This window comes from Candidatus Viridilinea mediisalina (genome assembly GCF_002532535.1).
GTDB lineage: Bacteria > Chloroflexota > Chloroflexia > Chloroflexales > Chloroflexaceae > Viridilinea > Viridilinea mediisalina.
On record NZ_NQWI01000033.1, the window covers coordinates 1 to 45,178 of the forward strand.

Here is a 45,178-nt window from a genome sequence, read left to right on the forward strand (position 1 = left end):
CCAATCTCCAATCTCCAATCTCCAATCTCCAATCTCCAATCTCCAATCTCCAATCTCCAATCTCCAATCTCCAATGGCATTAGCGCCGACTCACTGAGGATGTAACAAATACATATGTCTCAATCCAATCAGTATAGCCCGCCAAATGCATGCGTTCAAGCAAGGCGGGCGAGAGCGAAGTCAGGCCGTAAGACACCTCAATTTGATAGGGCACTTCGAGCGCTGGTATGCCTTGGCTACGCAGGGTAAATTCAGCTTGAGCCAAGAACGAACCATTAATCTGGCCAAGAATGACCGATTGCTGATGTACCGGATCGAACCACCAAAGCTCACTGTTCACCGTCGAGAAGACGACTGGTGCCTCAAAGGGTTGCCGATCCAACTGTTGTTGACGCCAACGCTCCTCATTGCTGAGGGGGCTGCGCGTGGGCAGCATCAACGGCGGCAAGCTCCCAGATGCAACCGTAGGGCGCAACGTCGGCACTGAAGTTACGCTCGGCTCTGGGAGTGTGGGCGGCTCTGGGGTTAGGGTTGGGACCGTGGGCGCTGCGGTGGCCGGATCGGGTGCTAAATTGGCCGTGACTGTTGGGGTAAGCTCAAGGCCAACCTCTGTCGCCTGGGGCAAGGCAGACAAGGTTGGCGCAACCGCCGCAGGTGGGGCTGCGGCAGGCGGGCCTTCAGTCTGTAGCGCTTCCATGCAGCCAGTAAGCAGCATAACGACAGTGCATAGCAGAATAAAAACCCGAAATCCCCCCTTGATTTGCTGGTATCTAACAGACTGTCCAGCGGGGGGTGGTTCGAGTGGTAGCTTCAACACCGTAGTCTATTCGCTATCGTTGCAGTTCCAAGGTCACAATGTCATGATCTAGCTAGAGCAGTCCTCTGCCCTCCATGATACAAACGTAGCTTACCGCAATGTTACCAGAGTGATTGAGGGGAATCATAACACGTTCTCATGCTACCGTCAAAATCTCTCAAGGGCGAATTTTTCCCTAGCCGCGCCCAAGGCCCATGGTATACTATGATAAGGTGAAGCATGCGTCGAAAGGATGGTGCAATCCCTTTCAGGTAGAGAGTTTTTTGAACAAGGGGTTCAAAACGCCAATGAGAAGAGGTACAGAGTATTGCACCACAGAGGCACCGAGAGCACAGAGTTTGGGGAACGAAGGCAATGCCAATCATGGCGATGATCATGCCATCCATACTCTCTGTGTTCTCTGTGTCTCTGTGGTGAATATCTCTATATCTCTTCAACAACTCTACAATTGGGAGGGTGCAACCCCTCCCTTTCGCGTGTGCCGTCAAGCATCGTCATAGTACAATCACTACCCGTATAAGGAGGATTTTCATGCGCAACAGAGAGCGCCGTGTCATCAATGCCTTTAGTGTCCTGGTTATCTCTTTCCTGGTTTTGGTGATGGTGATCACCGCTGTTGCTCCATATTGAGGTACACTATGAATGAACGATACGCCCTGCTCTATGATGGAGCGTGTCGCATCTGTGCCAGTCAGATTGAGACAGTCGCTGCACATAATCATGCAGGTCTCATTGAAATACTTGATATGAACGATCCACAGGCCCAAGTGCGCTTTCCTCAAGTGACGCCGGAGATGGCGCAGCGAGAATTGCACCTCGTTGCGCCTGATGGCCAGTTCTACCAGGGGGCCGATGCGGTGCGTGAGACGCTGCTGCGCCTGCCTGATTTGCGTGGCCTCGGTCTCCTCATGGGGCTACCCGGGGTCATGCTCTTCGCCCGCCCGATCTATGGCTTGATCGCTGCCAACCGCTACCTCCTGGGTGGCCGGGTTGAGGCATGCGATGATGGCTCGTGCAAAAGCCGATAGCGGCATGTTCAACAAGAATTTGGTGTAACAGGTCGTTGTATACTAGATTCTCTATGCTCTATTTGTTTCTGGCTCTGGCCTGGATGCTGGTTAGCTCTGGGCCGGGTAGCCCTATGGTAAGCCAAGATGCGCTACTCCTTGGCCGCACCTTGGTTGCCGATGTGGCTACACCAACCCCGACAACAACCGAGCGCGAGGCCCCCCAACCTGTTGGCTTAGGGGTGGTCGCCGCGCTCTTTTGTCTCTTTAATCTCTCAAGTTTGGCCCTCGTTGGTAGTATCGCGCTTAAGCGCTATTTTGATGGGATCAATCCTGATGATGGCCGCTAGGCATGGCGGTTTGTGAATAGTTACTTGAAACTATCGCTTGGTTGAGATATTGCCACCCTACGGGTAATTAGAAAGCTGTACATTTTATAATGTAGCAGACGCAGTATCGTAAATGGCATAATCGGGCGCAGTGGTGCGCTCCACGTTTCCTCTCAATGTTGAGATGTGCGAGGTATGGATCTACACAACAGGAGAGGATGGCTGCCGTATGGGCCACATTGAGGGTTTTCTCAAGATTCAACGTCAGGAGCAGCAGGGTCGGCCCGTAGCTGAACGGCTACGCGATTTCAATGAGGTGTATGAAGCACCGTCCGAAGAACTGGTAATCGAGCAGGGTGCGCGTTGTATGGATTGTGGCATTCCCTATTGCCACGTCGCTTGCCCCCTTGGCAATTTTATCCCCTTCTGGAATGATCGCGTCTCCGAGGGCGATTGGCGCCAGGCTTTGGAGCAGTTGCAGCGCGAGAATAATTTCCCTGAGTTTACGGGCCAACTCTGTCCGGCCCTCTGTGAGGGTTCCTGTTCGTTGAGCTTGGGTTTTGAGCCCGTGACGATCCGTTTGATTGAGCGCCAGGTTATTGAACATGGCTTTGCCCAGGGTTGGGTTGTGCCTGAACCGCCCCAGACGCTGACGGGTAAGCGGGTGGCGGTGGTTGGTTCGGGGCCAGCCGGGTTGGCCGCCGCGCAACAGTTGCGACGCATGGGCCACGAGGTTACGGTCTTTGAACGTGACCAGCAGATCGGGGGCTTGTTGCGCTACGGGATTCCCGATTTTAAGCTGGAGAAGCAGATCATTGATCGCCGCTTGGCTCAACTTGAGGCTGAGGGCGTCCAATTCATGCCCGGTGTCCATGTTGGGGTGAGCATGCCGGTTGAGGAGTTGTGCCAAGGCTTTGATGCAATCCTGCTGGCTGCTGGTGCCCAACATCCACGCGATCTGCCGGTGCCTGGGCGCGATCTGGCGGGGATCCATTTTGCGATGGAGTATCTGACCCAGCAGAATCGCCGTTGTGCGGGTGAAGTGATTGAGCCTGAAGTGGCGATTGATGCCAAGGGCCGCCATGTGCTGGTCATCGGTGGCGGTGATACCGGGGCCGACTGTGTGGGCACTGCGTTGCGCCAAGGGGCCGCTTCGGTCACGTCGTTTGAGTTGATGCCTGAGCCCCCCAACGAGCGCGCCCCCGATAATCCCTGGCCAGAGTGGCCCCGCGTGCTACGCAAGAGTTCTTCGCACGAAGAGGGCGGCGAGCGCATCTATAGCGTGTTGACCCGCCGCTTGCTTGGTGATGGCAATGGACAAGTGGCCGCCGCTGCGGCGGTGCGCGTGAGTTGGCAGCGTGACGAGCATGGCCAGTGGCGCATGGAGGAACTGGAAGACACCGCGTTTACTCAGCCGTGCGATCTGGTGCTGCTGGCGCTGGGCTTCAGTGGGCCAATCCGCCATGGCATGATTGAGCAACTCGGGGTAGCATTGAGTGCCAACGGGGCGGTTGCGACCGACGCCAACAAGATGACCTCGCGCCCCGGTGTCTTTGCAGCGGGCGACATGAGCCGCGGCCAATCGCTGGTGGTCTGGGCGATTGCCGAGGGCCGTACCGCCGCTGAGGGAATCAATCAGTTCTTGATGGATGGTTCGTAACCATTCTACAAAGAACAAAGGAGAAGCATGATGTTCGGTTTTGGCAGAAAGAAAAAGGAAGAGGCCGAGAAGGCTGCCGCAGAAGAAAAGGCCAAAGAGGAGCAGATCACCCGTCAGATGCGCTCAATGAACGACCAGCTCTCTAGTAAGACCAAAGAGATCGCTGATCTGGAGAAGCAGCTTGCGGCAAGCAGCAAGCAGGCGGCTGCGGGTGATGAGGCGAAGAAAAAGTTGGCTGAGACGCAAGAGCAAGTGCGTAAGATGCAACTGGAGGTCGCCAAGCTGCAGATTGAGGCCCAAACAGCCCAAAACAGAGCCCGTCAAGCCGTGCAGGCGGCTGAACAGGCTGCGGCTGAGGCTGCCAATGCTGACACCGAGCCTGCGGGCGCAGCAGCAGGGAGTAGTGTCGCTGCCCCGCCTGAGTTGGCGGTGGGCGTCAGTGCGTGGGTGCGTAAGGCGGGGGGCATGAACCTGCGCCTGCGTGACCGCCCCGGCCTTCAGTCCAATGCCTTCGCCGGCCTGCCCCCTGGCACCCAAATGACCATGCTTGAAGGCCCGGTGCCCCTCGACAACTACCCCTGGTGGCGCGTCCGTGTCAGTGATGGCCGTGAGGGTTGGGTCGCTGGCTCGGAGTTGGTGACGCAACCGGAGGATTAGTGGTGGCTTCGACAGGCTGGCTTCGACAGGCTGGCTTCGACAGGCTCAGCCAGCGGCGCCATAGGTAGTGCTGACTTTAGTCGGCTGAGGTCGCCGACAACCCCCGGATGCCGACTAAAGTCGGCACTACGACGGTAAGGCTGAAGGTACGTTTCTGAAACCATCCCTAACAAAGAGCCGCTTTAGTCGGCTGAGGTCGCCGACAACCCCCGGATGCCGACTAAAGTCGGCACTACGACGGTAAGGCTGAAGGTACGTTTCTGAAACCATCCCTAACAAAGAGCCGCCCCGTTGGGGCGGCTCTACCAGTGCCAAGCACAGTATCATCTCTGTGTTCTCTGTGCCTCTGTGGTGAAATCTGCTCCTCAATGCGCCAACTTGCGTCCCTGGTCTGTGCGCCTGCGCCCTCGGGTGGCGGGCGCTTTGTTTTGGGGTACCGTAACCCAGAGCAGCGCTGTCATGATTGCGGCTGAGGCGAGGCACCACGCACAAGTGGCTCCAATCACGAAGGGTTCCAAGAAGGTTAGGTAGCTTGAGAAGAGCACGCCGCCAAAGACTATGGTAGGCAGCGCGATGGCGGCCCAGTGGGCTGATCGGCCACTGCCATACTGCCGTATTGCCCAAGCCAACAAGATTACGGTGTAGCCCGCAAGCCCGATCAGGCCAACCGGGATGCCAAAGATTTTGGCATACTCGCTCTGCTGGACGGTGTTGCAATCACCAACTGGCCCGCAGACCGCTTCGGCACCGCTGATTTCAATATAGGCCAAGTAGGTGGCTACAACCATGCCAATCAGGGTCAAAATAGGCACGGCTTTGACCCGCCAAGGGGCCAGGGGTTGATCAAAGGGGCCACGCATAAAGCGAGCGAGCACAAAGACCGAAATGAGCATAATGGCAAGCATCACCACGGCGGCCCCGTTGCCCACCGGATCGCGCTGAAAGGGGCTCAACGCTTGCGGCGTAGGCATTGGCTGATCCAAGGCAGGGGGCGTAAAGCCCGGAATGGCGGGCCACGCATTACCACCAGCCGCAAGTGTCTCGGCAATCATACCAGGCAGCAACTGGGGAATCTCGGCACTCCCAACCAGAAACTGCTCACCAAAGATCAACGCAGGCACACCGAGGCGCTCTTGCGGCACATTGAAACGCTCTACCGCCGCACGATAGATCGCCTGACCATCGGGTTGGCTTACATCAATGATCATAATTGCCAACTGCGCGCCATAGCGGGCTTCCAATGGTGGCAGGACATCATCAATCACGACGTGGCAGTGAGGACATGTAGGCGAAAAGAAGAGGATACCGTGGGCCACCGGCTCATTGGCGCGGAGACTACTGGCCCCCATGATGCTCAAGAGGAACGCGATGAGGGCGACGAGGAATGTTGTGCGATAGGACATATAAAGCTTCTCCTTCATGATGAACCCAAATGGTTATGGTAAGCCAGCGACCCACCGGCTACCTCATAGGGGCAGAGGACAAGGAGGGCACGAGCAGGTTGTTCACTCGTATTCTTCCACTGGTGGGGCAGCGTAGCGGCAAAAAGCAGGCTATCGCCGGGCTGAATCAGGTAGGTTTGGTCGAGGACGATGTAGGTAATCTGACCAACAAGGCCAAAGACAAACTCTTGGCCCGGATGGGCAATCGCTTGGTCGCCACTCCCGGCACCGGGGTTCAAGGTGAGCAGGATGGGGTCAAAGCTCCGTTGCGTCATCCCTGCACCCAGATCAGTCAGGCTACCGTGACTGAAGGGCACCGTGCGGTACTGCTCGGCCTTGCGGAAAATGACACGACTACGCGGGACATCAGGCTCAAAGAAGGCGCTGATGGGCACCTGCAGGGCAATGGCCAATTGTTGGAGCGTACTGACACTAGGCGATGTTTTGCCATGCTCGATCAAGCTCAAGGTATTGACCGCCAAGCCACTTGCTTCGGCTAGGGCACGCATCGTCAGCCGCCGAGCCTCGCGCAGACTCCGCAGACGGCGGCCCACATCGAGCGTATGGTCGGGCGTTTCACCTGTAGCCGTGAAGGCATGCAATTCAGATGCACTGAACAGTGTAGTAGAAGAGCGGCTCATGGGTATTCCCTCTTGCCAGGATGCGTGAGGCGGAGCGGCGATGCATGCGCGTCTGCGCGTCTGCGCGTCCTCGCGTCCTCACGTCCTCGCAAGCTGTGATGTAGCTACGAACCATCCCTATAATATTAGTTGATCTAGGCCAAAAACAGAATTATATTGCTTAGGCATGAGGTTGACAGCAGACAACCCGCAGGGCGAACGGTCTTGCCAACAATACCATTTCGCTTTATGATTGGGAGCGCGGCCAAGACCGCACAACAAAAGAGGAGTTGTTTATGCCCAAGGATGCGATCACAACCCGCGCAGCGGACTATAATCAGTGGTATCTTGATATTGTGCGCGAGGCCGATTTGGCCGAGGTGGCCGAGGTGGTGCGTGGTTGTATTGTCGTCAAGGCGACAGGCTGGGCCCTCTGGGAGTTGATGCAGCGCGAACTTGATGATCGGATTAAAGCGACCGGCCATTCCAATGTGCAGTTTCCGCTCTTGGTGCCCAAGAGTTTTATTATGAAGGAGGCGGATCACGTTGAGGGCTTTGCGCCTGAGGTGGCAGAGGTGACCCGCGCTGGCGGCGAGGAACTGACTGAACCCTATGTGATCCGTCCAACCAGTGAGACCATTATTGGCCACTTCTATAGCCGCTGGATTCGTTCCTACCGCGATCTGCCGTTGCTCTACAATCAGTGGTGTAATGTGATGCGCTGGGAGATGCGTACCCGGCCTTTTTTGCGTACTGCTGAATTTTGGTGGCAAGAGGGCCATACAGCCCATGCGTCTGAAGCTGATGCTGAAGAAGAGACGCTCAGGATTTTGTATGATGTCTATGCCGATTTTGCCGAGCAGGTGATGGCTGTTCCAGTGATTCGTGGCCTCAAAACGGAGAACGAGAAGTTCCCCGGCGCGTTGCGTTCCTACTGCATCGAGGCGATGATGCAGGATGGCCGGGCTTTGCAGGCTGGAACATCGCATAATCTGGGGCAGAATTTTGCCAAGGCGTTTGAGATTACCTATACCGACCAGCAAAATACGATCCAGCACTGTTGGACAACCAGTTGGGGCGTGAGTACACGCCTGATTGGGGCGCTCATCATGACCCACTCCGACGATGAGGGGCTAGTCTTACCGCCACGTCTCGCGCCCATCCAGGTGGTTGTGGTGCCGATCTACAAGAATGACGCGGAACGCACGAAGGTGATGGCGGTCGTGGAGCAACTGACCGCTGCGTGGCGCGGGCTGCTGCGCTTTAAGCTTGACGACCGCGATAATCTCAGCCCTGGGTACAAGTTCAATGAGTGGGAATTGAAGGGCGTGCCGTTGCGCGTCGAGATTGGGCCGAAGGATGTGGAGAAGGGCAGTGTTGCCTTGGCGCGCCGCGACATCCCTGGGCGCGAAGGCAAGCGCTTTGTGCCGCAGGCTGGGCTAACCGAACTACTCGTAGAGTTGCTCGCAGAGATGCAGACGGCGCTCTTCCAACGAGCGCTGGCTTTCCGCGAAGAGCGTAGCGCCCGCGTCAGCACCTACGAAGAGCTACGGCAACAGGTAGAGCGCGGTTTTGCCTGGGCCTATTGGGACGGTTCCAACGCCGATGAGAAGCGCATCCAAGAGGAGACGCGCGCAACCATCCGCTGCATCCCACTCGATCAGCCAAACGAAGCCGGGCGCTGTGTCTACAGCGGGCGCGAAACGAGCCGGATGGTCGTCTTTGCGCGCGCGTACTAGCGTGGGTTTAAGAGCGGACAGAACATTTGCTTCGATAGCGACCGATAGAGATGCAGAGAATTTTACCACAGAGACACAGAGAGCACAGAGAAATTTGTGACAAGGCAACCACCTGTTGGCATTACCTCTAGCTACAATACCTCTGTGCCCTCGGTGCCTCTGTGGTGAAATTCTCTGTATCTCTCCTGGTTGGTGTTTTGAACCCCTTGTTCAAAAAACTCTATACTTGAAAGGCTCCCACAACGTGGGAGCAGGGCGGGGTAGCATCGCCATATCGCATGATTGGCATTACAGACGCACAATCGCATCAATTGGGCGTCGAAGTAGCGCTCTAGTAAACTCTAGTTTAGCTGATCGTAGACTTGCCAAAATTGCTCGCCCTATATACTCGGCCAAGCGTGGTGGCACTGAGTTGGCAACCTGGCGGTACTGATCAAGATCGCGTACACGACCTGAGCGACCACGAATTGCACCTTTGAGTATATAATCGTCAGGGTATGTGTGAATTCGCATGTATTCGCGTACAGTTAGGTAGCGATCTTCAGTTGGATGGAAGAAAACTTCACCACATCTGAGGGTGAGCGCAGGATTGGAGCGACTCATGCGCCTAAATTTAGTTGTATCCTTCTTAGTGAGGGTACAGCGCTGTTCTGCTGGTAGATGCTGCTGCGCTGCAAGGTGATCGCCTTCTGGCACGCCATGAATGCGGAATTTATCGCCAGCAGGGGTAATGTCTACATGGCTATCGTTTCCAGTATAGGCTTCTTTGGTATAGGGTGGTGGCAAGTCGGCAAGTGCATCACCAACGGTCTGGTAGCGGGGTAAACTAAACAGTGATTGGTTTTGACTTGGTGGACGATGAGTTGGTTCAGGAAAGGCAAATGTCACCTTTTCCCGCAACGCGACGATAAATACCCGCTGTCGTAGCTGTGGTACGCCATAATCAGCCGCAAGTAGCACTTTCCACTCCACCCGATAGCCCAACGCGGCTAATTCGTTATGCATCAATCGCATCACCCCACCTATCACCCCCTGATGATCCGGTGCATTGAGTAACCCTTTCACCTGTTCGATCAGTATCACCCGTGGACGAAACACACGAGCAAAACGAACCATCTCGAAGAACAACATTCCTCGTTCATCCTGCAGTGCAAGGCGCTTACCAATTTGTGAGAAGGCTTGGCAGGGCGGACCGCCAAAGAGCAAATCCAACTCTCCAGGTTCTAAGCCTAACGCGACGCTCAGTTGCTTCGGATCAATGTTACGAATATCGTCTTCAATGACCTTTGTGGTTCCATGCTCATGCTCAATATTGGCTCGCAAGGTAGCACAACAGAAGGGATCGCGCTCTAGGCAGGCCAAAATATTAAAACCTGCCTTGCGTATGCCCAAATCAAAGCCGCCTGCCCCCGAGAAGAGCGAGAGTGCGGTTGGTTGTTGTGGGTGCATTGTCATTCCCAGTTTGGTAGAACAAAGTAACTGTTATCAGTCTACTCTATTTCGTGTAGTTGTCAAGCAATGTTTTCGGCCCATGTTTAGGCCCAATACTTTGCAAATAAGCTCGCGCAAAGCCGCAAAGGTTGGCGCTCCTATGCAAAAAACTTTGCGCCTTTGCGCCTTTGCGTCAAGAAACTCGTCGTATTTGAAAAGTATTGTGTTCATGCCTCAAGCATGTCGCGGTAGATGGCGACGTGGCGTTGAGCGATGGCGGCTTGGGTGTAGTGGGTGAGGACGCGCTGCCGTCCGCGTTGCGCGAGCTGGTGGCGGAGTGGTGCATCTTCCACTAAGCGCATGAGTTGGCTGCGGAGCGCCGCGATGTCCCCTTCGGCAAAGATGAGGCCCGCGTCGCCAATGACGTGGGGGATTTCGCCTGAGTTGGAACCAACCACAGGAACGCCGCAACTCATCGCTTCGATTAGGATGCGGCCAAACTGCTCTTTCCACGAGGGGGTGGTGCGTGAGGGTAGCACGAGGATGTCGAGTGCCCGCAGTGCTGCGGGCACTGCGGTGCTGTTCACAGCGGGCATGATGGCGATGCGTTGACTGAGGCCCAATGCAGCAGCACGTTGCTCCAGTTGGCTCCGTTGACTTCCGTCGCCAATGAGGCGCAAGTGGACATGGGCGGGGAGTGCTGCAAAGGCGGCCACGAGATCGAGCAGGCCCTTTTCGGGCACAAGGCGTCCGAGGTAGCCGATGGTGAGGCGGGTGGTGGGAGGCGGGGAGGCGGGAGGCGAGGAGGTGGGAGGCGCGGAGGTGGGAGGCGCGGAGGCGGGAGGCGCGGAGGTGGGAGGCGCGGAGGTGGGAGGTGAGGAGGCGGGAGGCGAGGAGGCGAGTGGCGAAGCGGCGGGAGGCGGGGAGGCGGGATGTGAGGAGGCGGGAGGCGAGGAGCCGACTGGTTGGAATAGTTCGGGATCAACCCCAAACTGGGGCACAATCGTGAGCGGGCCAGTAAAGCCGTGGCGGCGGATGATTGCGGCGGCCTCTTGGTTGCATGCGAGGGCATGGCTGGCGTGGCGCAGGTTGTAGCGCTCGAAGAGGTTGAAGGGGGGCGGGTAGTAGCGGTTGATGTTGGCGTAGTTGTAGAAACAACAACGCGCCCCTAGAGCAACCCCAAGACGCATGGCTTGAAAGGTGGCAAGGTTGAACGACTCCTCGTCAATATGCAACACCTGGGGGCGCAGACGTCGCAGCACAGCGCCGAGTGTGGGGTAAAAGTGGATATGGTGCTGCCCATTCAAGGCGATAGGCAACGCCTCTAGTTGGTAGCCCTGGGTAAAGCGACGTTCGAGGCGCAACCGCCCAACCCGTGGCTCAACCCAACTGGATGGCACCAGCGCCGTTAATGCAACTCCTAGGCGTGCAATCTCCTCCAACTTGCGCTGGTAGGCACCAACCACGAGAGCTTTAGAGAGTATGACAACGCGCATATTTGAGGGTAGAGCGACGCAGAAGTTTGTAGCACAGGTACTCATTGGACAAGGCATAGCATACCAGATTATTATAATCTAGCTATGCTATACTTGGGGCATACTCCCATTTGCATTACGTTTAGGGTTAGCGCCCTGAAACCCGCTTTGGGGCTACGCACCAAACCCCGTTTTTTGTTCCGTTTTGGCGGCGAAGCCGCCAAAACGGAACAAAAGGAGCCACTACACCGCCGTGACCTATCCCTTGACTACGCTTGAAGCGGGCGATGCTTGGCAATTTGTTGCGCCTGCTGCTGAGTTGGCGCAGGGGCGCTTGCCGCTCGCGCCTGCTCTGCTAGGGTTGTTCACCACAGAGGCACAGAGGACACAGAGGTAACGTCTCTGTGTCCTCTGTGCCTCTGTGGTAAAATTCTGCGTGCCTCTTGTGGTGAAATTCTCCGTATGTCCGGCTATCGGCTATCGGATTTGGTATTAGCCGTGCTTGCGGGCAAATTCCTGCATAAACTGGGCAAGGGCAGTACACGAAGCAGGCTCAAGGGCGTTGTAGGTTGAGGCACGGATGCCACCGACCGAGCGGTGCCCAGCGAGCCCAACCATGCCTTGGGCCTGGGCCTCAGCGACAAACTGCTTCTCTAGCTCAGGGCTGGGCAGCCGGAAGGTAATGTTCATTGGCGAGCGGCTCGCCGTCTCAGCGTGGCCCCGGTAGAAGCCCTGACTGGCGTCAATCACGGTGTAGATCTCGGTAGCTTTGGCAGCATTGCGCTCGGACATAGCGGCTAGCCCACCGATACCTTCGATCCATGCGAGTACAAGGTCAACCAAATAGACCGCATAGACTGGCGGGGTATTGTAGAGCGAATTGTTCTTGAGCATCGTCTGGTAGCTGAAGATCGCCGGGAGATCTTTACGCGCTTGGGCAACAAAGCTCTCACGCGCAATGACCGCCGTCACACCCGATGGCCCGATATTCTTCTGGGCACCGGCGTAGATCAACGAGAAGCGTGAGGCATCGAAGGGGCGCGAGAGGATGTCGCTACTCATGTCGGCCACGAGCGGGACTTCGGGAAGATCGGGGAAACCGAGCCACTGTACGCCCTGTATCGTCTCATTGCTCGTCAGGTGCAGGTAGGCTGGACGCTCACTGAGCTTGAGGGCGCTGAAGGTGGGGACAGTGCGGTAGCCATCTGCGCCCGTCGTAGCGGCAACGTGGGTCGCCCCGATACGTTTAGCCTCTTCGAGAGCCTTCTCGCCCCACGAGCCGGTGAGGACATAGTTGGCGGTGGTCTCGGGATGGAGGAAATTGAGCGCCAGCATAGCAAATTGGGCACTAGCCCCACCCTGCATAAAGAGGACGCAATAATCGTCACCTAAGCCCAGCAGCGCCTTAAAGCGCGCTTGGGCACTCTGATTAACCGCCTCATACTCTTTCGAGCGGTGGCTCATCTCAAGGATGGACATCCCGCGCCCTTTGTAATCGAGCAATTCAGCCTGGGCTTGTTCGAGGACAGCACGGGGTAGTACGGCAGGCCCGGCGTTAAAATTATGGACAGGCATGGTATCGTTCTCCTGAGCATGCTACAAATAAAGGCATAGCAGTCTCTAGTATACCTTAAGTCTGCAACATGCCCCGGTGGGGGGGATGTAAAGTTTTGTTAGTGCAAGAAAGCTCTGGGCCGCGCCGCTTGGCTTCGACAGGCTCAGCCAGCGGCGCAGTGGCGCGGTGGCTGAGCTTGTCGAAGCCAAGCGGCGCGGGCTTTGACCGCATACCAGACGCAGGCTTTAGCCTGCGGCATGCTGGGCCTTCTTCGCGGCATGCTCCTGTTCAGCAAGATACCAGGTGGCCTCCATTGCGGCCTTGCAGCCCTCACCGGCTGCCGTGATGGCTTGGCGATAGACATGATCAACCACATCGCCAGCGGCGAAGATGCCGGGGATATTGGTGCGCTGGCGCGTATCGGTGACGATATAGCCGGCATCATCAAGGGTTAGCAGCCCAACAAAGAGCTTGGTGTTGGGGATGTGGCCAATATAGGGGAAGACGCCATCTACGGCTAGTTCACTGGTGCTGCCATCCTTCAGATGCTTGATCTGCACCGCTTCCACCTGCTCATTGCCCATAATCGCTTCAACGGCACTATCCCACACAAAGCGGATCTTCTCATTGCTAAAGGCCCGCTCTTGCAGCACCGGATCGGCACGTAGGCTATCGCGGCGATGCACAATGATCAACTCATCAACAAAGCGGGTCAGGAAGAGGCTCTCATCAAGGGCACTATTGCCGCCACCAACCACCACCACCTTCTTGCCTCGGAAGAAGAAGCCATCACAAGTGGCACAATAGCTCACCCCCCGATTGGCCAATTGTTCTTCGCCGAGCACCCCCAACTTACGCGGTGAAGCGCCAGTTGAGACAATAATGGTATCGGCGGTCACCTGCTCACCACCATCGGTAGTGATAACAAAAGGGCGCACGCTGGCATCAATGGCCGTAACCAACGTGTCCTTAAACTGCGCCCCAAAGCGAGCGGCCTGTTTTTCCATACTATCGGCCAGCTCAACACCGCCGATGCCTTCGACAAAACCGGGATAGTTCTCAACTTCGGAGGTGGTTGCAATCAAGCCCCCCGGCTGTAGGCCACGGATCACCAATGGTTCTAAATTCGCACGCGCCGCATAGAGCGCCGCTGTAAGCCCAGCCGGGCCGGAGCCGATAATGACAACTTTGCTATGCATGGTGTACTCCTTGTAAGGTTTGTAGGATGCTGCCTCAAATGAGGATGCGTGAGGCGAAGATGCGTGTGCTTCGCGTCCTCGCGTCCTCGCGTCCTCGCGTCCTCGCGTCCTCGCGTCCTCCCCCTATGGTTACACCTCATCCCAACGCATCAACGCCCGTTCGAGCAGGGTTGCTGCAAGGTAGAGGCTCAAGGTAATGAGGGCGAGGGTAATCAGTGCAACAAAGATGAGTGGTGTATCAAAAAGCCCCCGGGCAATATTGATCATCGCGCCCAGCCCTTCGCGGCCCGCAACAAATTCGCCGACCACAGCGCCAGTGGTAGCGAGGGCCAAGCCGGTACGGATGCCAGCGAAGATCACGGGCACACTCAGGGGCGCCTCGACATAGCGCAAGATTTGCCAACGGCTGGCCCCACTAATCAACGCCATTTCCCGCAATTCACGCGGGATGCTGCGGAGGGCCACGACGGTTGCGAGCAGAATAGGGAGGAACGTGATGAGGGTGGCAATCAGTAGTTTACCACTGAGGCCAGGGCCAAACCAGAGGATAATCAGGGGCGCAATGGCAATGATCGGGATCGCTTGGCTGGCTGCAAGCACGGGGGTAATGGCGCGTTCCAGGAGGGGCACGTGGGCCAAACAGTAGCCGAGCAGCAACCCGAGCAGCAGGGCAATCCCAAAGCCGCCCAAGGCTGCGGTCATGGTTGCCGAAGTATGCCGCCAGAGCAGGCCACTCTGGAGCGCGGCCACAAAGCGTTCGGCAACCAAGCCAGGGCCAGGCAGAATAAAGGGCCGGTAGCCACCAAGGGTCACCAGCAATTGCCAGCCAAGGAGGAGCCCGAGCAACACCAAGGGCAAACCGACCCAATGCCATGTGCCCCAACGGGGCCGACGCGGGCGTGGCGGCGCGGCAGAGTCAACAGCTTGGCGCTGCAAAGGGAAGGAGTGCATAATGCCAACAAGAAGAGGTAGCGAGGATTACACCACAGAGGCACCGAGAGCACAGAGTATAGCAACTGTCGTATCACAAACCTCTCTGTGTTCTCTGTGTCTCTGTGGTTAAATTCTCTGTATCTCTAAATCCTCTATTCTCTGTATCTCTTCAAGCAACTAGGGCAACAGTCGGTAGCCAATGCCCCACTCGGTAAGCAACAGCCTAGGGTTGCGCGGATCAACCTCAATTTTGCGTCGCAGGTGCCAAATATACACCTTAAGGTAATCGTTGTCGCGCGTATACTCTTGGCCCCAAACGGCGTTGAGCAGCGTTTCGTGTTCAATCACCTTACCGGCCTGTTCCATCAAGATGCGTAGCAACTGGTATTCAGTAGGGGTTAAATCAACCAAAGCACCCCGGACAAAAACCTCACGCGAGCGCTGATCCATCTGGATCTGTTCATCGCATGCTACGAGCGGCTGGTAGGTGGGGGGCACACGCCGCAGCAGGGCACGCAAGCGGGCGGCAAGCTCATCAAGATTGAAGGGCTTGAGCAGATAATCATCGGCCCCCTGATCTAAGCCGGTAATAACATCATCCGACTGGGTGCGGGCAGTCAGCATCAGGATCGGCACTTGGGTAAATTGGCGCAATTGACGACAAGCCTCTAGCCCATCCATCTCTGGCATCATGACGTCAAGAATGACCAGATCGGGGCGCTCCTCACGCACCAGATCGAGACACTGGAGACCGTTGCCCGCCTGAATGATTTGGTAGCCCTCATGCTCAAGGTTGATCCTGATCAACTCACGGAGACCTTGATCATCGTCAACTATCAAAATTGTCCGCTTCTCCATGAGCTCTCCTAAGTAGTTCAAGGAAACGAGCCTCTACGTCTTGAAACCTTAATTCACCAATATGAACATAGCGAATATACCCAGTTTGATCAACAAAGAAGCTTGTGGGTAGGGGAAAGACGCGATAGGCATTGGTTACTGCACCTTCGAGATCAAGTACATTGGGGTAGGTAACCCCAAACTGCTCAAGAAAAGCTTGGACGGTCGCAGCATCACCGCCTTGGGCACGTTCGCTGTGGGTGAGGTTGACCCCAATCACCACAAGACCTTGTTCATGGTACTGCTGATGGGCCTGTTCAAGTGCAGGTAGCTCACGTTTGCAGGGTTCACACCAGGTTCCCCAGAAATTGAGCAACACGACTTGGCCTTGGAAGTCACTCAAACTCAGAGGGGTACCGTCTAGGGTTTGCAGGGTAAATTCGGGGGCGACGCGGTTCATTTGGGGCATCGCTTGCCCAGCTACGCCCTCACTGTCGCTCCCGGTCAGCACCCAGATGGTCGCCACGAGCGCAAAGGCCAGCACGACACCAACCAGTGCATAGGTACGTTCACGCGAACTAAGCCCCCGACGTGGATTGGAGGCCGGGGTTCGGCCATTGCTTGCAGCATCAAACAGGCTTGCGTCATACTCTTGGCGACGGATAGGGTCGGAGAGGATGGCATAAGCCTGCTCTAGCGCTTGGCTACGCTCGACAGCCGTAGCACGTAGTTCAGGGTCGAGATCGACCACCCGCGCTGGATCGTAGCGTTCGCGTTGCTGCTGATAGGCTGCTGCGATAGCGTCGGGGGTAGCGTCGGGCTCAACTCCTAAGAGGGTATAGTAGCTGCCCATAGTTGTGTTTCCTAGCTTTAGCGTTATTGTAGCATGGATTTTTAACTTTTTACAACTTATTGGGCTTTCAAGAGGCGATGCCCCAATTCCGCACCGGAGGTGCCTGTAATGATGCGCCAGTCGTAGTTGGCCACAACATGGGCGCGGCCAGCACTGCCGAGGCGCTGGCCAAGGGTCGGATCAGCGATGAGGCGCAGGACGGCGTTGGCAAAATCTTTGGGGCGTTCAGCCATGAGCAGGTGGGTGCCGTCGCGTAGCCCAACGATCCCCTCAGCGCCCATTGGTGTTGTCACGATGGGCGCTTCCATGGCTAGGGCTTCGAGCAGCTTCAGGCGCGAGCCGCCGCCGATGCGCATAGGCACCACATAGACGGCGGCCCCGTCAATGTAGGGGGCCACGGCGGCCACTTCGCCGATCACTTCGACCGCTTCGCTCGCTAAGGCGTGAATAGCAGCGCCAGCGGCGCGCCCAACGATGAGCAGGCGTGCGGTGGGGGCGCGGGCGCGAATCAGGGGGAGTACTTCTGCGGTGAACCAGCGTAGGGCATCAATGTTAGGCCGGTAGTCGAGGGTGCCGGTAAAGACCATGGTCGCACCACCAAGATCGCCGCGTACCGCGCCGGGACGCACAAGGCTGGTGTCTACGCCATTGGGTACTACCACGAGGCGCTGGGCCGCTGCTGGGTGCAGGCGGGCCAAGGCGTTACGATCTTGCTCAGAGACAACCGTGATCGTGTCGAGTTGTGCAAGCAGCATCCGTTCATAGCGGGCCAACTTGCGCCACTGGAGCAGCGAATAGAGCCCGCCGACCAACGCACGCGGGCGTAGACGCAAGGCGAGGGCAAGGTCACTCAGAGCGGCGCGGCGCTGCAACAGATATTCAGCGTTAAACTGGTCAAGCACGAGGCGCGGCCCCAAGCCACGCAGCGGCAGCAGGTAGCCCGCCATCTCGATGCTGGCGGCAAGCACCAGCGCAAAGGGAGTTGAAGCAACGAGGCGGCTGAGGGCTTCGCTATAGGCATGGCTTTGCGCACGCAGCGCCATATCGGGCTGGCTGCTCGTCAGGGTCGTCAGGGCACGCCGAGCCACACTGCGCCCCGCCGGACTTGGCACCGTCACCACATGGCACCATGCGCGGAGCGGGGCCAGCGCCGCCACCGCTGCCGCATGCGGCGCAAAGCTCAAGAGGGTCACCTCGTGGTGTTCGGCCAAGCCACGCGCCACATGGTAGATCCGCAGAGCCCCACCGCTGCGCAACGGATAGGGCGGGTAGGGGGAGAGCATGAGAATTCGCAAACTTTATGCCGTTTCAGATTGTAGATTGTAGATTGTAGATTGTAGATTGTAGATTGTGACCTTATTCCTTTGTCCAGATGCGCAGGTTCAAATTGAGGTCTTCGACAATCTGCTCGGCCAGCCGTACATCCTGAAAATACTCAGCAATATCGTCTTGGCTGAGCGACCCGCCGCCCCGCCAGATTGAGGGTGGCTCGAAGTGATCCTTGCTGGTAGTGATCGCAATATAGATCTGCGAGTCAACAAAAGCAATCGCCACAGGCTTATTCAACTGCTGACGAAACTCGGTGAGACGGCGCATCAGGCTGGTTGAAAGGATATAGCGGGCCTCGATTTGGTCGGTTGAACGCACCGCAAAGATACGCTCAAACTCGGGATCTTCCATATTGATCAACTCGCCATGGCGGCGATCAATTTGGCTAAACATAGATTGGATCATCCGGCCCAAACCGCCAAGCGCACGCTCGGCAGTGTCGGGCATGACGTAGGTACGCCCATTGAAATGCTTGTTAAAATCGGCGATAAAGTAGATACCCCGAAAGATAGTATGCCACTGGGTGCTGGTACGCCCCTTCGAGTCGGTCGTGGTAGTCTTGTATTCTGCATGCACCTCGGAGAAGCGGAACTCTGTGGCCCCAATCAAGCCGGTGAAGAAATCCTCGGCGCGGTAGCGGTCAATCTGGTTGCGAAAGAGATTACTACGGCGAAACTCTTCAATGCTGATGCCGCCATCTTGGTAATAGACAAGGCTCGGATCAACCAGCCGGGCTAGGCGGGCAATCACCTCAGACTTAAAGAAGTCACGGTAGCGCTTCTGCACACCATGATTGATCCCAAACCATGCCATCAACGCCCCGACGCCCAAAAAGATGGCAAAGATTATGCCAAATGCATTGCCTACGATCAGCATCAAAAGTAGCGCAACCGGCAGCAAAACCCCTAAGCTCAGTAAGGCCCGCTTTCGCGCCTCTTGGCGCTTGGCTTCAAGCTGATCCAGGATCGGCTGTAGCTCAGTAGCATAGAGTTGGGCGAGATCTTGGGTTTTTGATGAAGGTGGGTGCATGGGATTGGCCTTTCATGGAGAACAGGAGAACGGGAGAACAGGAGAACAGAGAACGGGAGAACAAGCGAACAGGAGAACAGAGAACGGGAGAACAGGAGAACAGAGAACGGGAGAACAGGAGAACAAGTATGTCTACAAAATCTATTTTTCTGTTCTTCTGTTCTTTTGCTCCTCTGTTCTTCTGTTCCTCTGTTCTTTTGCTCCTCTGTTCTTCTGCTCTTCTGCTCCTCTGTTCTTCTGTTCCTCTGTTCTTCAGCTCCTCCTATCGCTGAAACATCGAGCGCACATCAACGTTCTGGCGCTCGGCCATTGATGCCTCGAAGAGTTCGCGGCGCGTAAAGCCCATCGGCCCAGCAAAGAGGCTCCCGGGGAACATCTGGATGGCGTTGTTGTAATCGGTAGTGGCCGCATTGTAGGCCCGTCGGGCAGCAGAGATCTGCTCCTCGACTTCGTTGAGGCTGCGCTGAAGCTGGAGGAAGTTGGTGTTGGACTTGAGATCGGGATAGTTCTCAACCGAAACCATAAGGCGACCCATAGCTGCATTGAAGCCATTCTCGGCGGCAACCCGCTGTTCGGGGGGCAGATCACCGGCCAAGGCCCGCGTCCGCAATTCGGTCACTTCGGTCAAGAGCTCGCGCTCGTGAACCATGTAGCGCTCGACGGTGGCAATCAGGTTGGGCACGAGGTCATAGCGCTTCTTGAGCATTACGTCAATCGAAGCAAAGGCTTGATCAACCCGATTGCGACGCCCGACAAGACCGTTGTAGATGCCAATCACAAAGACGAGCACAACGACAACGACGATCACAAAGAAAATAAGCAGGACTTCCATTGGTTTGTATCCTTCCTAAAGGGATTATTCGGAGCCACGTTACCGTTTGCGAGGACGCGAGGACGCGAGGACGCGAGGACGCGAAGCCCTCGTCTCACGCATCTTCGCGTGTTGTGGGCTTCTAGCTCTATGATAATACGCATGTCTAGCCCTAAAGGTTACAAAGTGGGGGCTGCTGCCCTAAAACCCGCTTTTTGTTCCGTGTGGGCGGCTTCGCCGCCCTCAACCTCCGCCAGGGGCTTAACATAAGGCGTATGGTGAAGCGAAGCATCACCATACGCCCGCCATTGGTATAATACGCCTTATGGATGCCTATTTCAAAAAAGACCTCACCTACACCCAACGCGGCCAGCAGTTCAGTTTTGCGGTGGGGCATACGCTCTTTTCTTCGTTTCAGGTGGATGAGGGCAGCGATCTGCTGCTGCGCATGCTGGAGCCAGCGTGTCCGCCTGAGCGCATTCTCGATCTTGGCTGTGGGGTTGGGATCCTGGGGATTACGCTGGCGCGGCGTTGGCCAGCAGCGCAGGTGGTGTTGGCCGATGTGAATCTGTTGGCGCTACGCTATGCACGCCACAATGCGGTGCGCAATGGGGCCTACAATGTGAACATTGTGGGCAGCGTGGGCCTCGAGGCGGTACCACCAGGCCCTTACGATCTGATTGTTTCTAACATTCCCGCTAAAATTGGCGATCTGGCAATTGAGCAGGAGTTTGTGCTGGGACCATTGGCCCAACTGCGCCAAGGTGGTGAATATTGGTTTGTTGTGGTGAGTGGCTTAAACCACCTTATCCCGCGCCTTGGCCCGCGCCATGATCTGCGTATGAAAGCGATCAAGAAGCGTGCAGGCCATACGGTCTATCGGATTGAGCAACGAGGAGTGGATGCTGGCAATAGGTTGCCAGCGTCCACCGATACCGACACTTAGGGCTGATAAGTGGAGTGCCGGCTTTAGCCGGCTGAAGCCGGCACTCCAACGCCAGTTCAAAGAGCGAGTGACCAAAACGTGGTGAGAAGAGGGGACGCGGGGACGCGGGGACGCGGGGACGCGGGGACACGAGGACGCGAGGAGGCGAGGACGCGGGGACGCGGGGACGCGGGGACGCGAGGACGCGAGGACGCGGGGACGCGGGGACGCGAGGACGCGAGGACGCGGGGACGCGAAGCCCGCTTCCCCTGTTCCCCTGTTCCCCTGTTCCCCTGTTCGCCTCCTCGCCTCACACATCCTGCTCCCACACTACCCCGTAGTACGCAAGCCACTCGCAATCGCATTCACCGTAAGCAACATGTCGCGCAGCAGCACTTCGGCGCGGGCTTCGTCGCTTGTGGCGCGGGCGTTGCGCCATTGGCGCAGGAGGTTGATCTGCTGCTGGTGCAGTCGCTCTAGGCCCGCTTGACGCATGGCCAAGACGCGATGAATGCGTGGGCGCGTTTCGGCAAGGGGGCCTTGGTAGAGCAGTTCGAGCATGCGCTCGGTGCGGGTGTGTTCGGCGCAAATGGCGGTGAGGAAGCGCTCACGTAGGGCGGGGTCTTCCACCAGATCCGCATAGGCGCTCATGAGCCCACGATCCGCTGTGGCGACACTGGTGGCGGCGTTGCTCACGAGGTAGTGCAGGGGAGCCCATGTTCGTGCGGTCGCCTGGATGTGGGCAAAGCTGGCGGCATCCTCCTCGGCCAACCGTTCTAGGGCGCTGCCTAAGCCGTACCAGCCAGAGAGAAAGTAGCGTGCTTGACTCCAGCTAAAGACCCACGGGATGGCGCGTAGGTCGCCGATGCTCTGCGCCCCGGTGCGGCGCGGGGGCCGCGAGCCGATGCGGCTGGCTTCGATGGCGTCAATGGGCGTTGCGCCCCTGAAGAAGTCTACGAAGCCCTCTTGCTCAACTAGGTCGCGGTAGGCACGGCGACTCGCGGCAGCCAGACGTTCCATGGCTGTTTCTAGTTCGCTCAGGTGCTGCGTGCTTGCATGAAGCTGACTCAGGCTGGCGCCGGTTACGCCGGCGAGTAGCAGTTCCAATTGGTAGACGGCGCTGATGCGGTTGGCATACTTTTGGGCAATCGTTTCGCCCTGTTCGGTCATGCGTAGATCGCCGTGCAGCGCCTCGGGCGGCAGGGCGCGAATGAAGCGGCGCGTTGGCCCGGCCCCGCGGCTGATGGTGCCGCCGCGCCCGTGGAAGAAGCGGATGCGGACGCCCGCTTGCGCCCCAATTGCCGCGAGGGTGCGTTGGGCCCGGTGCAAACCCCAAAGGCTGGCGACAATGCCCCCATCTTTGTTGCTATCGCTGTAGCCCACCATCACCTGCTGCACTAAGGTCTGCTCGCCCCGCAGTTCCGCCTGAAGCGCAAGGCTGCGCTGCACGATTGGTTGAGCTAGGTAATCGGCAAGGATCGCAGGACTCGCCTCAAGGTCTTCGATGGTCTCGAAGAGTGGCACAACCGGCAGCGGACAGGCGGGGCCTGCGGCAGTCTCAACCAGCAACCCACCTTCGCGGGCGAAGAGGTAGAGCGCCAGCAGATCGGCGCAACTGCGGGTCATGCTCACAATCAGCGCCCCCAAGCCCTGCTGGCCGTGCTTGCGAATCTCTTGGGCCAGCACGCGGTAGCAACCAACCACCGCGTCGGCCTCTTCGCCCAAGGCCAACTCGGGGCGGGTAAAGGGGCGCGGCGAGGCCAACTCAGCCACCAGTAGCGCCCGGCGACGCGCCTCGTCCCAGGTGGGATAATCAGCCCCAGGCAGTCGCGCTGTGCTCAGCAGTTGCGCGAGGGCGCGGTCGTGGAAGGCGCTATTCTGGCGCACATCGAGGCTGGCCAGGTGGAAGCCACAGTAGTGTACCAGCCGCCGCAGTGGGCGTAGCTCCTGCGTTGCGAGGCGTTCTGCCCCCACCTCAACCAGAGCTGCATCGAGTAGCCGCAGATCTGCGGCCAAATCAGCGGCACTGCGGTAGGCATGTGGGTTGGATCCATCAGCACGAGGCAAGCGGGCGAGCAACAGATTCACCAACTGACGCCACGGCTCAGCGGGGTTACGGGCCAGAGCCTGCTGGCCCACTGGCCCCAAGGTCGCCGCCAACTCAGCAACGCGGGCCGCAAGGGGCGCGGGGGTCGGTTGGGTATGGGCCGAGAGCGAAAGCCGGATCGCCAAGTGGGTCAACTGGTCACGCAAGAGCGCCAACGCATTGCGGCGCAACTCGCCAAGGGCCATGGCTGTCACCTCAGCGGTAACAAACGGATGCCCATCGCGGTCGCCACCGACCCAGGTACTAAAGCTGATCTGCGGCAGCCGCTCAGGATCAGCGAGCAACTCCACCGCGCCGCCCATTGCGGCCCAACTCTGCCGTAGGCGCAGATCGAGTTGCGCCACCGCATCAGGAAAGACACGGCGCAGATAGTGGATCACATTGCGTAACTCGGAAGCAACATCGGGACGTTCGAGGAAAATATCGCCCGTACGCCAGAGCCGTTCCAGCACCGCTTTGACCTCATCGCGCAGCGCCAACAGCTCTGAGGGCGTCCAGATCTGGTTCTCCGCCTTGACCAGCAGCAGGTAGAGTTCGCGGTAGTGTTCCAGCACCGTCGCCCGCTTAGCCTCAGTGGGATGCGCCGTGAGCACCGGCTCCACGCGCACACTGGGCAGCCCAGCGGCAATCTGTTCATCTGAGAGCCCCTCGGCGCGCAGGCGGGCCAAGACCTCGCCCCAGAGCCCCGGTTCGGCAGCGGGGCCAGCATCGGTCTCAACCGCACGGCGCTGCTGGGCAATCGCATTCTCTTCACAGAGATTGAGCAACTGAAAAGCAATCGCCAACGCCTGAGCCGCACGCGACGGCAGCGTCCCATTCTGCGGCTGCGTTGCTGTCTGCCAAGGCAGCAAACCAGCCAACTCAGCCTCGCCACACTCGCTCAGCACCTCACAAAAACAGCCGAGCAGCCATGCGAAATCACGGTCGATCTTGGTGAAGGTGGGGTTGTCTGTAGGATCACTCATAGGGTTTTAGCTTACTTCTTTAGACGGGGATGCGGGGATGCGAGGATGCGGGGATGCGGGGATGCGGGGATGCGGGGATGCGGGGATGCGGGGAGGCGGGGAGGCGAGGATGCGGGGATGCGGGGATGCGGGGATGCGGGGATGCGGGGATGCGAGTCCCGCACCTCTTCGCATCCTCGCTGCTTCGCATCCTCACTGCTTCGCCTCCTCACTGCTTCGCCTCCTCGCTGCTTCGCCTCCTCACTGCTTCGCATCCTCGCTGCTTCGCCTCCTCACTGCTTCGCCTCCTCGCCGCTTCGCCTCCTCGCTGCTTCGCCTCCTCGCTGCTTCGCATCCTCACTGCTTCGCCTCCTCGCCGCTTCGCCTCCTCGCTGCTTCGCCTCCTCGCTGCTTCGCATCCTCACTGCTTCGCCTCCTCGCCTCATCACACCCCCCATTGCTTCAACGCAACCCGGCGAGCAGCGCTCCGGTGGTTGCCGCAACAAACACAACCGCCATGATACCACTAGGAGTATCGAGAGGATGCTGCGAAGCGGGGCGGCGCAAGGCCCAGGCCAGGCCCGCCAGGGTGACAGGCAACGCCAGCGGCCCGGCCAGCAGGCTCAGGCTCAACACCACAACCGCAGCCAGGAGGCTGCGCGCCCGCGCATGGGCGGCTTGGGCCGCGTGGCGAAAACTGGGGTCAAAAAGGACAATCAGCGTGATTGGGACGGCCAAAGCGGCCAGCATATAGGCATTCAGGTAGATCGCCAGCCAACCATAGGCTACCGCATCGGGCGACCAGAGTTGTGCCGGTGGCACCACCAAGCTTAATACTAGCACCAAAGTGCCAATATGGATCACCTGATCGAGCAGATAGGGCACCAAAGGCTGCTTAAAGAGCCCATCGCCATAGTTGACCTTCCACCAATCCGCGAGGAAGTGGATAGCCCCAATGGCCAGCATCGCCGGCCAGAGCGCCCGCGCCGCAGGCTCCAACAAGCCCAATGCCAGCATACAGACCAACACCAAACCAATGTGGATCACGAGGCCATACCAGTAGCGCTTGCGGCGCACCAGCCATAAGGGCTGGAGTGCGAAATCGGCGATCATGTGGGCCAGGAGGAAGAGATAAAACATGGCGGTTGTCCTTCTACAACTGCTCCAAACGAGGCAAGTTGAGCACACTCACGCGGGCACGTTCGATCTGGATCAGGCCCTGTTCACGCAGACTAGCCAACACCCGGTTGACCGTCTCGCGTGAGGTGCCCGCAAGGCTCGCAAGGTCGTCTTGGGTGAGGTGCAGATTGATGCGTGCCATCACGCCATCCTCACTGACTCCATGCTGATCAGCGAGATCAATCAGGGTACGCACAATCCGCTGCGGGGCCGAATAGCTGGCCAGATGCTCGATGTAGGTATTGGTGCGCCGCAAGCGGTTCGAGAGTTCTTCGAGAACCAGCACGGCAATCGCTGGCATGCTCTGGATTGCCTCATGAAACGCCTGGCGGTGCAGCGTGAGCGTATGGGTCGCACACATCGCTTGAGCACTGGCCGAACGCGGCTGGCCGTCAAGTAATGCTAATTCGCCAAAGAAATCGCCAGTACGAAAAATTTTGACTGAGATCTCCTGTCCAAGTTGGCTCACCGTAAAGATGCGTACCTGACCATCAACAATCAGGTAGAGCAGATCGCCCTCGCGCCCCTGGGCGAAGATCGTCTCGCCCCGCGCAAAGCTACAGGTGCCAAGGCTGGCCTCAAGCAGATTGAGTTGGTTCGGATTGAGACGAGCAAAAATGGGGACGTTACGCAGCAACTCTGACTTTTCCATACCAACCTCCTTGCTTGTATACTGCGATTATAGAACGTGACCGATACGAAGACTATGATCACCGTCACGCTTACCGCTCTCGCGCCAGCGGCGCGGTGGCTCGGTGGCTGAGCCTGTCGAAGCCAGCTTGTCGAAGCCCCCGCGCCAGCGGCATGGTTCAGGAGTTTCACCATGGCCCCGATTATTCACTGGTTCCGGCGCGATCTGCGTTTGGCCGACAATAGCGCCCTGAGTGCTGCGGCCCAAGCATCTGGGGGGGCAGTGCTGCCCCTGTTTATTTTTGATCCTACCCTGTTGCGTGGGCGCTGCGCTAGTCCGCCGCGTACCGCTTGGTTGATAGCCAACCTGCACGCCCTCGCCGCTGAACTTGAGGCGCAAGGTTCGCGCCTGATTGTGCGCCACGGGCCGCCAGTGGCAACCTTGGTTGAACTGGCCCGTAGCAGCGGAGCGCAGGCGGTCTATTGGAACCGCGATGATACGCCCTATGCCCGCGAGCGCGACCGCGTGGCTACGCAAGAACTAACAGCGCTGGGGTTGGAGGTCTTGAGCTTTAAGGATGTGGTGATCTTTGAGCGTGATGAGGTACTTAAGCCCTCCGCAGAGCCCTACACGGTCTTTACGCCCTATGCACGCCGCTGGCGTGAACGGTTGGCCGCGCAGCCATTGCCGCAATGCAAGCCTAGCCCAACGTTGGCAGCCCTGGCCCAGTGGCCCGCCACACAGCCCCTTCCCACTCTGGCTGAACTTGGGTTGCCCGCCAATCATGTGCCTCTGCCACCAGCAGGCACGCAGGCCGCTATGACGCGCCTGCACCACTTTGTGACGACGGGCCTAGCCAACTATGCAACCCAACGCGATAGCCTAGCTCTGCCGGGGACTTCACGCCTTTCGCCCGATCTGCGTCTGGGGACGTTGAGTGTGCGTATGGCCTTGCAGAGTGCCCTAGCCCAACTTGAGGGCGCAGCAACGCCAGCTTTGGAAACAGCAATAACCCGTTGGGTCAACGAGCTGATCTGGCGCGAGTTCTACACCCAGATACTCTACCACTTCCCCTATGTGCTACGTGGCGCTTTTCGTCAGAGCTATGATCTGCTACCATGGGAGCAGAATGTGGAACAGTTTGCAGCGTGGCAGAGCGGACGTACCGGCTATCCAGTGGTTGATGCGGCCATGAACCAACTGCAGCAGGAGGGCTGGATGCACAATCGGGCGCGCATGATTGTCGCCTCATTCCTGAGCAAAGATCTGCTGCTTGATTGGCGCTGGGGCGAACGCCATTTTATGCACCTGCTGCTTGATGGCGATCCGGCCAACAACAATGGCGGCTGGCAATGGGCCGCAGGCACTGGCACCGATGCTCAACCCTACTTCCGCATTTTTAATCCAACCACCCAAGGCCAAAAGTTTGACCCCGAAGGCACCTACGTGCGGCGCTACCTGCCCGCATTGGCCCGGGTGCCTACCCGCTTCATCCATACGCCCCACCTGCTGCCCCCCGCCGAACAAGTACGCGCCGATGTCCAGATCGGGCGCGACTATCCACTGCCAATGGTGGATCATCGGGTGCAGCGCCAACGGGCGTTGACATTCTTTGGGAAGGATACAGCCTTTGGGAAGGATACAGCAACGAGAAAATAGCAAATAGGTTTACGCCATCAGGATGCGCTGAATGCCTCCAAACTATAACGTACCCTGAAACCATCGCTTTGCAATGAAGGAATCTCCATGAATATCACCATCGCCACCAGCACGCTGCTCCAAACCCCCAGTGATCTCGCAGTACTCTTGCTGCCCGAAGGCGCAACGTTGCCTGCGGAGGTTGCCGCGCTCTTGGAGCCTGCTGATTTTACGGGCAAAGCCAAGCAGCAGCAGTTGCTCTATCCGCGTGGGGCGTTAGCCACGAAGCGGTTGCTGCTGCTTGGCTTGGGCAAGCCCGAAGCGCTCGATGCCGAAGCCTTGCGCCAAGCTGCGGCAACAGCCGTGCGCCAAGCCCAGATGCTGCAGGTGACCAATTTTAGCTTGGGCCTGCATGGCGCTGCGCCGTTGCCCGCCCATAGCTTGGGCCAAGTCTTGGCCGAAGGGCTGGAATTGGGCGCCTATCGCTACCACCGCTACCGCACCGGGCTCACGCCCGACCAGCAGTTTGTGGTTGAACATGCCGTCATTGTGGCCGAAAGCGAGCCCGAAGCCGTCACCGCGGGGGTCGCGGTTGGCCAAGTGGTGGCCCGTGGCGTCTGCCTCGCCCGCGATCTGGTCAATACACCTGGAGGCGCGCTGCCGCCATCGGCCCTCGCGGCGACAGCGGTCGCCCTGGGCCAGCGTACCCAACTCAAGGTGACCGTCTTCGACAAGCCTCAACTGGTTGAACAGGGCTTTGGTGGGCTGCTCGCTGTGGGCCAGGGGTCGGCCAATGAGCCCTACTTTATCGTGATCGAACACGGCACCCCTGCGGAAGACAAACCCACCCTCTGCCTCGTGGGCAAAGGGCTCACCTTCGACAGCGGGGGGCTCTCGCTCAAGCCCGCCGACTCAATGACAACCATGAAGATGGACATGGGCGGCAGTGCCGCCGTCCTGGGCGCGATGCAGGTCTTGAGCGAATTGGAGTTGCCGTTGCATGTGGTTGGCCTCATCCCCACTGCCGAGAATATGCCCAGTGCTACCGCCTATCGCCCCGATGACGTGCTTACGACCTTGAGCGGCAAGACGATTGAGGTGCTCAATACCGACGCCGAAGGGCGGATTGTGCTGGCCGACGCGCTCTTCTACGCGCAGCGTTACAACCCCGCCGCGATTGTCGAACTCTCGACGCTCACCGGAGCGATTGTGGTGGCCCTTGGCCCCCACGCCACCGGCATGATGGCCACCGACCAAGCCCTAGCCGATCAGATCAAACAGGCGGGCGAAGTGAGCGGCGAACGGGTTTGGCAACTGCCACTCTGGGACGAATACCGCGAGATGATCAAGAGCGAGATTGCCGACATCAAGAACACCGGCGGGCGTCAAGGCGGCTCAATCACCGCTGCGGCCTTCCTCGCCCACTTTGTCGGAGACTACCCCTTTGTCCATTTGGACATTGCGGGCACCGCCTTCAACGAGAAGCCAACCAAAGCCTACCAGTCAGTGGGGGCCACGGGGGTAGGGGTGCGGCTATTGGCGCAATTTCTACGTAGTTATGGCTCGTAGAGCCGCCCCGTTGGGGCGACTAGGCTCGGAGAGCCGCCCCGTTGGGGCGGCTCTGCTCTACCCGGGTGGTATTTCTATCTGCCGACCACCACCAAGCTGCCCTCGGTAATGCCGGCGGGGGCGTGTTGCTTGAGTTGGCGGCTGAGTTCGCTGGGGCTGATCTGATCGTTGAGGGCGGCCCTGAAGGCGGTGGTGATGGCGTTGACTTGGGTGGTGTCTTCGTGGACAAATTCGAGGCGATAGGCGCTGATGCCCGCGTTGCGCCAGGTGCTGAGGTGGCGGCTGGCGTGTTGGGCTTCGGCCCCGAAGATGGTGTTGCGGCAGCCGATGTCGGCGCTGACCGGATGGGCCCGTCCGTGGGGATCGCGGAGGGCGATGGGTTCGCCTTCGCAGGGCCGCCCGCAGTCGCGGTAGCTGCTGCCGCTAGAGAGGAAGCGGCAGAAGATGCAGTGTTCGCTGTGGAAGACGGGGAGGTGTTGGTAGGCGATCACTTCGAGCGCTTGGGCGTCAAGCGCTTGGGCCAGATGGGTGATCTGGGCGGCGTTGAGATCGTGGGTGGGGGTGAGGCGCACCAGGCCGTGTTCAAGCAGGGTGCGGGCGCTGAGGGCGTTGGCAGCGTTGAGGCTGAAGTCGCCATAGAGCGCGTGGGGGTAGTTGGGGCCGAGGCTGTGCAGCAGCCCGCTGGAGCGGACGAGCAGGGGGCAGGCGAGTGTACGCAAGAAGTTGACAATGCGCTCTTCGTTGGGCTTGAGAATGCGGGGGCTGGCGACGCGCACGTTGAGGCCGGCGGCTTGCACCCGCTCGACGGCTGGACGCAGGCCGTAGAGATCGAGGTAGTCGAGGGTGATACTGGCTGGACGTAGCTCTAGGGCGGCGTTGAGTTGGGCGGGGGTACGGATGAGCAGGTGCAATTCGGATGGCACGCGGTGCGGCTGTGGGCTGGGTGGTGGCCCCAGCGCGGCCCGCAAGGCTGCCATGGGGTCGCCCCCGGCGGGGGGCTTGGCGTTGGCCTGAAGCTGGGCGAGGGCGTCGGTAGCTTCGCGCCGTAACGTGTTCAACCATGAACTGGCGACAAATGGTTCACCCTGAAGATCGAGGTCAAGGGCGGTGAGCTTGTAGGGGGTGTTGCCCAAACGGCCCAGTTGGGCCTCAAGGAAGGCTTGATCGAGGCTGCGGTTTTGGGCCGAATCGAGGGGCTTGGGCGAGCGCACCGTCACCTGAAGCTCTGGGTTGGCGACAAGGCGCCAGGTGAGTTCGAGGGGCGCACCGACGTGGGCGCGGACGTGGACATGCACAGCTTGGCGCTGGAGCGGCGCGGCGGGCTGAAGCAGGGGGCGCACAGCGCGTTCAAGTTCAGGATCGTGGGTACGCCAGAGCAGATCGCCGGGGCGAATACGACGCAGATCGAGATCGTCATAGCCAAACTCTAGTTCGAGCAGGCCAGCGCGGGCGGGATGCACATGGTAGACCCGTCCGCCCTCTTCGGGTTCTTCGGGGCTACGCCAGTCGGCAGCATCGAAGACGAGGCCATCGCCGGGCTTGAGGGGCGCAGCGGCGCTCTTTGGTTCGGGCGCAACGAGGATGCTACTGGTAAGCACGCGCACGACGCGCCCCACGAGGATGCCACGGTGGCGCGGGGCGCGGCCACGCACAACAGCTTGGTGGTCGGTGCCACTGAGGAAGAAACTGCCGAGGCCACGCGAATAGACCTGTTCGAGTTGCAGTTCTTCGCTGGGAGTGATGCTAAGTGGCAGCCCGGCCCATGCCTCATCTACCGCCTTGCGATAGGCGGCGGTAGTGAGGGCAACATAGGCGGCATCCTTGTAGCGCCCCTCGATCTTGAGCGCAGCAACGCCCAATTGGACAATTTGGGGCATGAGTGGCAGCGCATAGAGGTCGCCAGGCGAGAGCAGGTAGCGTGCATCGGCGAGGGGCTGCATGTGGCCCGCCACAAGCAACTCGTAGGGCAGGCGACACGCTTGGGCGCACTGGCCGCGATTGGCACTGCGTCCACCCCAAGCCTCAGAAGAGAAACATTGGCCAGAGTAGCTCACACAGAGGGCCCCGTGGGCAAAGATCTCAAGCTGGATGGGGCTCGTTTGGCTAATCGCAGCGATCTCAGCGAGGGCCAACTCGCGGGCAAGGACAACGCGGCTGATCCCGTACTGGGCAGCGAAGGCGACCCCCTCGGCAGAGGTGATGGACATCTGGGTTGAGCCATGCACTTCGGTATGGGGCGCGATGCTACGCAAGAGGCGTGCGATGCCCAAATCCTGGACAATAAAGGCATCAACGCCAGCGGCAGCACTCGCAGCGGCGCATCGGGCGGCTGCTTCCAGTTCAGTATCGAACATGAGCGTATTGAAGGTCAGATAGCCCTTCACGCCACGACGATGGAGCGTTGCCATCACCTCGGGCAATTCTGCAAGGGTAAAGCCAACCTTCGCCCGGGCACTGAACTGATTCAGGCCAAAATAGACCGCATCGGCCCCCGCCTCAATTGCGGCGTGCAATTGGGGCCAATGGCCAGCGGGGCTCATGACTTCGGGTTTTTGGGGCATAGGTTGCATAGGAGCTTTCATTGTAGCATATTTGGATGTGGGGGGTTGGGGACGGCTTTGCCTCCCCGCAACATGCTTTTTTGTTGCTGTTTGGCGGCTTCGCCGCCAAACAGCAACAAAAAAAGGGTTTGGGGCATAGCCCCAACGACCTTCATGTGAACTAGGTTCATCCCCTGCCAATTGACGTGGGGGCGCGACTCCCGTATACTCTGATGAGCGTCCAGACTTGGACGTGGTTTTTGTGTGCCCATATACGGAGCAAGCTACATGCAACAGACGGAAAATGGTTCGCAGCGACCCTTTTCGGCAATCCGCATCTTCTTGACTGGCTTTGCCATGGGAGCTGCCGACCTTATCCCCGGGGTGTCGGGTGGGACGATGGCCTTTATCCTGGGGGTTTACGAACAATTATTGAATGCGATCAAGTCGTTCAATGTGAAGTTGATCCAGTTGCTCTTCAAGGGGCGCTGGCAAGAGGCGTTGGATGCGGTGCCAATCCGCTTTTTGATTCCGTTGTGCTTAGGGTTGGCGGTTGCGATCTTTTCAATGGCGCGTTTGATGCGCTATTTACTTGAATATCAGACCGTCTACCTTTTTTCGTTCTTCTTTGGGCTGATTCTTGCCTCGATTATTGCGGTAGGGGCGACAGTTCGCTGGAATCTGCAATCGGCAATAACGTTGTTAGTGGGTACGGTTGTGGCCTATTTGATCATTGGGTTGGTGCCGATGGATATGCCTAATGATCCTTTGACTATCTTTTTGAGTAGCATGGTGGCGATTACCGCCATGATTCTGCCGGGTATTTCAGGATCGTTCATTCTGCTCATTTTAGGCCAGTATGCCTATGTACTCAACGCCGTTGCAGAGTTTAATCTCATTGCGATCATGCCGGTCATTTTTGGCGCAATTGTGGGCCTCCTTGGTTTTGCGCGCATTCTCAGTTGGTTGTTGAAGCACTACCATGATGCAACGGTGGCCTTGTTGGTTGGCTTTATGGCTGGCTCGTTGCGGAAGATCTGGCCGTGGAAAGAGGTGACTGAGTGGATGACCAACCGCCACGGCGAAGAGGTGCCGATGCGCGAGAGCAATATTCTGCCCAATTTTGCCGGGGTCGAATTTTGGTTCGCATTGACGATTGCGGTGATGGCGTTTGTGCTATTGAGTGTTATGGATCAGTTGCAGACGAAGAAGAACCCGATTCTTAGTCGGTTCCTGCGATAGAGAGAGACAGAGTTTTTTCACCACAGAGGCACCGAGGACACAGAGGGGTAGAGTTTTAAGAGGCTGTCTGAAAAGTCTATGAACTGGCGTTGGAGTGCCGGCTTTAGCCGGCTAAAGCCGGCACTCCAACGCGTGCCTACTAGCTTTTCAGACAGTTTCTAAGGCAATCCTATCACCCTGGCTGTTCCCCTGTTCTCTGTTCCCCTGTTCCCCTGTTCTCTGCTCTCTGTTCTTCCGTTCCCCTGTTCCCCTGTTCTTCCCCCCCCCCCCCTCCGTTCCTCAAATATTATCGAGACCCCTATGACGCAGTCACACGAAGATCAAAGGCCGGGCCAACTGGAGTTGTTGGAGTCGGCACGTCGCAAGTATACCTTAGCGTTGGCGCGGGTGCGCTATGGGCCCCCGGAGTTGGCGCTGCTGAGTCTGCATGGGAGTCTTGAGGATGCGCTGCGTTCGCATGGGATGCGTTTGGGTTTGGAGGCCGCCTTGGCCCCCTTTCCGCAGTTGCTTGCCGCTCTCGTGACCGCTCCCCAAATGCCGTTGAGTATGGTGGAGGCGGATGGGATTCAGCGGATGCACCGCCTGCGGGCCCATGTGGCCCACGGTGAGCGCATTGCGGTGGCGGAGACGACTATTGCAGCGTACCATCAGTTGGTGGCGCGGTTGCTGCCGCGCTATGGGGTGATGGTGGTGGCACCTGATGCGGCGGTGGATGAGGCGCTGTTAGGCCAGGAGCCAGATGATCCAGCAACGGCAACGACCATGCGCATGCGGCGAGGTGAACCAGACGAGGGCCGCGAGCGGCGCAGTACTGGACGCCAACGGCGCGAGACTGGGCCGCGACGGGAGCGCACGGTCTACCCGGATGACCAAGCGGCGCGCTATGTTACGCGGGGGAGTATGCCTAGCGCGGCGACGCGCGATCTTCCGTTGGCGCAGGAGCTCCTGCGGAAGCAGCGGCGCGGGCGGCGCGGCGAGGATGGTGAGCTTGAGCGCATTGCGAGCTTTGCGGATTTCTGGGAGCGTTCGCAGAGTTGGTTGCTGCCCGCCATTGTGGTGGTTAGTCTGCTGCTGATTGGCGCGGTGATGACGATGGCGTTGCAGCAGATGCGCCCTTTGCCGATGGTGCCAACCGCTGAGGTTGAGCGCAGTATCTCTGATCCAGCCGATCTGCCGGTGCCACCAGTGAACGATGTGGAACGGGAGCAAGCCCCCGCGCCGCCGGTGGACGCTGCAGAACAGCAACCAGCCCCGGCATCTGCGGATGAGCCAGAGGCAGCAGCAAGCCCTGAGCCCAACGATGCAGCCGCACGGTTCGTGGTGGGCCAGGTGGTCTATGTGCGAACAACTTCGCCAGGGGTGAACCTGCGTGATCGGCCAAGCACCGCGCCGGATAGCGCCATTCAGGCTGGCCTGGCTCCCGGTACGGCGGTGGAGATCATTGGGGGGCCGAACGAGGCGGAGGGCTTTGATTGGTGGTATGTGCGGGCGGCGGGCGTGGAGGGCTGGTGTGTCGGCGAGTTATTGGAGTAGAGAGTTTTCGCTATGACCCTCTTCAGCATGCTGCCGCCGCAACTCTTTAGCCCCCTCGCTTCGCCCGGGGCGGCGCTCTATGCTGAGGTGCTGCTGACGATCTTTGGTGAGACGCGCCGCCACCAGCAGCCGCTTTCGCGTGAGTTGGCCTTGAGCCTGGTGCGCGAACTGCTGGTGGCGGCTGAGGATGGCCTGGCCGCCACCCATGATGCGGAGGATGAACCTGCCACACCCGATGATGATGATCCGCTGAGTCGCCGTGCCGCTGCGGTGGTGCGCTATCTGACGCGCTGCGGCTGGCTGCGGATTGAGACACAGAGCGATTTTACCCAGACCTTTACCCTGCCCGATTATGCCTTTCGTCTGCTCAATGTGCTGCATGAGATCGCTACCGATGAGCCGCTGCCGATCCAGGGGTTAATCTTTTCGATCTATAGTCTCTTGCAAACCTCGGTGCGCGAAGGCAATGCCCATATTTCGCTGCCAGAAGCCTACCGCCAGACCACCAGCCTGATGAGTGGCCTCAAGGAGTTGCAGCACAATATTGGTGTCCATATTGAACAGGTGTTACGGCAACTTCAGGCGCGTGATGTGCTGGCGCAGATCTTTCTGCACTATCGCGGCGAGATCATGGATAAGGCGTACCACCAGTTGCGTACCACCGACCATGTCTCCCGTTTTCGCCCCGGCGTGATTGAGGCGCTGGCGCTGCTCTCGAATGAGCAACAGGTCGTGCAGATCGCGCAGAGTCTGCGGGCGAGCGGCTTTGCGCCGACGGTTGAGGCGGCGGCGAGTCGGCTCTTGGAGCAGATCCGCGAGATCCGTAGCCAGTTTGAGTTGCTTGATCGGCTGCTGCAAGCGATTGATCTGCGCCATAGCCAGTTTGTTGACTCGGCGGTACGCACGATTGAACTGCAACTCACCGCCAGCAGCACCACCAGTGGTCAACTCCACGCCCTCTTGGGCCATCTGCTTACGGCGGACGATGGCGCGTTGGAAGCGGCAGTCACTGAGCATGTGGAACTCTTTAGCCTCGCGCTGCTCGAGGCCGAATCGCTGGCTGCGCCGACCCGCGCTGCGGTGCCCTTTGTAGCCGAAACGCGCACGCTGCCCCAACTCTCCGCCGAAGATGTTGCGGCGGCTCAAGCGCAGACGCTGCAACAGTTGCGCCGCAGCGTCAGCCGCGAACGCATTCGCCACTACGCCGCCCAATTGCTCGGCGAAGCCGACATGGTACACGTCGGCACCCAACCCCTCGACCACCCCGATAACCTTGCAATGCTCATCTATCTGCGGCAGTACGGCGATGGCTCGCTGGGCTACCGCAGCGAAGACACGCCCGAGGGCACCTGGATCGAGCGCGATGGGATTGGTTTCCGCGATTTTGTGATTAGACGTTTGTGAGTGATGAGTGACAAGTGACGAGTGACAAGCAAAGCCACTCGCCACTTGTCACTCGCCACTCGTCACTACCCATGAGTCTGCACCAATTTGCCCTTGACTACAGCCAACTGCCCTCCTCTGAGCAGAGCCAGTTTGCCCAGGCGACACGCCGCTTGTTGGCCGATGGGATCATCTGGCGCGAGGAGGAGCAGGATCGTCCGATCTACAGCTTCCTCGTGCGTCGCCGCGAGCTGGTGGCTGACTATCTGGCTGTCGCGGGTTGGGAGTTGCGCCACGAGGAGCGGATCGGCGCGTTCCATGTGGTGCATCGGGAGGGGGCCCATCGGCGACGTTTCAACCGTGAGCAGACTATCTGGCTTTTGTTGTTGCGCCTGCTCTATGCTGAGAAGCGTGAGCGGCTAGAGGTGAGCCTGACGCGCTATCCGGTGGTGGAGGTGGCTGAGGTGGCGCGGCGCTATGCCGAGTTCTTTCCGGGCCAACAGGTACGCAAGCGTTCGAGCCTGACCGATGCGCTCCGCAGTTTTCAGACGCTCAAGCTGGTGCGGGCCGCTGGTGGCGGCACCATTCGCGCCGGGCAGTCGGAGCAGTTGATTGAACTGCTGCCCACCCTAGAGATGATTGTACCCGCCCAGAGCATCAACGCCCTTGGCGAACGCCTCGGCCAGTATGATCGCACACGCAGCGAAAACGAAGGGGACGCCTCGGATGAAGCCTAACGGCGTGTTGAGCCTCACGCGCATCTTTTTGCACAACTGGCACCGCTTCAACCACCACATGCTTGAAGTGCAGGACGGGCTCTACCTCGCGGGCCACAACGGGTCGGGCAAATCGTCGGTACTCGATGCAATGCAATTGGTGCTGATTGCCGATCAGAGCCGCGTGCGCTACAACAGTTCGGCCCAGGATCGCTCGGCGCGCACGCTCGACAGCTATGTGCGCGGCAAGATTGGCGAGACGCGCTTCCTGCGCCCGGGCAATACGGTTGCCTACATCGCCCTCGAGTTTAGCGCAGCGACGCAACAGGTCACCTTGGGCATCTGCATCGAGGCGGGCGAAGGGCAGAGTACCCAGCGCACCTTCTTCATCATTCCCGCCGCGCTCGATCCGGCACTCTTTCTAGTTGAAGGCCGCCCACTGACACGGCGCGAACTGCGTCAGGCGTTGAAGGGTCAGCGCGGCGCACGCACCTACGATCAGGTGGGTGAATATCAGGCCGATCTACTCAACCGTCTTGGGGGCTTAAACGAACGCTTCTTCGATCTTTTTTTGCGGGCACTCACCTTCCAGCCCATCCGCGACATCAACACCTTTGTGGAACAGTGGCTGCTCGATGCGCGGCCCCTCGATGTAGATGCACTACAGAAGGTCGTAGAACGGCTGAGCCAACTGCAACTGACGGCGCGCGAAGTGGAGACAAAGAGCAACGAGTTGCAGACGATTGTGAGCCAGCAACAGGAGGTACGCAACCGCCAGGCGCTGCATGCCGAATACATGGTGCTGGCGGCGCTCTTGCGGCGCGAAGCGGCCCAACAGCGCAAAGCGGCCTTGCAGCAGGAGCGGGGCGGACTGGGGCAGCGCCTAAGCCAAGCGGAGCGCGAGTGTGCCGAGGCGACCGCCGCCTTCCAGGGGGCCAACGCAGCCCTGATCGAAGCTCAGGTACGCCTGCGTCAATCGGATGTGGTGCGCCGCCGCGACGAGTTGCAGGCCACAATTGCCCAACGCAGCCGCGAGGCGGAGCAGATCCGGGCGATCTACGCGACACTGCTGCGTGATCTGCGCCAGGAGGCGCAGCAACTCGCCCCGCTGCGCGACGATGCCGATCTGCCCGAAGTGGCCCCGCTGCTCGCAACGATAGCCGACCTCAGCGCCGAACGCCCGCCCGAGGCGGCGTTGGGCGACCAACTTGCGGCAGTGCAGACTGCCCTCGACGCGGCGCTACCCGCTTTGCGCGAGCGATCTTTCCAACTCAAGCAACGCCTACGTGAATTAGAAGAGCGTGAGCAGGTCTTGGAACAGGAATTGGCGCGCCTGCGCTCGGATCGCCGTCTAACCTATCGGCCCGCGCTGGAACGGCTGCGCGACATGCTCACCCCGATTGTGGGCGAGCGTCCTCCGCTGCTCTGCGAGCTCCTAGATATTCCTGACGAACGCTGGCAGAACGCGGTGGAAGCCATGCTCGGAGCGCGGCGCTTCAACATCATTGTGCCGCCGCGACACTTCGCCGCCGCACTCGAGCAACTGGATCGTGCGCGCGCCAATGAGGGGCTCTACGACATTGGTTTGATCGATCTCGGAAAAGTACACAGCGAAGCGCGTGGGGCGCAACCCAACTCACTAGCGCAACAGATTCGCGCCAAAGCGCCCCTCGTGCAAGCCTACATTGACACCGTGCTAGGCGACGTGATCACCTGCGCCAAACCCAATGAACTACGCCGCCACCGGCGCGCCGTCACCGCCGAAGTGCTGGTCTACAGCGAATGGACCGCCCGCGCCATCCCGCCGGAACGCTACCAGCCCTGGTTTATCGGCGAGCGCGCCAAACGCTCCCAGATCGAGGTGCGCCAGCGCGAACTGGACAGCGTGCGCGGCGACAGGGTGGCGCTACTGCCGCAGCTTCAAGCAATAGAAACGCGCATGCAGCAGCTTGATCGCGGTCACCGCCTCCCACTGCTGCGCCAGCGCCTCGAAGGGCAACTGGACGAACGCCCCTTGCGCCAAGAGATTGCCGAGCTTCAAGCCGAACTAGCCAGCCTCGACACCAGCGGCGTGGAAGCACTCGAACGCGAAGTTGCCCGGCTGCAAGAGGTAGCCGAAGCGCAGCGCCAAGCGGAACAGCGGGCAATTAGCGAACGGGCCACACTCAACGAACAGATTCCGCGCCTTGATGAGCAGATCAGCCAGACCGAGCTTGAGCTGCACGAACGCAGCGCGGAGGTTGAGACGCTTATGGCGCAACACCCGGCGGCGGTGGAGGGGGCCAACAACCGCTTGAGTGAGCGGCTCGTGCGTGGCGACCTCGCCACCGAGATTCGCAACGCCGAGAGTACCGCCACCAGCTACGCCACCCGCGCCAGCAACGAGTTGAACGACCTGATCCGCATGGCCAGCAGCTTCAACACGCGCTTCCAATTTGCCGCACTGCCCACCGACGTCAACGAAGCGCGTTACAGCAACGAACTTGAGCGGCTCCAAGCCACCGAACTGCCCCACTACACCGAACGCATCGCCCAAGCGCAGCACGAAGCAGAGGAGGAACTGCGCGAACATGTGCTGCACCGCCTGCGCGAACAGATTTTCCAAGTGCGCCAAAAGTTAGCCTGGATCAACGACGCACTCGAAGGGCTCACCTTTCACGGCGACTGCTACCGTTTTCGCTCCAAAGCATCAGAAGAAGTAGAAGCATACTACCAACTGATCGAAGACTCGCAACTGCTAGGCAGCGGTTCACTCTTCACCAGCGACTTCTACCAGCGCCACAAAGCCACCTTCGACGAATTCTACGAACGGCTAACGCGCATACCGCAATCGGATGCAGAGCGGCGCGAACAGGAGCGGCTGATTGACTACCGGCGCTACCTCAGCTACGACATCGAAATCACCCACGCCAACGGCCAGATCTCGCGCCTGAGCCGCATCATGGGCCAGACCTCAGGCGGCGAGACCCAGACGCCCTTCTACCTAACGATTGCGGCATCCTTTGTACAACTCTACCGCATCAGCGAGCGCAACGACCGCCCAACGATCCGTTTGGTCGCCTTTGACGAAGCCTTCTCCAAAATGGACCAAGACCGCATCGGCGCGACGCTCGACCTCTTCCAGCAATTTGGCCTCCAGATCGTCACCGCGACCCCACTGGAGCGTTGCGAATACCTGGTACCCAAGATCTGCACAAGCATGGTGTTGTCGGCAGTGGGCGACGGGGTCTGGGTGGAGCCCTACCGCAACTACGCGGCACGGTTGCAGGAGGTTGAAGGTTGATAGAGTTTTTGGTAGAGATGCAGAGGATTGAACCACAGAGGCACAGAGAGCACAGAGAAATTTGTAATAAAGCAAGCACCTACTTTTACGGCAATACACATGATGTCTGTCCACCTCGCCCCAGCAACCCAAACCATCCTCCACACCCTGCTCGACCGCGTAGAGCAGCGGGGGCGTCAGCGGGTGGTACGCGTGCGCTTGAGCAAGGCCCAGCACAGTGCCTACTTCTCACCTGAAGAGAGTGAGCCGCGCATAGAGACCAATCGGGCACTCCAGGCTTTGGCGGCGGCGGGTGTATTGCGTTTGCACTGGCGCAAATGGGAAGAGGGCAACTGGCTCGATGCGGTTGATCTCGTACTTGAACGGGCCGATGAACTCTACACCTTGCTGGCCCGTCAGCCACGCAGCGCCCAGACCAACGAACTCTTAGCGTTACTGAACGCTGAGCAGCCCCATGCTGGTTGGCATGGAACCTTTCTGGCGTGGGCGCAGCATCAACTCGAAACCGGGCGTTCACCGGCCCCACTGCTACTGGGCGACAGCGCCCACAACCGAGACCTACTACGCCTCGTGGCTGCCTTAGCCCAACAGCGCGAGCCGGTGCTAGAGCGCACCTTGAGCAGCCGTCTCTTCGGCGACAGCAAACGGCTTGAGAGTCTACGCGGGGCATGCTTAAGCATCTTGCGACGCCACGATCCAGAGGCAGCGGCCTTCACAGGCGACGACGGCGCACTCTTGCGTGCCCACGGCATCGAGCGGGTACCCGAATACGTACCATTAGCCGGGCCATTACGCCTCGCGCAGCCGGGGACTGACGAGCACCAACCCGCTTGCGAACTAGAACTACGCCACTTCCACCCCGCCGTGGCGCTCTCGGCAGCGACCCTGCGGAGCAGCGGGGTTGCAGCGTGCGCAGCTCACGCCATCGTAACCGTCGAAAACATGACCAGCTTCAACGAACTGCTGGCCGTGCGTCCGCCGGAGCTGCTCGTACTCTACACCGGCGGCTTTGCCAGCCCAGCGGTAATCGGCCTACTCCGAGCAATCCGCGCCCAACACCCAACGCTACCCTACTGGCACTGGGGCGACCTTGACGTAGGGGGCTTACGCATCCTACGGCACCTCCGCAGCCAATTGGGCGCAGTCGGCTGTTTAGCCATGGATGCAGCCACACTGCGGGCGCACCAACCGCAGAGCAAGCCACTGAACACCAGCGAACGCGAAGCCCTCATCATGCTCAGAGCCGACGCGCTCCTCAGCGATTGCGACGAACTGATTGGCGCAATGCTGGAACTTGGTTGCAAATTGGAGCAAGAGGCGGTGGGGGGAGCTATGGCACACCAAGAGATACTATAAAGAGTCGTAAAAGGGAGGGGTTCGGGGAGGGCTTCGCCCTCCCCGAAAACCCTCCCACGATGCGCAGTCACCAAAAAACGCAAAGGCGGTTATAATAGAGCCAGGTGAGCCGGAGTGGCGGAATGGCAGACGCTACGGTCTTAAAAACCGTTGGGGGCAACCCCGTGCGGGTTCGAATCCCGCCTTCGGCACCAAGGCATTGTAATGGGCAACAAGCCCCTTCCTGCGGGAAGGGGTTTTGTGTTGGATGAACCGCTCCATACGTAAGCCCAACAATGTTGATCCGCATGGACAGCATCCCGAACAATAACGTGAGGCAATGCGTATTTGTACTATCGCTGCCGCCTGGGTAATACCAATTACTATTGAGCCTATCGCATTGTCACCCTGAGCGCAGCGAAGGGGCTCTCGTCGTCACGCAAAGAGATGCTGCGCTGCGCTCCTAAGAAACAAACGCGGTGCGGTGGCTGAGCCCTGAGCTTGTCGAAGGGTCGAAGCCCCGCGCCGCCCCCCCCGCTGGCTTCGACAAGCTCAGCCACCGGGGGGGGCGCGGCGCACTCACGCTGTTTCCCGCGGCATCACTGGCCCGCGGGCCACTTGGTACTCAGCATGACGATAATGCGGACAATTCAATCGTAAATGGTATAACCTGTAGTTCGGTTGTTGCCATGCTACAATACAAGCGCTGTTTCGTTCTGCTTGTGCGCCAATGGGAGAAATCAAAGGTTGTGAACCTCACGCAGCTTAGTCTCGCTGAGCGAATCCAGCTTGTCGAGGATCTCTGGGATACGATCGCGGTGACCCCCGATGCGGTACTGATGACCGACGTCCAGAAGGCAGAGCTTGACCGTCGGCTGGCTCGTTATCAGGCGCGCCCTGACGATAGCCGCTCCTGGGCAGAGGTCAAGGCCACACTGCTGCACCGAGCTCAGCCATGACGGTTCTGATTCGCCCCGAGGCCGAAGCCGATATCGCCGAGGCCTACGCCTATTATGAAGGTGCGTCGGAGGGCTTGGGAGCGGAGTTTTTACGTAAGGTTTATCTACTATAGGTTCACAACCGCAAAAAGGAACGTCTATGCAAGCGGCATTACGGTTGATCACTGAGGTTCAGCCGGGGGGAAAGATCGAGGTGATTGACGCCCAACTTCCCGACGGCGTTCCGGTCGAAGTGATTGTCTTATTGCCTTCGACGCCTGCTGTGCCGCGCCGCTCGATCCTGGCGGTACTTGCTGATGCCCCAGGACATCTTGCGTTTCAAACGGCGGAAGAGGTTGATGCCTACCTGAAGCGTGAACGTGACGCATGGGAACGCTGAGGCTCCCGGCATCAGGTCAGGTCTATGTTGATGCGAATTTATGGCCAACACTTCCCCATCTCCACAATCGCCTGCGCCAGCGCCGCCGGAACCTCCGGCTGCCGGTGGCGTTCGGCAGCGCCATGATCCACGGTGTTAGGGCTGTAAGAGGCTGTCTGAAAAGTCTATGGTTTGGCGTTGGAGTGCCGGCTTTAGCCGGCTAAAGCCGGCACTCCAGCGTGTGCCCCCCGGCTTTTCAGACAGCTTCTAAGATCACCGAGCAGCGCTGGGCGACCGCGCCGAGCGAGGACGCGCAGCGCAGGGAAGAAGGCGTCGTCAAGTGCCGGGACAGCAGCGAGGCGGGGGGCGAGCGCGGCTAGCGCCTCGGCGCGGGTCCATCCATACCGTTCACGGTGGATGGCCTGGACAGCGGCGAGGGCCTGGCAGTAGACCTCGGGTTGCTGCTCCGGCGGGAGGTGAGGGGCTAGCGCGGTCAGGGAAAAGGCGCGGGCATCCTCACTCTCGATGGCGCGGGCGGCGGCGAGGACATCGGGCAGCAGGGCGGGCGGCAGATGGGAGGCCAGCGCAACTAGGACCTTGGCGCGGTCTCGGTCAGACTCGATGGCTTGAGCGGCGGCGAGGACATCGGGTAGCAGGGCGGGCGGCAGGTGCTTTCAGGTATAGAGTTTTTGAGAAGCTTTGGATGCGGTGTCAAGAGTTTTCTCATGCAACGCGAACCAACGACATGCTAGGTGTGCGCCGTGCAGCCACCATGCGTATCCCCAAAAACCCAACGGCGCACACCTGGCAGGTCTAAGAGGCTGTCTGAAAAGTCTATGAACTGGCGTTGGAGTGCCGGCTTTAGCCGGCTAAAGCCGGCACTCCAGCGTGTGCCACATCGTGTGGAACGACACTGAAGCCCTTTTCAGACAGCTTCTAAGGTGCCAACGGCCCATGAGACCTCGCAGGTGCGGCGCGGTGGGATCGTTGACGTCCTCATGGTGGCTGCACGCGCCCCACCTGCCAGGTCATGTGCGCTGCTCCTGATCCATTGGAGCGCGTCAAAAACTCCTTACACACCAAGCGGTGCTGCCTTGTCTCAATGGATCGCGTGAGAACGCGGCGGAGCAAAAAAGTCTCTACCTGAAAGCGGCTTAGTAGCTTGCACACCGTGAGATTCGGAGCTATACTGGCAGCGATCTGCCTGCCCACGTTCAGGAGCAATGATGGCCCCTGCTTCGCCTGATGCTGCACTGATCATCGCCCGCCTGGAATCACTGGCGAGCCCCGATGACGCCGCTGGCATGGCCCGCTTTGGCATCCGTGGTTCCCGCGTCCTCGGCGTGCCGGTGAAGACCCTGCGCGCCATCGCCCGCGAGACTGGGCGCAACCACGCCATGGCCGAGACGCTCTGGGCCTCCGGCATCCACGAGGCGCGCATCCTGGCCAGCATTGTGGCGGAGCCGAAGTGGGTCGATCTCGCGCAGATGGAGCAGTGGGTGGCCGACCTTGACTCGTGGGATCTCTGCGACCAGTGCTGCACCAACCTGTGGGTGCGCACGCCCTTCGCCCGCAACCAGGCACTGGTTTGGAGTGAGCGAGAAGCGGAGTTCGTCAAGCGGGCAGGCTTTGTGCTGACGGTGCAGGTGGCTGGTAAGGACAAAGATGCCCCCGCCGAACTGCTCCAGAGCTACCTCGCCCGCGCCGAGCAGGAAGCGCACGATGAGCGCAACTTCGTGAAGAAGGCGGTGAACTGGGCCATCCGCGAGATCGGCCAGCGCAGCGCCGAGCTGAACGCGGCAGCCATCGCTGTCGCCCAGCGCCTCCAGGCGTCCGATGCGCGCACGGCCCGCTGGGTTGGGAGCGACGCTCTACGCGAACTGACCAGCGCGAAGGTTGCCCAGCGCGTGGCTCGGCGCGACCGCTAGCCTCAGCGGGGTGGGTTAGCCACCATACCTGATCGCGTCGCGCTCGGTTGCTATAACTCTGGGACGGTCGGGGGATGTTCACCGACGCCAAGCAGCAGACGGCGTAGATTCACGATGCCATCGCGGTTGAGCAGCAGGGCGGCGACCGTCGCACGACCAGTCGGGGTGATGCCGACCATGACCAGCAAATCTGCGCTCCATGCGAAGTGGTCGCACCAGCGGTCGTGGCGCGGGTGGTACAGCGGGACGATCAACTCGCTCACCGGGTCAGTTGCCTCGGTGTGATTGTACTTGTGGTTGTTGCAGCCCTGGCATGCCAACGCGAGGTTCGCGAGCGTAGTCTGGCCACCCTTCGCACGAGGGAGCACATGCTCGACCGAAAGGCGTTGGGTCGCGTAGCGCGCGGGGCTCAGGCAGTATTCGCAGCGATGACGGGCGCGTTCGACCACCAGCGTCCGTAGCTCTGCACTGACGCGGGGCGTTTCAGCCATATGTTGGAGTCCTGATGCCAAGCGAGTCCATGAGGGTGCCAACCGTCGTCTGCCGCAGCCGGGCAAGCTCCTGGAGCGCCTCCAGTCGCTCGACGTCGCGCTGCTCGATCATGTCGGTCAGCTCGATGAGCTCCTGTAGCTCCGCTGACGTAATCATCTCCGCCTGACGCTTCGCCACGAGCGCAGCGAAACGAGCCTGCTGGGCCGGATCAAGGTGGGCTGCATTGATGGTGATCAGGAGCGCCGTTTCATCAACGCCCATCTGTCCGCCCGTGCGGCGGGTACGGAGCGCGACCACCTGCGCGACAAAGGTGTCGAGTTCATTGGCCGGGAGCCGCTCGACCGCTCGTAGCAGTTGCTCTGTTGAAATCTCAATCGGGATCGTGCTCATTGGCCTGCCCTCACCTCGCACCATGTTATTCCACATCAGGATCATTATAGCATCCCAGGTGCCACACCTCATAAGAAGCTGTCTGAAAAGTCGGTCGCTACGCGGTGGAGTGCCGGCTTTAGCCGGCTAAAGCCGGCACTCCACCGCGTGCCACGGAGCATAGTATGACACTACCCCCCTTTTCAGACAGCCTCATCGGCACTCCCACGACCGTCCGTAGATTTCCGAAAGCCGGCTAAAGCCGGCACTCCCACGACCGCCCGTAGATTTCCGAAAGCCGGCTAAAGCCGGCACTCCCACGAC

General features: G+C 59.4%; 37 protein-coding genes and 1 tRNA gene. 19 read left to right on the forward strand and 19 right to left on the reverse strand.

Features of this window, described 5'->3' with window-relative positions:
* Positions 1-79 precede the first annotated feature (79 nt).
* Positions 80-697 (reverse strand): hypothetical protein, encoded by a 618-nt coding sequence (locus CJ255_RS09315; protein WP_245863289.1) that lies wholly within the window; start codon positions 695-697, stop codon positions 80-82.
* Between the two features lie 758 nt (positions 698-1,455).
* Here CJ255_RS09315 and CJ255_RS09320 point away from each other — a divergent pair.
* The 4 genes from CJ255_RS09320 (at position 1,456) to CJ255_RS09335 (ending at position 4,470) form a co-directional block, all read left to right on the forward strand.
* Positions 1,456-1,845, forward strand: a complete 390-nt coding sequence (locus tag CJ255_RS09320; protein WP_097643833.1) for a thiol-disulfide oxidoreductase DCC family protein — start codon at positions 1,456-1,458, stop codon at positions 1,843-1,845.
* A gap of 53 nt (positions 1,846-1,898) precedes the next feature.
* A complete protein-coding gene (locus CJ255_RS09325) occupies positions 1,899-2,174 on the forward strand; it encodes a hypothetical protein (protein ID WP_097643834.1) in 276 nt (91 codons plus the stop codon).
* A 208-nt stretch (positions 2,175-2,382) separates the two neighbouring features.
* Positions 2,383-3,813, forward strand: coding sequence for a glutamate synthase subunit beta (locus tag CJ255_RS09330; protein WP_097643835.1), 1,431 nt, complete (start codon positions 2,383-2,385; stop codon positions 3,811-3,813).
* Between the two features lie 27 nt (positions 3,814-3,840).
* Positions 3,841-4,470 carry an SH3 domain-containing protein gene (locus CJ255_RS09335; RefSeq protein WP_245863291.1) on the forward strand — a complete coding sequence of 210 codons (630 nt, stop codon included), beginning with the start codon at positions 3,841-3,843 and terminating at the stop codon, positions 4,468-4,470.
* A 365-nt stretch (positions 4,471-4,835) separates the two neighbouring features.
* Here CJ255_RS09335 and CJ255_RS09340 read toward each other — a convergent pair whose 3' ends face one another.
* Positions 4,836-5,873 carry a vitamin K epoxide reductase family protein gene (locus CJ255_RS09340; RefSeq protein WP_097643836.1) on the reverse strand — a complete coding sequence of 346 codons (1,038 nt, stop codon included), beginning with the start codon at positions 5,871-5,873 and terminating at the stop codon, positions 4,836-4,838.
* 14 nt (positions 5,874-5,887) lie between these two features.
* A complete protein-coding gene (locus CJ255_RS09345; protein WP_097643837.1) occupies positions 5,888-6,553 on the reverse strand; it encodes a cupin domain-containing protein in 666 nt (221 codons plus the stop codon).
* 275 nt (positions 6,554-6,828) lie between these two features.
* On the opposite strand from CJ255_RS09345, the gene proS reads away from it, so the two are divergent.
* Positions 6,829-8,271 (forward strand): proline--tRNA ligase, encoded by a 1,443-nt coding sequence (gene proS / locus CJ255_RS09350; RefSeq protein WP_097643838.1) that lies wholly within the window; start codon positions 6,829-6,831, stop codon positions 8,269-8,271.
* A gap of 288 nt (positions 8,272-8,559) precedes the next feature.
* On the opposite strand, the gene CJ255_RS09355 is transcribed toward proS, so the two are convergent.
* Positions 8,560-9,720, reverse strand: coding sequence for a DNA cytosine methyltransferase (locus CJ255_RS09355; protein ID WP_165774640.1), 1,161 nt, complete (start codon positions 9,718-9,720; stop codon positions 8,560-8,562).
* A gap of 209 nt (positions 9,721-9,929) precedes the next feature.
* Complete coding sequence (locus CJ255_RS09360) at positions 9,930-11,198, reverse strand: glycosyltransferase family 4 protein (RefSeq protein WP_124681883.1); 1,269 nt, start codon at positions 11,196-11,198, stop codon at positions 9,930-9,932.
* A 232-nt stretch (positions 11,199-11,430) separates the two neighbouring features.
* Here CJ255_RS09360 and CJ255_RS23500 point away from each other — a divergent pair, with 232 nt between their 5' ends.
* Positions 11,431-11,574, forward strand: a complete 144-nt coding sequence (locus CJ255_RS23500) for a hypothetical protein (RefSeq protein ID WP_165774641.1) — start codon at positions 11,431-11,433, stop codon at positions 11,572-11,574.
* A 95-nt stretch (positions 11,575-11,669) separates the two neighbouring features.
* Here the strand turns inward: CJ255_RS23500 and serC are convergent, their stop codons facing one another.
* From serC to CJ255_RS09400, 8 genes are all read right to left on the reverse strand, one after another.
* On the reverse strand, positions 11,670-12,752 hold the full coding sequence (gene serC, locus CJ255_RS09365; protein WP_097643841.1) for a 3-phosphoserine/phosphohydroxythreonine transaminase: 1,083 nt from the start codon (positions 12,750-12,752) through the stop codon (positions 11,670-11,672).
* A gap of 225 nt (positions 12,753-12,977) precedes the next feature.
* The gene (gene trxB, locus CJ255_RS09370) at positions 12,978-13,931 is read right to left on the reverse strand and encodes a thioredoxin-disulfide reductase (protein ID WP_097643842.1); all 954 of its coding nucleotides are present in this window, start codon (positions 13,929-13,931) and stop codon (positions 12,978-12,980) included.
* Positions 13,932-14,060: 129 nt separating this feature from the next.
* Complete coding sequence (locus CJ255_RS09375; protein ID WP_097643843.1) at positions 14,061-14,882, reverse strand: ABC transporter permease; 822 nt, start codon at positions 14,880-14,882, stop codon at positions 14,061-14,063.
* Between the two features lie 159 nt (positions 14,883-15,041).
* On the reverse strand, positions 15,042-15,722 hold the full coding sequence (locus CJ255_RS09380; protein ID WP_097643844.1) for a response regulator transcription factor: 681 nt from the start codon (positions 15,720-15,722) through the stop codon (positions 15,042-15,044).
* Positions 15,694-16,554 carry a redoxin domain-containing protein gene (locus tag CJ255_RS09385; protein ID WP_097643845.1) on the reverse strand — a complete coding sequence of 287 codons (861 nt, stop codon included), beginning with the start codon at positions 16,552-16,554 and terminating at the stop codon, positions 15,694-15,696. The genes CJ255_RS09380 and CJ255_RS09385 overlap by 29 nt, the downstream gene beginning before the upstream one ends.
* Before the next feature lie 56 nt (positions 16,555-16,610).
* Positions 16,611-17,837: a glycosyltransferase gene (locus CJ255_RS09390; protein ID WP_245863294.1), complete on the reverse strand. Its 1,227-nt coding sequence runs from the start codon at positions 17,835-17,837 to the stop codon at positions 16,611-16,613.
* 73 nt (positions 17,838-17,910) lie between these two features.
* Positions 17,911-18,912, reverse strand: coding sequence for a DUF3137 domain-containing protein (locus CJ255_RS09395; protein WP_097643847.1), 1,002 nt, complete (start codon positions 18,910-18,912; stop codon positions 17,911-17,913).
* Between the two features lie 262 nt (positions 18,913-19,174).
* The gene (locus CJ255_RS09400; RefSeq protein WP_097643848.1) at positions 19,175-19,744 is read right to left on the reverse strand and encodes a LemA family protein; all 570 of its coding nucleotides are present in this window, start codon (positions 19,742-19,744) and stop codon (positions 19,175-19,177) included.
* A gap of 304 nt (positions 19,745-20,048) precedes the next feature.
* On the opposite strand from CJ255_RS09400, the gene CJ255_RS09405 reads away from it, so the two are divergent.
* Entirely contained in the window at positions 20,049-20,669 is a 621-nt protein-coding gene (locus tag CJ255_RS09405) for a class I SAM-dependent methyltransferase (RefSeq protein WP_097643849.1), read from the forward strand.
* A gap of 309 nt (positions 20,670-20,978) precedes the next feature.
* Here the strand turns inward: CJ255_RS09405 and CJ255_RS09410 are convergent, their stop codons facing one another.
* The 3 genes from CJ255_RS09410 to CJ255_RS09425 form a co-directional block, all read right to left on the reverse strand.
* Positions 20,979-23,720, reverse strand: coding sequence for a phosphoenolpyruvate carboxylase (locus CJ255_RS09410; RefSeq protein ID WP_097643850.1), 2,742 nt, complete (start codon positions 23,718-23,720; stop codon positions 20,979-20,981).
* Between the two features lie 441 nt (positions 23,721-24,161).
* On the reverse strand, positions 24,162-24,839 hold the full coding sequence (locus CJ255_RS09420) for a DUF3307 domain-containing protein (protein ID WP_097643851.1): 678 nt from the start codon (positions 24,837-24,839) through the stop codon (positions 24,162-24,164).
* Positions 24,840-24,852: 13 nt separating this feature from the next.
* Entirely contained in the window at positions 24,853-25,530 is a 678-nt protein-coding gene (locus tag CJ255_RS09425) for a Crp/Fnr family transcriptional regulator (protein WP_097643852.1), read from the reverse strand.
* A gap of 171 nt (positions 25,531-25,701) precedes the next feature.
* Here CJ255_RS09425 and CJ255_RS09430 point away from each other — a divergent pair, with 171 nt between their 5' ends.
* Positions 25,702-27,168: a cryptochrome/photolyase family protein gene (locus CJ255_RS09430; protein ID WP_097643853.1), complete on the forward strand. Its 1,467-nt coding sequence runs from the start codon at positions 25,702-25,704 to the stop codon at positions 27,166-27,168.
* 87 nt (positions 27,169-27,255) lie between these two features.
* Complete coding sequence (locus CJ255_RS09435) at positions 27,256-28,716, forward strand: leucyl aminopeptidase (RefSeq protein WP_097643854.1); 1,461 nt, start codon at positions 27,256-27,258, stop codon at positions 28,714-28,716.
* A gap of 74 nt (positions 28,717-28,790) precedes the next feature.
* On the opposite strand, the gene CJ255_RS09440 is transcribed toward CJ255_RS09435, so the two are convergent.
* Positions 28,791-31,286, reverse strand: a complete 2,496-nt coding sequence (locus CJ255_RS09440; protein ID WP_245863296.1) for a U32 family peptidase — start codon at positions 31,284-31,286, stop codon at positions 28,791-28,793.
* A 258-nt stretch (positions 31,287-31,544) separates the two neighbouring features.
* Here CJ255_RS09440 and CJ255_RS09445 point away from each other — a divergent pair, with 258 nt between their 5' ends.
* The 10 genes from CJ255_RS09445 (at position 31,545) to CJ255_RS09490 (ending at position 43,993) form a co-directional block, all read left to right on the forward strand.
* On the forward strand, positions 31,545-32,498 hold the full coding sequence (locus tag CJ255_RS09445) for a DUF368 domain-containing protein (protein WP_097643855.1): 954 nt from the start codon (positions 31,545-31,547) through the stop codon (positions 32,496-32,498).
* A 300-nt stretch (positions 32,499-32,798) separates the two neighbouring features.
* Complete coding sequence (locus CJ255_RS09450) at positions 32,799-34,031, forward strand: SH3 domain-containing protein (protein WP_097643856.1); 1,233 nt, start codon at positions 32,799-32,801, stop codon at positions 34,029-34,031.
* Between the two features lie 12 nt (positions 34,032-34,043).
* On the forward strand, positions 34,044-35,435 hold the full coding sequence (locus tag CJ255_RS09455; protein ID WP_097643857.1) for a Wadjet anti-phage system protein JetA family protein: 1,392 nt from the start codon (positions 34,044-34,046) through the stop codon (positions 35,433-35,435).
* 14 nt (positions 35,436-35,449) lie between these two features.
* Positions 35,450-36,151 (forward strand): DUF4194 domain-containing protein, encoded by a 702-nt coding sequence (locus CJ255_RS09460; protein WP_124681885.1) that lies wholly within the window; start codon positions 35,450-35,452, stop codon positions 36,149-36,151.
* Positions 36,141-39,413: an ATP-binding protein gene (locus CJ255_RS09465; protein WP_165774642.1), complete on the forward strand. Its 3,273-nt coding sequence runs from the start codon at positions 36,141-36,143 to the stop codon at positions 39,411-39,413. The genes CJ255_RS09460 and CJ255_RS09465 overlap by 11 nt, the downstream gene beginning before the upstream one ends.
* A 99-nt stretch (positions 39,414-39,512) precedes the next feature.
* Complete coding sequence (locus CJ255_RS09470) at positions 39,513-40,769, forward strand: Wadjet anti-phage system protein JetD domain-containing protein (RefSeq protein WP_097643860.1); 1,257 nt, start codon at positions 39,513-39,515, stop codon at positions 40,767-40,769.
* Between the two features lie 108 nt (positions 40,770-40,877).
* Positions 40,878-40,963 (forward strand) — tRNA-Leu (locus tag CJ255_RS09475).
* 474 nt (positions 40,964-41,437) lie between these two features.
* Positions 41,438-41,707, forward strand: coding sequence for an addiction module protein (locus tag CJ255_RS09480; protein WP_097643868.1), 270 nt, complete (start codon positions 41,438-41,440; stop codon positions 41,705-41,707).
* 139 nt (positions 41,708-41,846) lie between these two features.
* Complete coding sequence (locus tag CJ255_RS09485) at positions 41,847-42,086, forward strand: helix-turn-helix domain-containing protein (protein WP_097643861.1); 240 nt, start codon at positions 41,847-41,849, stop codon at positions 42,084-42,086.
* A gap of 1,202 nt (positions 42,087-43,288) precedes the next feature.
* On the forward strand, positions 43,289-43,993 hold the full coding sequence (locus tag CJ255_RS09490; RefSeq protein WP_097643862.1) for a DNA alkylation repair protein: 705 nt from the start codon (positions 43,289-43,291) through the stop codon (positions 43,991-43,993).
* A gap of 50 nt (positions 43,994-44,043) precedes the next feature.
* Here the strand turns inward: CJ255_RS09490 and CJ255_RS09495 are convergent, their stop codons facing one another.
* Together CJ255_RS09495 and CJ255_RS09500 are read right to left on the reverse strand one after the other, a co-directional pair.
* Positions 44,044-44,484: an HNH endonuclease gene (locus CJ255_RS09495; RefSeq protein ID WP_097643863.1), complete on the reverse strand. Its 441-nt coding sequence runs from the start codon at positions 44,482-44,484 to the stop codon at positions 44,044-44,046.
* The gene (locus tag CJ255_RS09500) at positions 44,477-44,875 is read right to left on the reverse strand and encodes an STAS/SEC14 domain-containing protein (protein WP_124681886.1); all 399 of its coding nucleotides are present in this window, start codon (positions 44,873-44,875) and stop codon (positions 44,477-44,479) included. The genes CJ255_RS09495 and CJ255_RS09500 overlap by 8 nt, the downstream gene beginning before the upstream one ends.
* Positions 44,876-45,178: the final 303 nt, after the last annotated feature.

Coding starts and splice junctions, on each gene's coding strand:
- CJ255_RS09315 (WP_245863289.1), bottom strand. CDS start 697: ATGGAAGCGCTACAGACTGAAGGCCCGCCTGCCGCAGCCCCACCTGCG.
- CJ255_RS09320 (WP_097643833.1), top strand. CDS start 1,456: ATGAATGAACGATACGCCCTGCTCTATGATGGAGCGTGTCGCATCTGT.
- CJ255_RS09325 (WP_097643834.1), top strand. CDS start 1,899: ATGCTCTATTTGTTTCTGGCTCTGGCCTGGATGCTGGTTAGCTCTGGG.
- CJ255_RS09330 (WP_097643835.1), top strand. CDS start 2,383: ATGGGCCACATTGAGGGTTTTCTCAAGATTCAACGTCAGGAGCAGCAG.
- CJ255_RS09335 (WP_245863291.1), top strand. CDS start 3,841: ATGATGTTCGGTTTTGGCAGAAAGAAAAAGGAAGAGGCCGAGAAGGCT.
- CJ255_RS09340 (WP_097643836.1), bottom strand. CDS start 5,873: ATGTCCTATCGCACAACATTCCTCGTCGCCCTCATCGCGTTCCTCTTG.
- CJ255_RS09345 (WP_097643837.1), bottom strand. CDS start 6,553: ATGAGCCGCTCTTCTACTACACTGTTCAGTGCATCTGAATTGCATGCC.
- proS (WP_097643838.1), top strand. CDS start 6,829: ATGCCCAAGGATGCGATCACAACCCGCGCAGCGGACTATAATCAGTGG.
- CJ255_RS09355 (WP_165774640.1), bottom strand. CDS start 9,720: ATGCACCCACAACAACCAACCGCACTCTCGCTCTTCTCGGGGGCAGGC.
- CJ255_RS09360 (WP_124681883.1), bottom strand. CDS start 11,198: ATGCGCGTTGTCATACTCTCTAAAGCTCTCGTGGTTGGTGCCTACCAG.
- serC (WP_097643841.1), bottom strand. CDS start 12,752: ATGCCTGTCCATAATTTTAACGCCGGGCCTGCCGTACTACCCCGTGCT.
- trxB (WP_097643842.1), bottom strand. CDS start 13,931: ATGCATAGCAAAGTTGTCATTATCGGCTCCGGCCCGGCTGGGCTTACA.
- CJ255_RS09375 (WP_097643843.1), bottom strand. CDS start 14,882: ATGCACTCCTTCCCTTTGCAGCGCCAAGCTGTTGACTCTGCCGCGCCG.
- CJ255_RS09380 (WP_097643844.1), bottom strand. CDS start 15,722: ATGGAGAAGCGGACAATTTTGATAGTTGACGATGATCAAGGTCTCCGT.
- CJ255_RS09385 (WP_097643845.1), bottom strand. CDS start 16,554: ATGGGCAGCTACTATACCCTCTTAGGAGTTGAGCCCGACGCTACCCCC.
- CJ255_RS09390 (WP_245863294.1), bottom strand. CDS start 17,837: ATGCTCTCCCCCTACCCGCCCTATCCGTTGCGCAGCGGTGGGGCTCTG.
- CJ255_RS09395 (WP_097643847.1), bottom strand. CDS start 18,912: ATGCACCCACCTTCATCAAAAACCCAAGATCTCGCCCAACTCTATGCT.
- CJ255_RS09400 (WP_097643848.1), bottom strand. CDS start 19,744: ATGGAAGTCCTGCTTATTTTCTTTGTGATCGTCGTTGTCGTTGTGCTC.
- CJ255_RS09405 (WP_097643849.1), top strand. CDS start 20,049: ATGGATGCCTATTTCAAAAAAGACCTCACCTACACCCAACGCGGCCAG.
- CJ255_RS09410 (WP_097643850.1), bottom strand. CDS start 23,720: ATGAGTGATCCTACAGACAACCCCACCTTCACCAAGATCGACCGTGAT.
- CJ255_RS09420 (WP_097643851.1), bottom strand. CDS start 24,839: ATGTTTTATCTCTTCCTCCTGGCCCACATGATCGCCGATTTCGCACTC.
- CJ255_RS09425 (WP_097643852.1), bottom strand. CDS start 25,530: ATGGAAAAGTCAGAGTTGCTGCGTAACGTCCCCATTTTTGCTCGTCTC.
- CJ255_RS09430 (WP_097643853.1), top strand. CDS start 25,702: ATGGCCCCGATTATTCACTGGTTCCGGCGCGATCTGCGTTTGGCCGAC.
- CJ255_RS09435 (WP_097643854.1), top strand. CDS start 27,256: ATGAATATCACCATCGCCACCAGCACGCTGCTCCAAACCCCCAGTGAT.
- CJ255_RS09440 (WP_245863296.1), bottom strand. CDS start 31,286: ATGCAACCTATGCCCCAAAAACCCGAAGTCATGAGCCCCGCTGGCCAT.
- CJ255_RS09445 (WP_097643855.1), top strand. CDS start 31,545: ATGCAACAGACGGAAAATGGTTCGCAGCGACCCTTTTCGGCAATCCGC.
- CJ255_RS09450 (WP_097643856.1), top strand. CDS start 32,799: ATGACGCAGTCACACGAAGATCAAAGGCCGGGCCAACTGGAGTTGTTG.
- CJ255_RS09455 (WP_097643857.1), top strand. CDS start 34,044: ATGACCCTCTTCAGCATGCTGCCGCCGCAACTCTTTAGCCCCCTCGCT.
- CJ255_RS09465 (WP_165774642.1), top strand. CDS start 36,141: ATGAAGCCTAACGGCGTGTTGAGCCTCACGCGCATCTTTTTGCACAAC.
- CJ255_RS09470 (WP_097643860.1), top strand. CDS start 39,513: ATGATGTCTGTCCACCTCGCCCCAGCAACCCAAACCATCCTCCACACC.
- CJ255_RS09480 (WP_097643868.1), top strand. CDS start 41,438: ATGCTACAATACAAGCGCTGTTTCGTTCTGCTTGTGCGCCAATGGGAG.
- CJ255_RS09485 (WP_097643861.1), top strand. CDS start 41,847: ATGCAAGCGGCATTACGGTTGATCACTGAGGTTCAGCCGGGGGGAAAG.
- CJ255_RS09490 (WP_097643862.1), top strand. CDS start 43,289: ATGATGGCCCCTGCTTCGCCTGATGCTGCACTGATCATCGCCCGCCTG.
- CJ255_RS09495 (WP_097643863.1), bottom strand. CDS start 44,484: ATGGCTGAAACGCCCCGCGTCAGTGCAGAGCTACGGACGCTGGTGGTC.
- CJ255_RS09500 (WP_124681886.1), bottom strand. CDS start 44,875: ATGAGCACGATCCCGATTGAGATTTCAACAGAGCAACTGCTACGAGCG.